Here is a 55,848-nt window from a genome sequence, read left to right on the forward strand (position 1 = left end):
AAGCAAAGTCCAGCACGGTGGCCGTGAGGTCATAGCTGATGACGGGCTCGTCGCAATAGGCGGCACTTTTGATCCCGGGGCCGCGCACGATGAGGGGCACACGCAGGCCGCCTTCACCTAGGTCGCCCTTACCGCCATTGAGAAAGCCTGTGCGACCGCCATTGTCGGAGGTGTAGATGACGAGGGTGTTGTCGGCGATGTGGAGGTCTTCCAGCTTTTTCATGAGGCTGCCCACGCAGGTGTCTAAGTCCTCCGTCATGGCTGCCATGACCGCCCGATCACCTCGGCCTCCACCACCTCGCATGTCCGTGTATTTGGCTACTGTGGACTTCAGGGCCTGCGCCTGGGGATGCACAGCATAGTAGGAGAGCTGGATGAAAAAAGGCCTCCCCTCTCTCACCTGCGTTTCCATGAAAGCATTCGCCCGCTCGGTGAGGCTGAAGGAGCGCTTTGGGTCTTCGGGATCGGGGGAGTCTCCATCTTCATTCCGGGTGATGCCATCGCTGACATCGTAGCCCATGGAGGCCGGGGTGTGGAACCACTGCCACTTGCCCAGATGGGCTGCGCGATACGCGGGGTTGGCCCGTTTGAGAACATTCACCAGCGATTCGCTCATCGGCGCACTCCAGTTCCTTGACGATTTGTCGGGGGCATTGAGCGTCGTGGTACTGCGGCCCATCTGGATGGCGGCGCGGGAGCACTCGCATTTGCAGTGGGCCGCATAGGCCTGAGAAAACGTCACTCCCTGGGCCGCAAGCCGATCGAGGTGAGGCGTCTGGAAGACTCGGCTGCGGCTCGCTTCTTCACTCGGCATCATCGCCACGGAAGTGCCATTCCAGGCCTGATCATCGGCGAGGATGAAAACGATGTTAGGTGCTCGGTCAGCACAGTGAGCCGCCACGCTGAGCAGGAGGCTGAGGCAACCGAGGGAAAAGCGAAGATTCATGGATATCTTGAGATTAAGGCAGGCGGATGGTTTCCTCGCACCCTATTTCAATTGCCACCTTTTCGGTTAGGTCTTTCGCGCCGGGCAGGGGGTGGCGGCGGTGGCTCTTCGCCACGGCCTTCCATGGCGCTGCTTTGGCGGGCATAAACCACCCGCAGATCCGCCGTGGCGAGGATCTTATCCTTGATCGCTGCAAGCAAGACCTCGCGGTTCACCTGGGAGGCCGGTTCGCGTATTTGGGCTGCTGCAGACAGGGCATAGACGTGCAGCACATAAGTTTTCTCTCCGGGGCCTTTCGAATGGGGTGGCTCATAACCCATGTTTCCCCGAAAGCCGGTCCCCAGCTTGCCCACACCTTGCACATTTTTGGGCAGGCTCGTCACCGTGGCGGGGATGTCCCACATCGTCCAGTAGCCCTTCATTTCGTTGCCAGGGGCTTCATGATCCATGATGAGCGCATAGCTGGTGGTTCCAGCGGGTGCGCCTTTCCAGGCTAGGGGCAAAGTGGCTCCACTGCCATCGCCCGTGAAATCTGCGGGCAAGCTGCCACCTTCCTCAACGGCGGAACTGGTCAGCACAAAACCACGGGTCGAAGTGGATGCGGCCTTCTGCGTCTGAGTGCTTTTTTCACGAGAAGCGGGTCGTTCCTCTCGCATGGGTGGGCGTTCACCTTTGCGCCTGTTTGGGCGGGGTTCGCCTCCTTGGCCTCTGCCTGCTTCACGTGCGGTATACACTTCCTTCACGAGGCCATCCTTGCCGTTGTCATACTCGAATGGGTAGGTGCCATCGGCTTTGATGGTGTAAGAGACGGAGCGTTTTTCTCCGGCCACAGCGTAGCTGAGCCGATAGCTGTCGGTTCCGGTGCTTTCAAAGTCTGTGATCTCGGCGCCTCGCAGGGGGGGCGTATCCGGGCGCACGGGTGAGGCGCGGGGCTGGGGATCCACCTGACCTTCCGCCTCGGTGACTTCCCCGTGAAATCCGCCCATCACATACGGATACTTGGTGGAGGCATGGTAGTGGTAACCCAGGGCGCCAGTTTCATGGCCGTGGCAGATATCCAGCTTGCCCACCGGTGATCCATCCGGCTCGGTGAGGCCATAAATCGGGTAACCATCAAGAGCGTAAGCGATGGGTAGCCCCTTGCCCACCGTGGCTTGTAAATGCAGAGGGGCAGCGTGGTAATGATAGTCATCGGCACGGCCACAATGGCCGCCCCATTGATCGAGTTCACCGATTTCCTGAGACACCTCACCACGATTGTTTTGCGGATTAAAAATGGGGATGCCATTCACCGCCAGCGCGATGGCTCCGCGCAGGAAACGACCCTTGATCAAGGCGGGTTCTTTGGCGGGCACCGGGTGCAATGGGATGCGCCAGGCATTGCTGCCCACGTAGGACTGTGGTAGCGGCACCTGCTGCTGCCACGCCGTGATGCCCACCATCATGCCGTGGTCTGGCAGGCCATTGGAGCCGACGTGGAGAAAGTCTGCGTCCCAGCGAAGCTGGAGTTTGGGGAAGGCTTGAAAAGGGCGTGACTGAGTTGGCGCATTTTGCGCCTGGGCCACGGCGGCTGCGGCGAGATTCAGCGTGGAGGTCGTGCTGGCGATCTGTGGGATCTTGATCTCACCTTTGGACGGCTTCTGTTTCTGTTCCCACTCGGTCAGCAGGTGTGCACGAAGGGCTTCATCGAAGATGGGGGCCGCATCCGCTTTCCAAGAATGGGCCTGCGCCTGCTGGAATGTGATGAGACTGCCTAACAACAAAAGATAAAGAGGGCGCATGCCCTATGATCGTTGGCTTGTGTTAAGCCTTCGTATCGAAACCGGGGGAGATTTGTGAAGGATTGGTAAAGGTCCGTCAGTGGCCACCCGGGGGAGTCCGCCCTTCGCCAAAGTACTTCTCACTGCGATAGCGCAGCCACACGCGGAGTTCTTGCGGGATCTTGTCCTTTTCAGGCTCGGTGAGGGTTTCGTAGAGGGCCTTGTCCCGCTCCCCGCGACAGGCCCGGTTGTTATGAGCCTCCCAGTAGCTGCGTGCCACGCGGATGCGCCTGCACACTTCTTTGATCAAAGCCGCGCCCGCCAGAGGCTTGTCGGAGGGTTTCTTTTTGGCAGGCATGAGGGAAAGCTAACCTGATAAGAGGGGACCACCAGGGCTAAATCATGTTCAGCGTTTGGCCACGGGACCCTTCTTTTTCTTCTGGGCTTCCGTGAGAGCCTTGTGTGTGTCTTCACCGATCCACAGATCCGTTGCCCGTGAAGGCTGGCCTTTTTGCTCACTGATGACATTGGCCAGCAGCACGTCCCCCACGGCGATGTCTTGGAGGGTGACCTGCTTGTTGCCCTTCCACACGCGGGTGGTCTCCGCCACCTGCAGGATGCTATGGCCAAAGTCAGGCGGGCGCTGCATGTCGCCATTGTAATCTTTCACCTCAGGAAGCTGCCAGCCGATGTGCAGCCGGCCTTCGGTCAGTCGCAGGTTCTTGACTCGCCAGGTCACCGCGTTGCTGGCCTGGTGGCTGAATTCATCGCTGACGAGAGATGCTTGGGTGAAGGCTTTTTTCGAGTCCTGATACAGATGAAAACGGCAGCGAGTGCCTAACGGGATATCTGACAAGAGGGCGTCTGCATTCAGGTATTTCACGATACCTTCCGGGATCAGGGTGAAATCCACTAGCTCTCCGTTGCGCTCCGTTTTAAACTGGCCGGTGCCAGTAGCAACATCGGCTTTCACCAGTTCACCAAAGACGAGATGCTCTGAAAACAGCGGCGGTTTTTGGCCAGGCTTGAGCTGATACCAGGAATGGTCACGGTTGCTGAATTCCGTGCGGAAAGGGAATTGTTCCGGATATTCCTTGGCGGGATTTTCCAGCAGTTCCTGGTTCTGCATGCGGCCAAAGCCGTAGCCCATGAGGCTTTCGCCATAAAACTGGTCCTGCGTTTTCCAGCCCGCGCCGAACATGCGGACCACACGCCCTTTGCGGAAGCCTTCGAGCATGTTGCTGACTTTCACCACGATCTGTACGCCGCTGCATCCATAACCATCCACGGGCACGTCACGGACTTCGACGAACGAAAAACCTTCCCCATCCACAGGAGGGTTCCAGGTGCGCAATTCATCATTGGCCACGCAGAGTTTGCCGCCGCCTTTGCCCACAACAAAATCGGCCATCCAGGTTGTTTTGAAGAGCTCTGGCTGGCCGCTGAAAAAAGTGACGGTGACCAAATTGCTCTCCGTTTGGTCAATCCGACCGGCAATGCCACGCACTTTCGTGAACTCGATGAAGCGTTTCCGTTGTTCGGGATCGGCAGGTTGCTCGTCCTCAGTCGTGATGAGCCGGGTAAGCCTGCCCTCTGCATCCGGCAGCATGAGAAAGGTGAGTTTTGTCCCCAACGGCACTTCGCGCAGGTCGGCCTCGCTGCCGCGGTAACGCATGATCCCAGAGGGAATTAGCGTGAAGTCGATCAGCGCGCCATCTTCCGTGCGGAACTGGCCGCTGCGATGCACAAAGTCTGCCTGCACGAGCTCGCCGTGGACGCGTTGTTCCGTGCCGAGTTTCGGGAAAACGGGTATCTCGGCGAGCAGCGAAGAAGCGCCCAGGAGAAGGGTCAAAAAGCGCGTGATCATCATTGAAATTTCACGTCCACGTTCGGCAACAGGGCTTTGATTTTTGCCTGAGTTTCAGCGGGATAACTTTGGGGGCGACGGATGAGCTTGAGCTCCTTGAGAAAGGCGAAGGCGCGCAATTGCGGCAGGCGTTCATCGGGGAGATTCAGGCCGCCGATTTCCAGTTGGTGAAGCTGGGTTAGCTGGGTGGCGAGTTTCAGCCCTTCATCATCCAGCTTGTCACAGCGGGTCAATGTCAGTCTTCTCAAAGTGGGGATGGCGCGTACGGCAGCGATGCCTTCAGGACGGTCGAGTCCATCGCCTAACTGCAAGTATGCCAAAGGTAACGCTTCCAGGTTTTGCAAACTCGCAGGGCTGGCATTGGGGGTGCCCATCTCTAGGCCTTTGACCTTCGTGAGCTTTTTCAGATGCACCGCCCCGGCATCGGTAAACTTCGCGTGGGCGAGGCTCAGGCTTTCCAAGTTGGGCAGGTGATCGCAGAGTTGCTTCAGGCCTTCGTCATCAATGCTGCTGCCTCGGTGGCTGACTTTGACCAGCTTGGTGAAGCCTTCGAATTTGGCATAGGCGCGGCCTGTGATCTTGGTGCCGACGAAGGAAAAGGATTCCAGGTTTTTCAGCCCGGCCAGTTGCTCCATGCCTGCATCGGTAAGCGGCCCGTTGTTGGTGAAGCGCAGGCTTTTGAGGGTGGTCAGCTTGCCAATCGGAGTGATCCAGTCATCCCCCAATTGGGTGGCGATGATGTTGAGAGATTCCAGCGCACTGAGGTGGCCGAGGTGGGCAAAGAAGTCGGCATCGTAAGGGTCGTCTTTTCGATGATCATGAGGTCCGGCATTGGGGATGGCCAGATCCACCAGTTTCAACGTCTCGAAGATCGCCACTGGGCCCCCCACAGCCTTTTGGAGACTTTCAGGAGTGGTATTGATCGTTTCGATTTTGCCCTTCGCGGCCTCTACCGTGCGGGCGATGGCTTCTGCGTGAGGATGTTCTGCTGCTGCGATCAGAATGGCTTTTGAGTGTTCCAGCAAAGCCTGTTTGAGCGCAGCATCGGAGGTGGAAGCGATGATGCCATCCAGTTCGGTCTCAGAAGAGATTCGCGAAAGGTCTGGCCCTGCCGCGCATGTGGATGTGGCAAAGGCGAGAAGTGAAAAGAGGGTGAGAGATAGCTTCATGAAAGTAGGGAAAATCGGGTTCACTTGGCCAGTTGACCTTCGCGCTGGAAGGTCTGCCAGTCGGCTGCATAGGCCGCATTGAGCAGCCAGGAGGCCGTGGATTTGTCCCCCGTGAAATCGGCGATGGGAGCGATGGACAGTGTTTGATAGCCACCCTTAGCCGGGTTCCAATTTTGGCCCAGATAACCCTCCTGTGTTTTCAACTCGTTGAGCTTGCTGGGAAGAGCCTCCGTAGGCACGCGGGCGGTGAAGCTGTGACGGAGGAAGGAGAAGACAAGAGGCCAGGTCTTTTCGCCGGGGCCATGGCCCGTCTTGGGCTCCACCGCATAGTGCCAGAGGGCGTGGTGCTTTTGCCGCATGGCCTCCACGATCGCCATGTTTTCTTCCTTGGAGGGACGGGCGAAAAAAGGGTCGTCTTCACCAAAGATAATGAGGCCTGGCACCTGCGCGGCGGCTGGCTGATAAACTTGGTAAGTGGTGCCGGGGCGCATGGAAACCCAGGCCCAGACGCGGGTGTCTTCGGCGGCCGGATAGATGGCTGAAAAGCCCGTGCCATTCGAGTGGCCGTAAAGAAACAAAGGCGCGTGGGCAAGCTCAGGATGCTGGGACTTTGCCGCGAATGCTTGCAGCCGTTCATCCAGCAGACTGCGTGGCCAGAAGCCGCGCTGCATCGGATTGCCGATGAACTTGAAAAGCCCCAGCTTCAGTTCACTGGCGATCCGGCGCATCTCCGCATGTTTGTACAATGTCTCACCGCTGCCATGGCCAGAAATGACCACGATGCCACGCACCGTGCCGACGTTCTCCGGCAGCCAGAGGTCAAATTTGACGTCCTCCTTTTTGCCCTCACCCTTTTGCTTCACCACCTCGCGCCACTGCGCGTCTTCCAGCTTCCAGTCCCAGTGTCGCTCAATGGCCTGGCCTGTGGATGGAGTGCCCCACTTTGTCTCATCCAGGATGCCATCCCAGGCCTGCTGGTTCTTCACGCCGGTATTGGCACGCACCCAGCCGATACTGTGGCATTCTGGAAGTTGCAGGGTTTCGGTGATTTCCAGATCCGCCGCCTCAGCCGGAGGGCTAAAGACAGCGAGCAGCAGCAAGACGGCAGCCTGATAAAAACGCAGGCGGGGCAGTGGCGAAGACACGATGATGTTAAATTTAGTTAGGCGGTTCAGGTTCAGACGATCTCAGAGACCGGCCCCAGGCTGTCCACAAAGGACTCGGTATTCACTTCCATCTTTTGCATCATGGTCAGCAGCACGTTGTTGAGGCGGGCTTTTCCGTCTTTCGGTTTGCCGCAGAGGCTGCGCCATTCGTCATAACCCAGCGAGTAGTCTTCCTTCAGATGCGGGCGATTGTAGTCCAGGTGCTGGCCATGTTTCAGGCCCAGACCTTTGCCGCCGGCGAGGAGGATGGGCAGGTTGCTGTTGCAGTGGCTGTGGCCGTAGCTCATGCCGCTGCCAAAGAGCACCATGGTGCGGTCCAGCAAAGGTTCTTCGCCATCTTGAATGCTGCGCAGCTCATCCAGGAAATGGGCAAACTGCTGCATGATGAAGGCATCGCTTTTGGCCAGGCGCTCAAGCACCACGGGGTCGCCATTGTGATGAGAAAGATTGTGCCGTGCCTGCGTGATGCCGATCTCAGGAATGGCGAGGCCGTTACCCTCACTGCCGTTCATGTAGGTCACCACGCGGGTCATGTCGGTGCGCAAGGCCAGAACGATGAGGTCAAACATGGTGCGCCAATATTCACCTGCTTGGGCTTTGGGAACATCGCGCTGGAAAGGTGCTGCTGATTGGGCCTCAATGACGGGTTTGGGTACATCCAGCCAGGCGTCCAGCCGCTCGGTGCGCTGTTCCACATCGCGCACGGCATGCAGGTATTCGTCCAGCTTGTGGCGGTCTTCATTGCCCAGGCCACGGCGGAGGTCACTGGCATCGTCCAGCACGGCATCCAGCACGGCATCCAGCACGCTGCGGCGTTTCGTCAGGCGGGCGCGTTGCTCGGCAATGCCGCCTTTTTCTTCGCCGAACAAACGATTGAATATGTTCTTTGGGTTGTCTTCTGCGGGCAGTGGCACGCCATCGCGTGAGAATGCCAGGGTGCTGCTATTGAAGGGCTGACCGGTGCCGGAGGAGATGGAGAGTTCCAGGGAAGAGAAACGCGTTTGCTGGCCCACGCTCTCGGCCATCATTTGGTCTGCCGAGATAGAGTTCTCATACTTCCGTCCGCCTTGGGCATCAATCTTTGCACCCGTGAGCCAGGTATCTGCACAGACATGTGCCTGACCAAGGCCATTCGGGTGATGCAGACCGCTGAAGACCGTAAAGTCGCCACGATGTTTTTCCAGAGGCTGGAGGGAAGGGGACAGCTCGTAACCGCGTCCAGGCTGTTTGACCTGCCAGGCCATGCCATTGACGCCGTTCGGGATGTAAACAAACACACTGCGCCGGGGTTTGGTCACTACAGCGGCGGCCCGCACTCGCAGCGGCATCATCGCATCCAGCAAAGGGAGGGCCATGGTGGTGCCCAGGCCGCGCAAAAAGTGGCGGCGGTTGAGAAGCCAGCGTTGGGAAAGGATGTTCGACATGACGGGGCGTGGTGAAGTGGCGTGGATAGAACGCTCGGGCGCCGCTGAGTTTACCAAGCTCGTCCCCCCGAATGTTCGGGGGCGCAGAGGTGCCAACGATCCAGATCGTGAAACTGCCCGAAGGGGGAGCATTCGAGTGCAAAAGGTCGGCTTATTGGACTGCCGAAGGACGTCATCTCCTGTCGTTGTTGAGGAGATGGTGCGCGGTACAGGATTTGAACCTGTGACCCCCACCATGTCAAGGTGATGCTCTACCACTGAGCTAACTGCGCGTTTGTCGGATGAATTCTTTAATGCCTCGAAGGCAGGTGGGCAACTGTTTTTTCAGGGGGAAGCGGTGAGCCAGGACCGAGAGGAGGCAGATTTCTCGCTGCACCGGTGGATTTCCGAAGGCTTCCGCCTTACGGGCGCAGCGGCATGGGCACCCGTTTCGTGCCATCAACCCTTGAAATCTGAAGACATGATGTGGCGTCAATCGAGCGTGCAAAAGCAGAAGCCCATCTCGTTTTCGCAGGCCGAGGCCACGTGGAAGGGAATCTAATCGAACGGTAAAATTAATATTCGTTTCTTCGCGACGTTCAGTACACTTCATTTTTTCCATCATGACCACTCGCCGTTCTTTCCTTGCCACCAGCCTCAGTGCCCTGGGTGCTGCCTCACTTCCCGCCATTGAGCCGATCAACCGGGCGGGCAAAAGCCGCATGCAGTTGGGTGTGGCGGCCTACAGTTTCCGCGAGCGTTTCCAGTGGATGCGCGGCAAGGAGCAGAAGGCCAAGGAAGGGCAAAAACCGTGGAGCATCTTGGATTTCATCGACTGGTGTGCCGACAACCATGTGCCGGGAGCCGAGGTGACCAGCTACTTTTTCCCGCCTGATGTGGATGAAAAATACCTGCTGGAGGTGAAACGCCACGCTTACCTGCGCGGTGTGCAACTGGCCGGGACGGCGGTGGGCAACAACTTTGCCCTGCCAAAAGGGGAGAAGCTGGATCAAGAGATCGCCGATGTGAAACGCTGGATTGATTACTCCGCGATCATGAGCGCCCCGCACATTCGGGTGTTTGCCGGACCGCAGCCGAAGGGACTGAGCGAAGAGGAAGCCGTGGCGAACTGTCTGGCAGCCTACCAGGAGTGCCTGGACTACGCAGCCAAAAAGGGTGTCTTCCTAGGTCTGGAAAACCACGGCGGCATCGTGGCCGAGCCTGAAAACCTCATCAAGATGGTGAAGGCTGCTAACAGCCCCTGGGCGGGCATCAATTTTGACAGCGGCAACTTTCACACAGAAGACCCGTATGCCGATCTGGCCAAGATCGCCCCGTATTCCGTGAATGTGCAGCTCAAGATGGAAATCAGCCGCAAGGGGGCCGCCAAAGACGAGCATGAACCCAGCGACGTGGACCGTGTGTTGAAGATCCTGCGCGAGGCGAATTACCAGGGCTGGTTCACTCTGGAATACGAGGTGAAGAACACCGACCCGCTGGTGGAAGTACCGAAGATTCTTGAGATGCTGCGGCCGAAGCTAGCTTGATAGAAGTTGGCGATGGCTGAGCGGTGGCTGAACAATTGTTGAGCAATGGTTTAAGAGTCAGAAGACTATGAGAAAGCAGTTCCCTTTCGAAAAACTGGAAGTCTGGCAGGATGCGCGCCGATTGGTTGGTGCGGTTTATGAACAGACGAGTTCGTTTCCAAAAACTGAGTTTTATGGGATCACAAACCAGATCAATCGTGCCGCCGTTCCCGTGGCGAACAACTTGGCCGAAGGCTCAGTTCGCGCCAGCCTTAAAGATCAGGCCCATTTCTCCAATCAAGCCTATGGCTCATTGATGGAAACAGCATCGGACATGATCATCGCTACCGACCTGGGTTTCATTCCACCTGAGAAATCAGATGCAGTTCTCGATGCAGCTTTTGACCTTAGCGTCCGTATCAACAACCTCCGCGAATCCCAGCTAAGGCGCTCCCAAACTTCTTAAACCACTGCTCAACAACTGTTCAGCCATCGCTCAACCACCGCCAACTTCCTCCCTCCCCTCTCCATGCCCGCTCCCAAACTCACCTCCACCCAATGGCTGATCTGCTTCATCGCGGCGATCGGTTTCGCCTTCGACATTTATGAATTGCTGATGCTGCCACTGATTGTGAAGCCAGCGCTGGCTTCCCTGGGCGGCGTCGGGCCGGATGGGGTGCCGCTTTTGCTGCCGGGGACGCCGGAGTTCACGCAGTGGGCGCGCATGCTGTTCTTCATCCCCGCTCTGGCGGGGGGCGTCTTTGGCCTCATTGGCGGTTATTTGACGGATCGCCTGGGCCGTCGCCGGGTGCTGACTTACAGCATCCTTCTCTATGCCTTTGCTGCTTGCGCGGCTGGCTTCTCGCAGAACTTGTACCAGCTTCTCTTCTTCCGCTGCCTCGTCTTCATCGGCGTGTGTGTGGAGTTCGTGGCGGCTGTGGCCTGGCTGGCCGAGCTGTTCAAAGACAACGTGCAGCGTGAAAAGGTGCTGGGTTACACTCAGGCATTCTCCTCCATCGGTGGTCTGCTTGTGGCGGGTGCCAACGTGTTGGCGGCCAAGTTTGCGCTGGATCTGCCCGCCATTCATGGCGGTCATGAGGCCTGGCGTTACACGCTGATTTCCGGTGTCATTCCAGCCCTCCCGCTCATCTTGATCCGTCCGTTCCTGCCAGAGTCCCCCGAATGGGCCCGCAAGAAAGAAGCCGGTGTGCTCAAGCGCCCAAGCATCCGCGAGCTGTTCGCTCCAGAGCTCATCCGCACCACGGTGCTTACCACCCTGGTTTTCGCTGCCAGCTATGGCATTGCCTTCGGTGCTATCCAGCAGCTTCCGCAGATCCTCGGTGCCCAGGCGCTGAATACGCCGAATGAAGCCGGTCATGCCGCCATGATCGCCACCGCCAAAGGTGCTGTCGGCAAAGCGGTGCAGGAAGCCAAGGCCGAGGGCAAACCTGAAATCCCAGCCGGTAAAAAACGCCAGATCGGCGGCAACGCTAGCGATGCAGCCGTGGCCCAGATCACCTTCTGGCAGGAAATCGGCGGCATGATCGGCCGCATTGCCCTGGCTTTCCTGGCGGTCGTCATTGTCAGCCGCCGCAGCCTGTTTCGTGTATTCCAGATTCCCTCGCTCATCCTGGTCCCGCTGCTCTTCTGGTGGATGTCCGGCCAGCTCAACAATCCGGAGAGCCTGGGCATGATCAAGATCGGCATCTTTGTCGCTGGTTTCCTCACAGTGGCCCAGTTCAGCTTCTGGGGGAACTACATCCCGCTGGTCTTCCCGATGCATCTTCGTGGCACAGGGGAAAGCTTTGCCGCTAACATTGGAGGTCGCGTACTGGGCACGGCCGCTGCCTGGATCACCCTGACCCTGGCCGCCTCTGACAAGCCTGATCCCGCCCGCATCGCCATCGTCGGTGCCTGTGTGGCCGGTGGTTATGCCCTCATCGGGGCCATCCTCACCCAGTTCCTGCCAGAGCCGAAGCCGGATGCCGAGGAGCATTGATCTTCGACGATCATCACCATCATCCCACGAAAGGGCGGCAGCGATGCCGCCCTTTTTATTTCAGTCTGGGTAGGGACGCGCTGCGCCCCGTCCGTGACTGGGATTTTATACCTCTTCAGGCATATCCAGCATCCGCCATTCGCCCGGGGCAAGATCGCCCAGGGTGTAGTCACCGAAGCGGCTGCGATGCAGCTTCTCCACATGCCAGCCCTGGCTGGCAAACATGCGGCGCACTTGATGGTACCTGCCCTCCATCAGCGTAAGCCTGGCAGTGAGAGGGCTGGTGATCTCGAGCTGCGCCGGCAGGCAGGGTTTGTCCTCACCGCGTAGCATGACGCCGCCGCTGGCAAAGGTGGCAACGAGGGCAGGGTCCAGTTCCCGGTCCACGGTGACTTCGTAGATTTTTTCCACCTCCGCCTTGGGGGAGGTGTAGCGGTGGACCAGGGGCCCCAGGTCCGTGATCAGGATCAGGCCACTGGTGTCCTTGTCCAGGCGGCCAATGCTGGTCACCGAGGGCTTGCGGGCCATCCAGCGCGGGGGCAGCAGTTCGTAAATCGTAGGGCCTTCGCCGTCGCTGTGAGTACACACATGGCCTAACGGTTTATGTAACAAGGCGAGTAAGCCGTGGGGCGCCTCCATAGCCTCATCGTCCAGAGTGACGTCTTCCGCCTGAACTTTCGTGTCCGCTTTTTTGACGACTTCCCCGCCAAGACGCACACGCCCGGATTTCACGAAATCCGCGACTTCCCGGCGCGAACCGTAGCCGAGGGAGGAGAGCAGTTGATCAAGGCGGGGCACGCCTTGAGGCTAGCGGCTGCGCGGCTTTGCGCAAGGCGGGAGGGCGCGTCAAAAAGCGCGCAGTTCGATGCCGCCGCAGTCCTGGCAGCGGCTCACTCCGGCCTGAAACTGAGCTTGGCAGCCGGGACAGTAGAGCGCGGAGCCGGGTTGCTGGGCAGGCGCGGGCTCCAGGTCCGCCACCGCGAGGCCCTGCTGCCCAAGGAATGACTCCAGTGCCCGGCTCTGCAGATCGGCTGTGGCGGCAGGCTGGTAGCGGGTCTGCTTCCACACCTGCGCCGCTAGCTTTTTCCAGGCTTCATCGCCTAGCAGGCTGCGGGCTGCCAGAGGGTGGCTGGGAAAGGGCATGGCCACCTGGCAAAAGTGGTCGGCTGCACGCATGGCATGCTGGGGCAGCAGGGCAATGGCGAGGGTCTTCCAGAAGCGGTAGGGAAGACCTCTGGCCCGGCGGAAAAAGACAACGGCCTGGGTGAATTGCAGCACGAAGAGAACGCCTGCTGCCCAGAGTATTTCCACATCATCGCCTAACCAACGATAGAGAGCGACGAGCACGCCGAAGGTCCAGAGGAAAATGAGGCTGGCCAGCCCGCGCAGCAGGCGCGTCTGGCCGGTGAGGGCCTCGGCATGCCCGATCAGCGGGTCGCTCTTCAGTGTGGCTTCTGCATGGCGGAGGAAGTCTGCTTCACGAGCTTCCTGGGCCAGGGGAGCCCATTGTTGCACTTGTTGTTGGGCCTGCCGGGCGTGCTCCTCGCTGAGACAGCGGACACGATGCCCTGGGGCCAGGTGCAGGGTGCGGCCCTCGGTCCGTAGGGAAAGGCGCTCCCAGGGCAGCAGCAGCGGCCTCAGCCGGTCTGCCCGCACCTCCAGTCCGTCAGCAGCGGGAACGAGCAGCCAGGGCAGGGTGGTGACATGGGCCTGCAAAGGCGGCAGAAAGGCGAGCAGGGCCGGGGACCCGCCCGCCAGCTCCACCGGCTGAAACGGGCGGCGGGCCTGCCAGCTAGATCCATGGCCCAGCAAAAGCAGGCTGCGAGGCGGCAGCCAGCGCAGGCACTCCAGCAGGTAAAGGGCCACGAAGAGCAGCAGCAGGGACTGGCCGTCGGTCATGGACGGTCAGATCTGTTCCTTCTTGCCGAAGAGCTTGCCGATGAGGCTTTTGAGGGCAATGCCGATACCAGCGATGACGACGATCACGGCTTTGCCCATCTTCGCGAAGAGGCCGCCCAGTTTGGCAAAGAGACCCATCTTGCCAGCAGCCACGGCAGCGCCACCGGCCACCAGGGCAGTGAGGCCGTATTTGGCCACCTTGTCACCTTCACGATACTCGGCATAGCTGTTGCCGGTGACATACTGGAAGCCGGCGATGATGCTCTGATACTGCGGCACCAGGGTGTCCATTTCTTCAGGTCCGCAGACGAGGTCCACCTCCATCACCCCATGGCGGCCCAGGAGCCGGGTGCTGTAGTTGATTGACTGCCCGTTTTTGGAGCCGATCCGCAGGGCCCACTCCAGATTTTTCGTCTTGTCGTTGAAGCGAGGGGGCACGGCCCAGCCCAGCAACTGAAGTTCCTCCAGGCCCATCTCACGGCGGCGCTCGTTGCCGATCTCTTGACCTTCCTTGAGGGATTTCAGCATGGCATCAGCATCCAGCTCGTTCTTCTCATCGTCTTTGACGTAACCGGAATCTTCAAACTCAAAGATGACCCAGGGGCCATGGCCTTCGGTGGTCAGCATGCCCAGTTCGGAATCGCCCGGCAGGTTGCCATACATCTTCAGCAGGGAGCGGGTGCCGTTGCCATCGGTGAAGCGCCAGCCTTTGGGAATGGCCACCTCCGCCATGCTGCCCACCTTGGCCTTGCCTTCACGGGTCCAGCCCAGGGCCTCGATCTCGTTGAGGAACTCCTTTTCCCTGGCGGCCTGCTCTTCAGCCGTCGGCTCAGCGGCGGCGGGCTTGGTTTCCTGGGCGTTGAGGAAAGGGACGACGAGGCCCATGAGGAGACCTGCCAAGGTGAGGGTGCGTAGGGTTGACATAGGATCTCCAGTGGGAGTTGGAAAGAGACTAGCGGCGATCCAGAGCAGGCGTCAAGCCAAGGAAGATGGCGATTTGCAAACCTTCGTTAGGCAGGGGCCTCGCGTGTCAATCCCGCCGAAACGATCTTTACAGACCCAGATCTTCCCGCACTTCTGGATCCGCCAAAAGGCCTTCTTTAGCGGCATTGACCAGCGAACCCGCCTGGTTGGCGCGCCCGGCCATTTCATTGAACTTAGCCGCTGTACGTGCCGGGTTCAGCACCTCGGTACGGACGATCTGGCCATAGTCCACCAGGGCGTCCACATAGGGCCAGACGCGGGGGTCCATGCGGGGGCGCAGGTTGCTCAGTCGATTCAGGGCACCGCCCAGTTCATCCTGCTTTAGGTTGCGCACAGCGCCTTTGAAATCGTTGCGAATGGAGGCCAGCAGAGCAAGGGCATTCGAGTCTGCAGCCTCGAGGGATCCGCCGATGGAAAGCATGCTGGGCATGCGGCCCTGGGCATAGAGCAGCAGGTGCTTGGCGGAGAGGCTGTTGGGGGCTTTTTCGAGAATGGCCTGCAGCCGGGCGACCGCCTGGGCGCTGCGCAGGATGGCGATCATCTGGCGTGGATCGCGCAGCAGCACGGTGCGGATGACATCGAATTCATCCAGCGCCTGTTGTAGCGTGGCCTGCCGCTGAAGCGAGGCGAGGTTGACGGCCTGGTCAAAGTTCTCCAAAGAGAAAACGTGGATGCCCGCCAGGGCGGCGGGGCCGTCCATCACCAGGATGTCAGAGACGGCGCGTTCGTTCTTGGCGGGGATGGCGATGATCTTGCAGGCCCCCTTGGTAGCACCCCGTAGCTTGGCGGAAACTCCGCCGATGGGCTGCACCGAGCCATCCGCATTCATGTCGCCCGTGACGGCAAAGGCGGGGTCCCAGGTCTGACCCGTGTACATAGATTCCACCAGCAGGGCGCAGGCGACTGCGGCGGAGGGGCCGTCCTTGCCGGAGTATTTTTCTTCGAAGGCGATCTCCAGATCCAGGCCTCGGGGCATGCCCTCATGGCGCAGCAGGACAAATTTGTTCACCTCATTGAGGGCGGTCATCATGTCGGTGCCCACAGGCTGGTTGAAACGTATGTAAGAGTTGCCCGGAAGAGCCGTCATGTTCATGCGTGTCACCTGGCCGGCTTCTTTGCCAGAGGCCAGGGGCATCACCAGCAGGCCGTTGACGTGCGTCTGCTTCAGTTTCAGTTCTTTGCTGCTAGGCAGCGAGCTCGTGGAGGCAGTGCCCATCGAGTATCCAGGGGAGGTGCCCTCCGCCACCGACTGCGGCAGGAATAGCGAGATGAGCTTTGGTTCTGTCTGGGTCAGGCCGTCCATGCTCAAAGCCCCATTTTCCACCTTCGCCGTTAGGGAGCAGCCGCCGGAGATGGGCTGTTCCACCATCAAAACACCCACGCCATCGCCGATTTGGGTAGGTAGGGCAGCCGGAATGCTGTCCACCCAGCGGATGGGCATCATCACCATCGGTTTGGTCCCGCCGTTGCCGATGGGCGGCCGCTCACCAGAAAAAGAGCCCCGGCAGCGCTCAAAGGTGACCTGGGAGGACGTCAGCAAAATGGAAGCGTGGACGAAGCAGTTTTGAAAACGCGTGTAACGGATGTTCGGCCGGCGCGCCACGTCATCCAGCTTGTCCAGGGAGCCTGTCTCCAGACGCAGGCCGCCAATGCTGCTTTGCTGGCCGATGACCACACTGTCCATCATCTCCAGCCCCAGGCTGTTCATCGGCACCAACCAGGCACCTGAGGAGACAATGCTGTTGATGATCCGCAGCTTGGCGGGCTCCGCACTCTGCGTGCCGTCGGCATTGAATTCACAGCGATCCATGGCGCAAGAGTCCAGTACGACTTCCGCCCCAGGGTCCAGAGAGATCTGGCACTCGCGCAGCAGAGCCCCGCGCACTCTCAGTTGGGCACCTTTGCGGATGATAAAGCGGATTTTTTCCACCACGGCGGCGGAATCGATTTCGAGCGTGCAAGTGGCGGAATTGGAGGGAGCGATGACCACCTCTCCCTCGCCGGAGTAAAAGTTCCCAGGCAGGCGGACAGATTCTGCTAGCACATGCCGTTTGGTCGAAAAATTCAGCCTCCTGTAGGTCTGCTGCTGGGCGTCGACACCTGGGACCAGGAGCAGGAATGTCAGGCAAAGCCCCAGACAGACGAGAGAGCTCCAGGGCCAATGAGGGTGTTTTTTCATAATAAAAACCTGCGATTTTAACTTAAATTCATCTCAGCGGCAGGCGGTTCTGTCCAGCACTTTGCGTGCCTGCCATGCAATCCTGGCCTTGCTTCTCGAAACGGCCCCGCTAAACGCACTGCATGCCCCTTGAATCCGACCGCGCCGAACTCGCCCAAATCCTCCGCACCAAGTCCGTGAAGACGGGCAAATTCACCCTCGCCTCGGGCAAGGAGAGCGATCTTTATGTGGACTGTCGCGTGACCACGCTGGATGCCCGTGGGGCCGTCCTGGTGGGCCGCGTGCTCCATGACCTGCTGCGCAAAGAGGAGGCTGCCAAGGGCCTCAGCATCGGCTCCTTGGGCGGACTGACCATGGGGGCAGACCCCATCACCCTGGCTGTGGCCATGACCTCCAGCCTCGCCGGTGAAACGAAGCTGATCCAGGCCTTCAATGTGCGCAAAGAGCCCAAGGGGCATGGCCGTGGCAAGCGCATCGAGGGCAACTTCGATCCTGCCCAGCCCGTCGTGGTGGTGGATGATGTCATCACCACCGGCGACTCCACGCTGAAGGCCATCCAGGCCATCGAGGAAGAAGGCGGCAAAGTGGCCTTCGCCCTCATCCTGGTGGACCGCCAGGAAGGCGGCCGCCAGAACATCGAGAGCAAGGGTTACCCTGTCGTGGCCGCCTATACCCGGGCTGACCTGGTGTAGTACTTTTCTCTCGGAGGCATTCAATTGACAGGCTCCCGGCTCGCTGGATGCTGGCGTCCGTGAGCATGTTTCCACGCGGCCTCCGATTAGCGCTTTTCAGCTTGGCCATGCTCCATGCCCTCCAGGCCAGGGCGCAGATCACCTCGCGCAGCGATGCCGTGGGCAGGCTGCTGAATGAATGGCACCAGGCTGGCAGTGCCGCCGGGCTGGCCGACATCACGTATGAAAACCGCGATGGCCAGCATTCCCCCCTTGAGGCCGGGCTGTATCCGCAACTGCAAATTTTTCAGCCCGATGCTAAAAGCGGCCCGCCTGTCGGCCCAGCGGTGGCCTTGCGGCTGAAGCCGACGGTTGGCAATTGCTCCATGTCTGCCCCCGCGGATAAAGGCGGCAGCCTGCCGCGCATGTATCAGATGGACCCTTCCGGCCAGAAGTTCCTGATGATGCAGTATCTGGCCAATAACCTGATGATCTACCCGGAGCATCAGGACCATGACATCGGGGCCAATGGGGTGGGCGGTTATGGCGACCTCTTTCCCGCCAACAACACCTGCGCCATCATTTCCCAAGGCTCCTCAGGCAGCGACCAGCCCTTTCTCAGGGCGGCCTTGGCCACTCTGGCGGCCTTTCCTGCGGAGACCCAGCAGCGGCTGATTGAAAAGCGCGTGTTGATGCCCACGCTCCAGTCCATTTTCAGGCAGGCGGGCAGGCAGGTAAAAAAGGAGGAAGACTACTTCACTGGGGCCGCCCATCCGGTGGTGTTTGATGTCGCGAATCTGGATGAGGAGAAAATGGTGCGCCTAGCCCATGACATGCGTCCTCCCATGATTCCGCCCCTGGTGCAGATCGAGGTGCTGAAGGAGACCGAGATCACCGAGGGCAAAGACTTCTTTGAAGCGGGCAAGCCGCACCCCTTCCGTCTGGCGGACACACCCGTCTCCATCGCCCGCATTCTGCGCGGCCGTTCTGGGGAGCATGCCATGGTCATCAGCGCCCGCAAGAGTGCGGATCTCATGGGCCGCCCAGTGAAGCTTCACTGGCATCTGCTCCAGGGAGATCCTCGCTTCGTCAGTGTTGAAGGCTCCGCCCAGGAACCGGAGGCGCGCCTGCGCATCCGCTGGCATCCGCCCGGGCAGACCGCCACCGGCATTCGCAGCCACCGGGTGGACATTGGCGTGTTTGCCTCCAATGGCATCAGCACCAGCGCCCCGGCCTTCATCACCTTCTACCTGCTGCCTAACGAAATGCATTTTTATGATGAGAAGGGCCGTCCCGCTGAAATTTGTTATCAGGCTCACAATCCGGATCTCGGCCTGCCCACAGCACCCCGCGATCCCCGCTGGCTGAAGGCCATGCAGGCCGTCTCGCTGGCCGGGGATGGCCTGCGCAGCCGCCTGATGGGCAAACTTCTCACCGATCCTGAACGCCTGGCCATCCAGAAAATCTGGCAGCCCTTGAATGACCGATGGCAGGCCTGCCAAAAGCTGGAGGCCGATCCGGCGAAGAAAGACAGTGCTGAAAAGTTAAAAAACTTGTGGTTAGACGATCTGGCCAAGTCCCTGGACCTGCCGCTGCCAGGTGACCGTGGGCTGACGGTGCGCACCGCCATCGAGCGCTCCCTGCATGGGGTCGCCGCCTTCACCGAGCTCTTTCCCTCGTTCCAAAAAGATCTGCTCACCCTGGCTTCTCAATCCCCCAAGGCCACCGCCGTGGCGGACATCGCAGCGGACGTGCAGCGGCTGAAGCAGCTCAATGTACTCTTGGAGGAGGCTGGCGGGATGGTGACCACCTCAGCCCCGCCTGATCGGCTTACCCCGGCGGACCGCTACTACCTCAGCGGGCTGAACCTCACCCTGCTCAGCCAGGTGCTTTTCCCCGAAGTGCTGGAACGCTCCACCGCCCCAGCTTGGGTGGATCCCCGACTCACCACGCCAAAGGCTTGGCGGGATGTGAACCGCTACGGGGATGACGGTCGTCTCATTGGCTGGATCCGACATCAGGGCGGGCGCACCGCCTGGTTCGATGCCGAAGGGCGGCACCTACCCGAAGGCCCGGATCAGCCAGCCCTGGCCCGTCCGGTGATTTACGAACTTAAGGACAAAGGCGTGCTAGATTGGCGGGCCAAGTAGGGTATAACATGGCCCCCCAGCCATGCGAATCCTTCCCCTCACCCTTTTCTTCGTGGCCAGCCTCCAGGCGGCTGATCTGCAAACGGATGTCTGCATCTACGGTGCCACTCCAGGAGGTGTCGCCGCCGCTTTGGCTGCCGCTCGCTCCGGTAGCGACGTAGTTTTGGTCGAGCCCACGGCTCGCATCGGCGGCCTGCTCACCAGCGGTCTTTCCCACACGGACTTTCATTCCTTCGAATCCCTCACCGGCAGCTTTCTGGAGTTCAGCCAACGGGTGAAAGCCCATTACGTCAAAACTTACGGGGCCGATTCGGATCAGGTGAAGGCCAGCTTTGAAGGCACCTTTGGGGAACCGAAGGTCAATCTCCTCGTCCTGCAGCAGCTTCTCAAGGAGCAGCCGCGCATCACGCTCCGTGAAAAGGCGGTGCTGGTCTCGCTGGATATTGAAGATGCCGCCATCACCCAGGCCTCGTTCAAGTCGGGCGATGAAACGTTGAAGGTGAAGGCCAAAGTTTTCATTGATGGCAGCTATGAGGGGGATCTGATGGCCAATGCAGGCGTAAAATACCACGTCGGCCGCGAAGGCCGTGACGTGTATGGCGAGTCCCTGGCCCCGGAGAAAGGGGACAGCGAGCTGCAGGCCTACAACTTCCGCTTTTGCGCCACGGATGATGCGAACAACCGCGTGCCCATCGCCGCGCCCAAAGGCTACCGCCGGGAGGATTTTGTCGCGGTGCTGGACTTCCTGAAGCCCGGCAAGATTGATCGCGTCTTTGGCTATCCATCCCGCTGCATCGTCAAGGCGCAGACCCCGGCGCTGCCTAACAGAAAATATGATCTGAATGATGTCTCCCGTGGCCTCGTCCGCCTGTCCATGCCTGGGCACAACCTTGGCTGGCCGGAAGGTGATGAGGCCGTCCGCCAGGCCATCTTTGATGAGCACCTGCGCTACAACGTGGGCCTGCTGTATTTCCTCATCAATGACAAGGCCGTGCCGGAGGCCATCCAGCAGCCCGCGCGCGAGTGGGGCTGGTGCAAGGATGAGTTCACCGAGACCGGCCACCTGCCGCCCCAGCTCTATGTCCGCGAGGCTCGCCGCATGATCGGCCAGCATGTCTATGTCCAGCAGGACAGCGAGCACGCTCCAGGCGATGCCCGTGCAAAGCTGTTTACCGATTCCATCACCATGGGGGACTATGGTAACAACTGCCACGGCACCTCGCATGAAGGCCCGCAAATCGGCGGCAAGCATGGCGGCGAGATGTACAATCCGGTGCCCCCTTACCAGGTGCCGTATGGGGCCCTGGTGGCCAAGGAGTGTACCAATCTGCTGGTCCCCGTGGCCGTGTCCTCCTCCCATGTCGGTTTTTGTGCCCTTCGGCTGGAGCCCATTTGGATGTCTCTGGGCCAGGCTTCGGGCCATGCCGCCGCCCTCGCCATTCAGACTAGCAAGCCCGTCCATGAAGTATCCATGTCCACCCTCCAGTCCCGTCTGCATCAGGACAAGTCGGCCACCATCTATGTGGCAGATGTGCTGCCCGGCCACCCCCTGTTTGAGGCTGTGCAATGGTGGGGCACGGCAGGGGGACTGCATGGCCTGAACCCCATGCCGGAAAAGCCCGGCCAGCGTGGCAAAAACCTGCATGGCCAATACTTTGAGGCCAATCCCGGCCATGCGGCAGAGCTGTCCAAACCGATGGATGCCTACACCCGCGACCTGTGGTTGGCCCTGACGGCTAAGCTAGGCATCCTCTCCAATGAGCTGCCCAAGGCCCCCACCCGGGGTGACTTCATCCAGGCGGCGTTTTCCAAAAAACAGTGAGTCGGCGGGCTGCGACTATTGCTTGACGACTCCCCTGGCAGAGCCATCGAAAGGGAATGTCCGCCCAGCCCGCCCTCAACCGCCGCATCCTGCACACCGAATGGTCCCTCGGCTGGGGAGGACAGGAGATCCGCATCTTGCGTGAGATGGAGGCCTTTCGCGCCCGTGGCTGGCACATGCAGTTGGCCTGCCGGGAGACCTCCACCATTTCCAAAAGGGCGCTGGAGGCTGGTTTTCAGGTCACCCATTTGCCGTTTAAGTCGGCCTTACATCTGCCGACCGTCTTTGGGCTGGCCCGCCTCATCCGGCGCGAGCAAATCGCCCTCGTCCACACGCACAGTTCGGTGGATGGCTGGGTGGGCGGCATGGGGGCCAAGCTGGGCGGCGTGCCCATGGTGCGCAGCCGCCATCTCTCCTCGCCCGTGCGCCGGGGGCTGAATTCCAAGATCGTCTATGACCTGCTGCCCGAGGCCGTGATCTCCAGCGGTCGGCACATCCGGGATCACCTCGTCCATGATGGCGGCTGTCACCCGGAGCGGCAGTATTCCGTGCCAGCGGGTGCGGATACGACCATCTTCCATCCGGACGTCCCCGTAGAGGGCCTGCGCGCCTCCTTCGGCTTTTCGGAGTCAGACCAGATCATCGGCATCGTCGCCGTTCTGCGAAGCTGGAAGGGGCATGAGATCCTGCTCGAAGCTTTCACCGCCCTGGCCAAGGAGATGCCCCAGGCACGCCTGCTCATCGTGGGAGAAGGGCCTCAGCGGCCGACCCTGGTGCGGCGCATCAAAGAGGCCGGGCTGGAGGGCAGGGCCGTGCTCACCGGGCATCGGACCGATGTGGCCAATGTCATGCGCATCATGAATGTGTGCGTGCTGCCTTCGCTGAAAAATGAAGCCACATCCCAGGTGCTGCCCCAGGCCATGCTGGTGGGCACGCCAGTGGTATCATCCTCCGCAGGCGGGCTGACCGAGGTGGTGGCCGATGGCGTGTGGGGCCGGGTGGTGCCGCCGGGGGATGTGCCCGCACTCACCCAGGCTTTGCGGGCTGTCTTTGCCGAGCCCGAGGTGACCCGTCAGATGGCCGTCAAGGCCCGCGAACATGCGCTTGGGGAACTCACCTTCGAGACCCAGATTGACCGCACCGAAGCCGTTTACCGCAATCTCCTGGGTTAAGAAGCCCCCACGCCGCGAAGGACAGCGGGCAGCGTGCGCAGCAGGATTTTCAGGTCCAGCCACAGGGACCAGTTGTCAATGTACTGGAGGTCCAGTTCCACCCACTCTTCAAAGTTGCGGATGCCATTGCGGCCTGTCACTTGCCACAGGCAGGTGAGGCCCGGCTTCACGCTCAGGCGCCGCCGCTGTGCATGCTTCTCGATCTTCTCGATCTCATAGACGGGCAGCGGGCGCGGGCCCACCAGGCTCATTTCACCCCGCAGCACGTTTAGCAACTGGGGCAGCTCATCAATGCTCATGCGCCGCAGCCAGCGGCCAAAGGGGAAGATGCGCGGATCCGCCGTAATCTTGAACACTGGGCCGCTCATTTCATTGGCAGCCTCCAGTTCCGCTCGGCGTGCTTCGGCATCCGCATGCATGGTGCGGAACTTCCACATGCGGAAGGCCTTGCCATAGTGGCCGGAACGTTCCTGCCGGAAAAAGATCGGCCCCTGGGAGGATAGCCGGATGCCGATGATGGCCACCAGCCACATGGGCAGGGACAGCAGCAGCAGCACCGCTGCGCCCACACGGTCCACGATTTCTTTGAAACAAAGCGCCCAGGAAATTTGGGGGGTGCTGTGGAAAACGAGCATCAGACGGCCGCCCAGCACATCCACCGTGGGCCGGGCGATGGCCGTTTGGAAAAAGTCTGCAGCGATCCAGGCCTCCACACCTTCCGTTTCGCAGGCCTGCACCGCCTCTTCGATCTTGCTGAAATGCACATGCTGCGCGGCAAAGATCACCCGTGCCACGGAGTGCCGGTGCATCGCCGCCACCAGATCCCCCAGAGGCTGCACTGTAATGTCAATGAGGTCGCTGATCTCCAGGCTGGCCCGTTGCTCCGCAGGCAGCCTGGCCAAAAAGGTCTCCATGTCCGATTTCATCCCGGCCAGCAGCACCCGCTCGCGGCCTTTGCCGGAGGCGATTCGGTGGCGTAGCTTGCTTTTTTGCACCGTTTCGCGGATCAGCAGCGCCAGACCTGCCAGGGCCACCGCCAGGATGACCACGGAACGGCTGGGCACTTCCCACTTCAGGAAAACCACCAAAGACCCGATGACCATGCCGATGATCACCAAACCCTCGCCCAACTGGCGCAGGCTTTGGCCCAGTGACTTATGATAGAGATGCGTGTAAAAGCCCCGTGCTTCCAGCACCAGCGGCGTGAACGGACCCACCACGGCCATGATCCAATACAGCTTTTCCATTGGCGGGATTTCCACCAGATCCGGCCAAACGTGGGCGAGGACCGAGGATCGAAGAAAGTAGGCCAGCCAGAGGCAAAAGATCAGCAATGCGCTGTCCAGCAACTGAGTGAGCTGCAAATTGATTTCCTGTCGGCGGCCAATCATAATCTGAGTATTACTATCCTACACGATTACTTTAATTCTATTAAAATTATAACAATCCTAGCAAATGCCTCAACTCCTTTCCTCGAGCAACCTGCTCCTTTCCTCGCGGCCTCTCACCGTCGGGGTCATCCCAGATCCGGGCACACTTCAGCTCTGGGCTTCCCTGTCCCCCGCCCAGCGCGAGGCTTCTTGCGATGTCATCGAGCTCCGCCTCGACACGCTGAAAACTCCGGCTGCCGAGCTCCGCACCGCCTTGGCTGGAAATAGCACGCCCATTTTGCTGACGGCCCGCCATCCCGCCGAAGGCGGCCAGGGCAGTGAAGCCGCCGCCGGTCGCATCGCCCAGCTTGAGCCTCTTCTGGACCTCGCCACCCTCATGGACATCGAGCTGCGCAGCGCCATGGACATGCGTTCCTTGGTACAAAAGGCCCAGGGCATGGGCGTTCGCGTCATCGGTTCCTTCCATGATTTCCAGGCCACCCCGGGGGAGGAAGTCCTGCGCGGTGCCATCAACTTCGCCCAGCCTGCCGGGCTGGATGCCGTAAAGCTGGCCACCTTTCTCAACAGTTCGGCAGATTTGAACCGCCTCATCACCCTCACTTCAGAGGTTCATCGCCTGCGACTTTCCAGCATGGGCATGGGACCTTTGGGGCGAGTCTCGCGGTTGGTCCTTGCAAAGTGTGGCAGCCTGCTCAACTACGGCTATCTTGGCGAGGCGAACGCTCCTGGGCAGTGGCCTGCCGCCCGGTTGAAGGAACTCCTGGCTGAACTGTGATATGACCACTTTCCCAAAAACCACATTCCGCCGGTGGATCGCTCTGCTGGCCCTGCTGCCCCTCACCGGCTGTGAAGACCCCCAGCGCGAACTGAAACTCCAGTGGCGCGAAGACGAGGTCAACAAAAAGGAGGCCGCCATCATCCAGCGCGAGCTCGCCCTCACCAAGGAAAAGCAGGTGATGGAAGGCAACCGCCTGGACCTCCTCGCCAAGGAAAAGAGCGTTGCCCTTTTGCAGAAGCAGCTCGCCGTTGAGGTGGAAAAAACTAAGCGCGTGCGCCATGAGGTGGAGATCCGCGAGCTGCGCGGCCCCATCCCCCAGGTCAGTGCGGACCGCGTCATCGTGGTGGATGCCGCCTCGGACGAGATCCTCTTTGAAAAAAACCCGGACAAGCGGGGTGCCATCGCCAGCACCACCAAGCTGCTGACCGCCCTGCTGGTGGTGGAAGCCGGTGACCTGGACAAAATCGTGACGGTGGAGTTGAGCGATACCCAGTGCTCCCCCGTGCGCCTCGGCTTGAAAGTGGGCGAGCAGTTCACCCGCCGCCAGTTGCTGACCGCCATGCTGGTGAAAAGCTCCAACGACATCGCCCAGGCCCTGGCCCGTGACAATGCGGGCAGCGTCGAGGCCTTTGCCGCCAAGATGAACGAGAAGTGCCTCGCTCTCGGCCTGCAGGACAGCCATTACGTGAACCCTCACGGCCTGCCTTCCCGCAATGATGACGAGCCCTTCAGCACCGCCCGGGATCTCAGCCGCATCGCCAAGGCCTGTGACGTGAGGCCCGAGATCCGCGAGATCGTGAAGCTGCAAAAGTACAGCTTCAAGTGGCCCAATGGCCGCGTGACGGAGCTCTCCAACACCAACCGGGTGCTGCGCAGTGCAGGCTACTGCGACGGCATGAAGACAGGCTACACCGATGCCGCCGGCTATTGCCTGGTGGCCAGCGGGGAGCGCAATGGCCGCCGCCGCATCGTCGTCGTGCTCAATGATACCGAAGGCGGTGTCTGGAAAGATGCTCAAGCCCTCCTGGACTGGGCATTGAAGGCCTAACCAAAGATTCATCCATCATGCCCGACTCTCCTGCCGCCGAATTCGATGCCTACGCGGGCGACTACGATGCCGCCTTGAACCGCGGGTTGAAATTCACCGGGGAGACCAAGGAATACTTTGCCGAAACCCGCATCCGCTGGCTGAAGGACCGCCTCAGCGCGCAAGGTGCGCACCCGCGCACCTGCCTGGACTTTGGCTGCGGCACGGGCACCTCCGCCTCGCTGCTGATGGAGGGCCTGCATCTGGACCAGTACATCGGCTACGATCCCTCCAGTGAATCCGTGGCTGAGGCGGCCAAGGACCACCCGAACGGCAACTACGCCTTTGTGCATGAGCCGGACCTTCTGCCGAAAGACCACTTCGACCTCGCCTTCTGCAACGGCGTCTTTCATCACATCCCGGTCGCTGCTCGAGCCGAGGCCTTCCGCCGCGTTTATCAGAGCGTCAAGCCCGGCGGCTGGTTTGCTTTTTGGGAGAACAACAAGTGGAACCCCATCGTGCATCTGCTGATGAGCCGCGTGCCTTTTGACCGCGATGCCATCATGCTTTTCCCAGGCGAGGCCGCTGGGCAAATGAAGGCGGCTGGTTTCAGCATCACCCTCCGCGATTATCTCTTTGTCTTTCCCGCCAGCCTGAAGTTCCTGCGCCCGCTGGAACCCGCCCTCTGCAAGCTGCCTGCGGGTGGGCAGTATCTGGTTTTGGCCCGCAAGAACTGAGCTCATGTGGCTGCTGCTTCTGCTCACCTGCCTGCTGCTCATCGCCTACGCGCATGTCGGTTACCCGGTGCTGATGGGCCTTCTCGCCCGGGTGAAATCCAGCCCCGTCTCGGCAGATGGAAGCCTGCCGTCTGGTATCAGTGTGGTGATGAGCGTTTACAATGCGGAGTCCCGCATCCAGGACCGCCTGCGCAACCTGCTGGCCTGCCGCTGGCCCGGTGAGCTGGAGATCGTGGTCTTCTGCGATGGCTGCACGGATGCCACGGCTGAAAAGGTGGCCGCCCTGGGAGATCCCCGTCTGCGGGTGATGAGCCACCGCCAGCAGCGAGGCAAGGCCACCGCGCTGAATGAAGCCGTGCCTTCCTGCCGGTATCCGTTGGTCGTTTTGTGCGACGCCCGCCAGGATTTCCACCCCGAGGCCCTGGTGGAACTCGTCACTCCTTTCTCCGACCCCGCCGTGGGGGCCGTCAGCGGATTGCTGGAGATCGCCGCTTCTGCCTCCGGCAGCGGCCAGGGGGTGGATCTTTATTGGAAGATCGAAAAGAAGCTGCGCGAGTGGGAAGGCCGGTTTGATTCGGTCATTGGCTGTACTGGGGCCATCTATGCCATCCGGCAGGCGCTGTTTCAGCCGCTGCATCCGGCCACCATTCTGGATGATGTCGTGGTTCCCATGCGCATCGCGGTGGCGGGGCATCGGGTGCTGTATTCGGCCACGGCCATTGCGTATGATCCCCAGACGCTTGATCCAGCCCTGGAGAAAAAGCGCAAGCTGCGGACCCTCGCTGGCAATTATCAGATGATCGAGCAGTTCCCCGGCTGGCTTCTGCCCTGGCGCAACCGCACTTGGTGGCAGCTCATCTCGCACAAATACCTCCGCTTGGCCGTGCCCTGGCTGCTTCTGGCTGTGCTGGCACTGTCGGTCCTGACACCGCCTACACCCTTCACCCTGCTGCTGCTGGCCGGACAGGTATTGGCCTATGGCGCAGCCGCCCTGGGGCTGCTGTTTCCTCAGGTGAAAGTGAAGGCTCTTTCCATTCCAGCCGGGTTTCTCCTGCTGCAGGTCGCCTGCCTGCGGGCCCTCGGCGCTTATCTCCAGGCCCGGCGGGATGCGCTCAGCCTCTGGCAGGCGGCCCCGGTCAAGGGTTCCTGAGGACCAGGGTGGAGGTCAGGGCGCGGTGTTGGGAGGGGCGGTCGGCCTCAGTGATGCATTGCACCGCCTCCCAGTGACGGCTGAAAAAGACGTAATCAATGCGCAGCCAAGGGCCGCCCATGCTCAGCGGATTGTGGGTGCTGCCAGGAAAGCTCCAGCCGAATCCCTGGCCAGCGCTGTCGTGGGAATCGCCCAGATCGCGGGTGATCAGGCGGTGGACATAGCCGACATGGGGGGAATTGAAGTCTCCGGCCACGATGACTGGCAGGGGGTCTTCGCGCACGGCTTTCAGCACGATCTCCGCATCGGCGATCTGACCATCCCAGAAAGTCTGCATCTGCTTGCGTTTGGCGGCCCAGGGTGTGCCCGGCAGGCCCAGGATGCCGTAAAGGAATCCACCGCGCACCTGGTAGCCCAGCACCTCGCGTGGGGTCTGCAAATGCACGCTGTAGATGGCCACCTGCCTGCCGTTCCAATCAATCACAAAGCGTACCGCTTTCGGCGACTGGCCGGGGAGGGCGGGCAGCATCTTTTCCTCCAGCACCGGGTAGCGGCTGAGGATGGTGTGCTCGCCCAGGCTGCGGGTTTGGATAAATTCGCCATAGTCCGGGTCTGCGGCATACCCGGCGGCACGGCCATAGGCTTCCTGAAAAAGGATCACATCAGGCCGGGTGGCCTCTTTGAAAGGCTTCAGGCTCTGGTTCATGTGCTGCCCGCGGTTGTAGGTCATCACCTTCAGTGCAGCCGTCTCAGGCGCAGGGGCGGCATGGCGGCGCCAGCCCAGGAAATCATAGCCAAACCACAGCAGCACCAGCAGCAGGAGCAGAAACGCCCGCCGATGTAGCAGCAGGGCCGCCAGGGCCAGGGGCAGGGCGGGCAGCCACCACAGGGAAGGGGGGAGGAACAGGAGGAAGGCCGTGGTGACATTCCGTTCGCCAGCCCAGCTCAGTGCCAGGACCATGCCCACCAGCCCAATCACATACAGCAGGATGGACCAAAAGGTGAGTCTGCGCAGCCACCGCAGCAGAATGGGCATGCAACCCTCGTTTTCAGAGGCCGCAATCAGCGCCTTGCCCGTGCGGGCGAGAAGGGCATTCGGTGCAGACGTGCTCGGTTCAGAATCCATGAGCAGGGCATCTTTCAGATGGGAGCGGCCACGCATGGATGGCTCGTTCGCCTGGGCCAGCCGTTTACTGCGGCTGCCCGATGGGTGACTTTAGCGGTGGGTCCGGGACGATGAGGACTGGATTGTCCACCTCGCGGAAGGCGGGAACGAAGGTAGATTCAACCTGTTCCCATACACCAGGTCCCTTGCGTGCAGGGTCGGTCTCTTTCAGATAAATGCCCCAGGTCATCAGAGCCAGGACGGTCACCAAAGAAATCATCAGGAGGGACTCCAGGATGGTGAAGCCCCTGTGAGGAAGGGAGGCAGCGAAAGAACGCATGTAAGGTAAGAAACGGAGAAAAGACAGCCTGACCTGGGCCAGCAACAGGTGGAGAAAAAACGGGAGGCAGCCAGTGGCTGCTTAGAACATCGAGCGTTCTCTCTGCACTTCTTTCGGCACTCGGGTGCGTGGGCCGGTACCCATGCCCTGACCACCGTAGTAGTTGCCGTTTTTGCTATGACCAAAAGGATACGCACAGTTGCTCAGCAGAGCACCAGCCACAAAAAGAAGTGTAAGACGGAGGATCATAGATTGCGCAGGCTTGAATTTAACTCACGGCCCATGCTATGAAAGCTATAGGCCGGTTGACAATTCCCCACGGGTTGATCTTTGCAAGCATCAAGAATGGCTGGCAGCAGGAGTTTCTGGAGCCTTGAGACCACGTATTTCCTGGGAAAGTGGTGGCAAGCCACGGACATTTCCGCCATAGACTGGCCACTCACGCTTCCTGCTCCCTTCTGTCATGTCTTCAGGCTCACTCATTGGCATCATCGGTCTTGGTTATGTCGGACTCCCCCTCAGCTTGCGCTTCGCCCAATGTGGCAGCCAGGTTCTGGGACTCGATATTGACCCTACAAAAGTGGAGAAACTCACCGCAGGTGAGAGTTATATCCTGCACATCCCGGAAAAGGACATCGCAGCGGCCGTCAGCGAAGGCCGATTCCGCGCCACAACGGATTTTTCCCAGGCCCGTGACTGCACGGCCCTCATCATCTGTGTGCCCACCCCGCTGGCAGCCGGCAATGAGCCAGATCTCAGCTACGTGCTAAATACCGGCCGGGCCATCGCCCCACATCTTCAGAAAGGCCAGCTTGTGGTGTTGGAGTCCACCACCTATCCCGGTACTACCGATGGGGAGCTGCGCGAGGTGTTGGAAGCTGGATCTGGCCTGACAGCCGGCGTGGATTTTCACCTCGCCTTTTCTCCGGAGCGCGAAGATCCCGGCAACCCCCTGAGTGATGTTTCCCGCATCCCCAAGGTCATCGGCGGCCTCACCCCGGCTTGCCAGCAGCGGGCCATGGAAATCTATGGCCGCGCCATCCAGACCCTGGTGCCCGTGGATTCCTGCCGCATCGCCGAGGCGGTGAAACTCACCGAAAACATCTTCCGCGCCGTCAACATCGCCATGGTGAACGAGCTCAAGATTGTCTATGACAAGATGGGCATCGATATCTGGGAGGTCATCGCTGCCGCCAAGACCAAGCCCTTTGGTTTCATGCCTTTCTATCCTGGGCCCGGCCTCGGCGGGCACTGCATCCCCATCGATCCCTTTTATCTCACCTGGAAAGCCCGCCAATATGGCCAGGAGACGCGGTTTATCGAGCTCGCCGGCCAGGTCAATACCGCCATGCCTGCCTATGTGATCCAGCGCTGCGGAGAAGCCCTCGCCGCACAGGGCAAGGAGTTGAAGGGCAGCCAGGTCCTTCTGCTGGGCATCGCCTATAAACCCAATGTGGACGACGATCGCGAAAGCCCCGCCTACGTTCTCTGGGAAATGCTGGAAGAGGCCGGATCCACCGTTGCCTATCACGATCCGCACGTGCCTGTTATCCGCCCATCACGCGAGCACGGCCACTTCGCCGGACGGCTCAGCACCGACCTGACGGCTGAAAGCCTTGCCGGATATGACCTCGTCCTTTTGGCCACGAACCACCAGGCGGTGGACTATGACCTGATCGCCGCGAATGCCCGCCTCGTTGTCGATACACGCAATGCCCTCGGCCAGTTGCTGAAGGGCCAATCTCATTATTACAAAGCCTAGTGGAGCACTCCCCTCGGATAACGAGGATGTGGCCGCATTGAAACCATCTGCCCATTGCGATTTGCCTTATTCGCCGCCAACGACTCACGATTTCTTCTTCTATGAAAGCTCTCATCACCGGCGGTGCCGGATTCATCGGTTCCCACATTGCCCAAGCCCTGTGCGCCCGCGGGGCGAGTGTAGTCGTGCTGGACAATCTTAGCCTTGGCAACATTGAGAACTTGGCCTGGAAAAAGCCTGGCGATGACCTGGAATTCGTCCAGGGAGACATTGGCGATGAAGCCCTGCTGGCCAAAATCACCCCGGGCTGTGACTGGGTGTTTCATGAAGGTGCCCTCCCCTCCGTGCCGCGCTCCGTGGCACAGCCGCTGGAAAGCAACGCGCAGAACCTGGATGGCACGCTGAAGGTCCTCATCGCGGCCCGGGATGCCGGGGTGAAGCGTTTCATGTTTGCCAGTTCCTCCTCGATCTATGGCGATTCCGATGCCCCTTCCAAATACGAAGGCCTGCCGCCCAACCCGCTTTCACCTTATGCCCTGCAGAAATACGCGAGCGAGAAGTACGGCCAGCTTTTCCACCGCCTGTATGGCCTGGAAACCGTCGGCCTGCGTTATTTCAATGTCTTTGGCCCGCGCCAGGCCTTTGATTCGCCCTACTCCGGAGTGATCGCCAAGTACTGCACCGCCATGCTCAAGGGCGAGCGCCCGCTGGTGTTTGGGGACGGCCTCCAGGCCCGCGACTTCACCTATGTGGACAACGCCGTTTCCGCCAACCTGCTGGCCGCCGAAGCCCCCGCAGAGAAAGTGGCCGGCAAATTCTTCAACACCGCGGCCGGAGATTCCATCTCCCTGCTCCAGCTCATTGAAGAACTGAACCAGCTCACCAACCAGAAGCTGGAACCCGAATTCCAGCCGCCGCGTGTGGGCGATGTCCGCAACTCGCTGGCCGATATTTCGGCTGCGCGCGAGGCCATGGGTTATGAAGTGCTCGTTGACTGGAAGGACGGCGTGGCCCGCACGCTCGACTTCTACCGTTGAGATCTCCGGCCGTTTCTAAAAAGCGGCGATTTCTGCCGGTGTCAGTGCTCGCCACTGGCCCGGCTGCAAATCCGCGGGCAGGTGCAGGCTGCCGATGCTTTCCCGGTGCAGGGCAGTGACCCGATTTTGCACCCGGTGAAACATGCGCTTCACTTGATGATAGCGTCCTTCGTAAAGCGTCAGCCGCGCTTGGCGGGGGGCCAAAATCTGCAGCTCCGCAGGCTGGGTGGTGATGTCTTCGGTGTGGAAATAAAACCCGGCGGCAAAAGCGGCGATGGCCTCCGGTATGATGTCTTCCGCTGTCTCCACAAGATAAACTTTGGGCACTCGCTCCACAGGTTCCATCAGGCGTTTGGACCAGCGGCCATCGTTGGTCAGCAGCACCAGGCCGGAGGTGCCCCGGTCCAGTCTGCCGGCGATGTGCAGGGTGTGCTTGTCGGGATCATCCAGCAGATCAATGACGGTCGGGTGAACGGGGTCTGTCGTGGCGCTGAGGATGCCCACGGGCTTGTTCAGCATCAGATACAGCGCCCGCTCTGGCTGTTGCAGCACGGTTTCATCCAGCTCGATGCGCGTGAAGCGATCCACCTCCTGCTGGTTGTTGGCACAGACCTCCCCATCCACCCGCACACGCTTGGCCGCGATCAGCCGATGGGCGGCAGTGCGGCCCATGGAGGATTGTTTGGCCAGGAAACGGTCCAGCTTCATCGGGCCGATGAGTAGCTCGGATCTTGGCCACGCGCGAGTCTTGAAGCCACAAGGCCAAGGAAACTCTTTGAGCCCACGTGCGCCTGACGTAGTACAAGGCGGATGCTCCCACCCAATCCCACGGATCCCGATACCCCCGGCGGCTATGACCGCGAGGTGGTGGAGCGTGTCTGGAGCCTGGCCCAGGTCATCCCGGGCAACGATCCTGCCGTCTGGCGCAAGGACGAATTCGGGGCCTGGATCCACCGGCACGACTATCGCCACCGCCACAGCGAGTTTGGCTGGGAGATCGCGGACTACGGCTATCGCCGCCAACTCGGCGGGCTCGCTTCACTGCGCCCCATGCAGTGGCAAAACCACGTGGACTTCCTGGTTGCCGCGCGGAACCCCGCCGTGATGACCGCCGATGGCCTGCGCAATGCGCGGCAGTTGGTGTGACCCGCACAGACTTTGTCGCTAGTCTCAAGCTGGCGTCATGAGAACCGAGGCCGATACAAAGGCAGATCATCCATCCAGGAATCATCAGGTTCATCAGGTTCATCTTCAACGGGCAAAGGATCGCCCAGAAACGGCAAAGGGTGCCTTGATGCCAGCCATGAGAAGCCGTCTTCCAACTGTTTGACGTGCCAGAGGATATGGCCGTTGGTCGAGTTGAGTTCTTCCACGCAGAAAGGAGGCAGCCAGATGGCGGTGACCAGGCCATCGCCTGCCCAACCGCGTTCCAGCCAGCCTTTTTTCAAAGCTTCAATGAAGAGCTCCGCTTGCGACCAGCCTTGAAGCACATCCACGGCAGGTTTGAGGAAATCGTAGAAATCAATGTACTCGTAGAAGTAGAAATAGAAGCTTCCGACGCTTTCGGGAGCGCCATATTTCTCTTCCCACGAATCATCAATCGCATTCATCACAGCCAGCCAGTTTGGTTCAGCCGCCCGGTCAGCTCCATCTGGCGCTCCAGTTGCTGCGCATAAAGCGCGGCATTTTCCGGATTGGGTTTGCAGCGGGTGGACTCATCCAGCGTCACCAGTTTGGCGCAGAGAGCTTCATAGCTCACCGTCTCGCCTTTCTCGTTCGCCTGGGCATAGGAGGCCTGGATGGCAGAACCCAGGGCGGCACCTTCACTGGTGTTGAGGGTCACGACTTCGGCATTGAAACAATCCGCGGCGATCTGTCTCCAGGTACTGCTCTTGCTGCCGCCCCCGGTGAGGCGGATCTCGGTCGGGTTCAGTCCCAGATCGCGGAAGCGTTTCAGGCCATAGGCCAGGCCCAGCGTTGCACCTTCCACCGCCGCGCGGGCGATGTTTTGCGGCGTCATGTTGGTGGGTCGCAGGCCATGGATCACGCCGCTGCCATTCGGCAGGTTGGGCGTGCGCTCACCATTGAGGTAGGGCAGGAACATCACCCCTTCGGCCCCAGCGGGCGCGGCTTTGACGGCGTCTTCCAGTTGAGTCAAATCCCAGCCGTACATCTCGCGCACCTGCTCCGTCACGACGGTGACATTCATCGTGCAGACGAGGGGCAGCCACTGGTCCGTGCTGTCGCAAAAGGCAGCCACTTCGCCCTGGCCATCCACCACTGGAGAGGCGGCTACCCCATACAGAGTCCCGCTGGTGCCAAAGCTGGCTGTGACGACGCCTGGCTTGATGTTGCCGGTGCCGATGGCACCCATCATGTTGTCACCGCCGCCAGCGCTGATGATGACGTTTTCACTCAGACCCCAGGCCTGGGCCAGCTCGGGACGCAGACGGCCATGCACGCTGCGGCTGGAGCCAAGCTCCGGCAGCATGGAGCGCACGCGGGTGTCGATGTAATCGCAGAGTTCATAGCACCACTCGCGGGTGTTCACGTTCAGGATGCCCATGCCGGAAGCGTCGCCGTATTCCATGCGTTTCACGCCACTCAGCCAGAAGTTGATGTAATCATGCGGCAGCAGGATAGACGTCGTTTTCGCAAAGTTTTCCGGCTCATTCTGCTTCATCCACAGCAGCTTCGGGATGGTGTAGCCGGGCAGCATGGCATTGCCTGCCAGGGCGATGATGCCGGGCTGACCGCCGAATTCATGGGCCAGCTCTGCGCACTGGGCCTGGGTGGAGGTGTCGCACCACAGCTTGGCCGGGCGCACAGGCTTGTCATCGGCCCCGAGGGCGACGAGGCCGTGCTGCTGACCGCTGACGCCGATGCCGGCGACCTTGGCCTTATCCGCACCCAGTTTTTCCAGGCACTGCTTCACACTGCTCTCCACCGCATCCAACCAGTCTTGAGGATTTTGCTCTAGGTGGCCAGGAGGCAGGCCTTCGATCAGCTCGTAGCTGCTGTGGCCAGAGGCGAGAATCTTGCCCGTGTCGAGATCGAGAACGATGGCCTTCGTGCTCTGCGTGCCGCTGTCAATGCCGAGAAAATACATGGTGCTGGGTGGGGTTGGGGAATAAATTATCTTTGGCAGGCGGAAGGCCCGCCAGCAATGGTAAAACGCGACGGAAAGCGGCGGGGGCTCAACGGGTGAGTAAGCCCCAAAGATGCGCGACTTCTTCTTCGCTGATGGCGGGGTCCAGCTTCTCGCGGGCCAGATCGCTGAAGTGCAGGCGGGCTTGCTCCCGCAGCCGAACAAGATGGGCCTTGAGTCTCAAGGCCGTGGTGCCTATCTGTTCTGCAATAATTTTTTGCCCGGGACCATCGGCGGGCCATCCACCCAGTAGGGCAGGCTCCAGGGCGGTGAAAAGTTCTTGTCGGTCCCGCAGACGATATTTTTCGCGGAGATGTGGCAGCAATTCGCGCCACAGTTCTATTGCCTGCGCTAAGTCGCAGGCCCTCGCGGGATCGCTTTGAGTGAGGGCGACATCCGTGAGTAGTCGCTCGGCCTCACTGAAATCGAGCGTGATGAGGCCGTTTTTGCCTCCGCGTTTTTGGGCGAGTTGGCGTTGTTTCCAGTGGCTCATCTCATTGAGAAACACCCGCACGATCCATGAGCGCATCCTGCCTTTTTGTTGCTGGAGGGTCTTAAAGGATTCCTGAGCCAAAAGACGCGCAAAGAGGCTCTGCACCAAGTCTTCGGCATCGGGGCGGCTCAAACCTAAACCTCGAGCATAGACATAGAGGGGGCGATGATAAGCGCGACAGAGTTGCTCTAGAGCGATGTCCGCCGTGCGTGAATCCGGAGAATTCAGCAGATGCACCAGCGTCCAGCGTGTCTGGGGAAAGAGTGAGCTGGATGTAGAAGGCTCGGCCATTCGGTGGAGTGCAGGGTCAAGGGCGCAATGGCGACTGCATTTTTCAGGGTCTGACGGTCGGGGAAAAAAGAAACGATTTTTTCATCACCACCCAAGGCGGGTTGGTTTTTCCCTTCAGATACGCCTTATCCCAGATGAAATTACTCGCCCACCTGATTTTCACCTCTTTCCTGTTCCTGCCTCAATGGGGGATGGCAGCGCCTGAAGTTTCTTTTTATTCCTCTCATCAAATCGTGCGGAATAATTCCTCCACGGAGTTTTTTTTCGATGCCACGGGAACTGGTCAGGTAACTTGTCAATGGCAGAAGGACGGGGTGGACATTCCAGCGCCCGCAGGCACTCGCACGGTTCTGAGCCTAAGTACGGTGGATCTGGAGGATGCGGGACTTTATCGGGTAACGGTGACGGACAGCACTGGCAGTGTGACTTTAGATCCCAGGCGGTTGGCTGTGGTCGGTGAAGGAAATCCAGAGGCCATTACTGTTGACGAAGGCGGCAACATTGAACTGTTCTGTGAAGTCGCGGGTCCGGACCTGAGCTATGAATGGAGACTGGGTGAAACGTTGATCAAAAACAGCTCTCGTATCTCTGGTGCCACGACGGCGGCTCTGCGCATCTCGAAGGCCACTCTTGCCGATGCTGCAGATTTTGGTGCTTACCGCCTGACCGTGAAGATGCCTGGTGTGGGCGATGCGGTGTTGACGTACGATTATCAGTTGGTGGAGGTCGCCGTCATCACCCGACCCGTGGTGAGCACCAGCAACTTCTCCACTTACATGACTGGTCAGGCCGTAGATATTCAGCTCTCAGCCGCGCCGGAGACTATTCTGGGTTACCGAGCCAGTGGTCTCCCTGCTGGGCTTAGCATGAGTTCCTCTGGGAGGATCACCGGGCGGCCAACCAAACCTGGTAACTACAAGGTCCAGGTGACAGCCACGAATCGTCTTGGCACGGGTCCGGCCAAGGCCATTCCGTTGACCATCCTTTCCCTGAATGAAGATCTTGTGGGAATCTATCGTGGCGTTGTGGAGCTCGCGGCCAAATTCGGTGGACAGGTGGGGGGCTCTGGTCTGGGGGGCAGCGTGGTCCTGACGTTGAGTTCCACCGGCACGTATTCAGGCTATCTCTATTACCACGGCGTAAAGCTTTCCTTCAAAGGCTCCTTGGAGGTGGATGCCTCCGGTGAAGTGGCGAGCGGGACTGCACGCATGACTGCTAATAAGCTGAAACCCGGGGCCCTGGTTTTGCGGTTCCGGGTGGATCCTGCTGAGGATGACCTGACTGGCATCCTCAGCGATGAATCGCTGCCTAATTTTGAGACCACGGATCAGATCGGTCTTGGCGAAGGAGACACCAATGGCGACTTAGCGGCGGCACGATTTAAAGACCCAGGGGCCATCTTGATGAAGCCTGATGGCGAATGGGCCATTTTGGATCGCGGGAATTTTACCATCCGCGCGACTGGCAGCTTAAACAGCCTTCAATTCATTGACCGCATCGCTGGGCAATCTGGGACCTCCGGCTATCAGGATGGAGGCAGTGCCCTTTTTTCTGAAATGAATGACCTTGTGTTGAGTCCGAGCAATCAATTGATCATCGCCGACACCCTGAATCATTGCTTGCGGCGGACACCGAGTGCCATCGGAGGTAGCTTAGAGCCGACCACCTTTGCTGGTTCTGCGAGTGAAGCCATGACGACCAATGGAACCTTGGCTCAGGCTCGTTTCCGCGAGCCCCATGGTCTGGCCTACGGACCGAAAGGGGACCTTTACGTCACAGATCGTTTGGCCCATACGCTAAGGCGGATCACGACCGCCGGTCTCGTCAGCACCCTCGCTGGTGTGGATCTTCAATCCGGTGCCGTCGAAGGTAGTGGAGCGAAGGCACGCTTTAATCAACCGCGTGGCATCGTGGCAGACAAGGCGGGTAATCTTTACATCGCCGATACCGGGAACCACGCCATCCGCAAGGTGACCTCCACTGGGACGGTCAGTACCTATGCAGGTATCTTGGGCAATCCAGGTACGGAGGATGGGCCACTCAAACATAGCCGGTTCAGCGGACCTACGGAGATCTCTCTGGCGGCCGATGGCGCGTTGCTCGTCGTGGACAATGCTGGGGCCTGCATCCGCCGTATTTCAGTCACCGGATTGGTGACCACCATTTTCCCAGTCGCGCCTGGGGGCATCGCCCGTGGAGTATCTACGGCTGTGATCAGCCATGTCACACCGCAGGTCGATGGCTCACTGTGGATTTCGGACCTAACGAATGATGTGATTCAGGTGCTGACTCAGCCCGAGGCGTCTATGGATGGAGAGCCTTACCTCAGCGCGGAAATAGAGGGAGATCGTACACCCTGGTCCAGCAAGCAACCGGTGCCGACTTCCTACCTGGGCAATCACCACACCTTGATTTATGGGGGATTGGAACAGCCAGGCGGGATCCCTGATGGAGATGGCTGGCTGGTCACGACCGTAGGCAAAACGGGGTCGGTCATCTGGAAGGGCCGCTTGGCCGATGGCACGGCGGTGACAGGTGCTGGCGCACTGGAGCAAGCCCTCTTTTATGACATGCATACTCCGCTGTATAAAGGCACGGGTATGCTGCAAGGCCGCATCCGTATCACCGAAGACTCCAATCGGCCCATCACGGGTACTGTCAATTGGGGCAAACTGCCGCAGCCCTTGAGCCCCTTCACCCGCTCTTACGCCAATGGATTTCCGGCAATCTCGCGCGGCGTTAATGGAGGGAAATATGTGGCTCCAGTCTCCGGGACTCGACTCTTTGGCATCACTCAGGCTGAGCCAGCCAACGCCCAGATCACTGTCTCGACAGAACAAACGGAACCGTCCTTCACGCAACTTCTCGGTCTAACTGATAAGAATGTCATGGTCGTCCCCAAGGGGGCTGAAAATCCAAAGGCCTTCAAAATCAGCTTCAATGCAAAGACTGGCAGCCTGGTCGGCAGCTTCATTCTCACGGAAAATAATCCGATCAATGGGGGTAAACCGCAGACCCTTCAACGAGTCGGCACTTTCAGCGGTTTGTTCTTCTCCGATTCCAATCTCGCCACTGGACATGTTTTGCTTCCAGATGCGCCAGACGAGGACCAGCCTGATCCGAAGAAAACGGCGATTCGCTCCGTGCTCTTTGAGCTGGGATCTCGTCCAGACTAGCCAAAGTGCCAGACACCGTTTAGTCTGCCTGCCTCACGAGGCATGGCAGACACACATGATGAAGGTGACCCTCCAGTGCCGGCCTGGCTCATCGAGCTGGGCTGGCAGGAGCGATATCTGGTGCGTGAAATGGTCGCACGCGGGGGGATGGGACGTGTTTACGAAGCTTGGCACCGTGAGCTCGGTTTAAAGACGGCGCTGAAAATCATTGATCCCGGGTTGATGAATGACGAGCGTGCCCTGGCTCGCTTTGAAACGGAAGCTCTCACTCTGCGTCGTCTTCAAGAGCCGACACCGCACCCCAATCTTGCCCGTGTTCTAGATTTTAAAATCACACAGGGGGTGGGTTGTCTAGCGATGGCCTTCGTGCAGGGCCCTGATCTGAAGACCTGGTGCCAGCAGCAAACCTTGGATCTAAAAGCCCGGGCCCGCCTTCTACAGAAGGTGTCCCGCGCAGCGGGCTACATGCATAGCCATGGGGTGGTACATCGAGATTTAAAACCCTCCAATATTTTAGTTCATGAGCAGACCCAGGAGCCTGTGATTGTGGACTTTGGAATCGTCAAACCGGAGGGTGAATTGACGCTCACACTGACTCGTGAAGCCATTGGCACCGCACATTACATGGCGCCCGAGCAGCTCCGCACAGACCGCTGTGAAGTTGGTCCCCAGGCAGATGTCTATGCTTTAGGCGTGGTACTTTATGAATTGATTACAGACAGGCTACCTTACCCGGGAACCCTGGCGGAGGTCATGCGTTCTCATGCTTCTGAGGAGTTGCCGCACCGCCCTTCTTTTTATCAAAGAGACCTTCCTCGTGAACTGGAAGTCATTTGTCTGAAAGCACTGTCATTACGCCGCGCAGAACGCTACGCCAATGGCTCAGAATTGGCCGAGGACTTGGATCGCTGGTTGCGTGATACAGCCATCCGGGCTCGTCCGCTCTCCCCGTCCATCCATTGGCTGCGCCGCGCCAGTCACCACCCCGCATTGATCTTGGCATTGACCGCTTGTGTCGTTTTTGCGGCTGTGGGTCTTTGGCATGGGTGGGTGACCCATCACGAAGCCGCTTTAGCCGCAAAACGTCAGCAAATCAGCGAAACTCTAACTTCGATCGTGTGGTCTGTCCCAGCATTGGAAGCGGTCGCGCATCAAGTCAGCCAATTGCCTTCGCTAGAAGCGGAAGTCTATCTTCACAAACTACGTAATGCGGCCTTTCACCAAGTGGAGGAAGCCTTGGAGGAACCTCGCCTGCTTGATGAGCAGGTGCCTGCCCTTCAGTCCATTCTCGCCTGGTGTGCTGAGGGTGAGGCATCGCGTGCGCAGGCACTCAACCGCCTCTTAGCAGATCGGCAATCTCGCTGGGAGACACGGGTGGCGCTGACTCCTCCCTTCGTTGAAGTGCAGGAAGCGTTTTCGCTGGGGCAGGTCCGTGTCGAGGCGGATGCTCTCTATTCGGTGTCTCAGCCTGGGCGTGAGAATTTAGACCGCGTGTTTATAAAAGGGTCTGTCCCACGGCAATTGGAGGTGAAAGCCACTTTTCATCCACCTGCGACACTCAAGCGCTACGTGGGTTTCTGCCTGCGATCTTCTCATACCCGTCATTTCGTCCGCCTTTATGGTCGTGAGGCTGCCCAAAATCTTCCCCAAGCAACCCATGTGGCAGGGATGCAGCGCGCTGACTTTGCAGGGCTTCTTTGTCTCATGCGGGAGGAGACTCTGCTAGCGACCACGCCGGTCTTTCGTTCAAAACCTTTATCAGGCCCATTGCAGATCACTGCCCGGGTGGAGGGAAGTTTGCTGAGTGGAGAAATATCAGGAGGAGTGCGCGTGGAATATCGGGACCTCTACATGATCGCTGGTCCTTGTGATCTAGGCTTGGACTGGCCTTCACGCATTCGACTGACTGCACTCACTCTCCAAACTCGTGATTTGCCGCGCCAACCCACACCCCTTGAAAGCGGAGATGCCCTCGCTGTCCAAGGCCAGTGGCTAGAGGCTCAAGGGGCCTATGCGGCCCTTTTGGGAGATCCGCAGCACGGAGCTGAGGCTGCGTACAAAATTGGGGAATGCCAATCCGCCCAGGGACGAATGACAGAAGCGGCCGAGACCTGGGCGACCCTGCTCTCACGTCAGTTACGGCCCTGGAGTTCACTCGCCTGTTTTCGTCTTTGGCAGCATCAGGCTACCGCTGGTCATCTAGATGCCGCTGCCCCTTATTTGCAGCACCTCATGTCGGCTGGGCCAGAGACCCTTGCCATGCTGCGGGATCTCCGGGCAGAGCAGAAACAGCGCATCGCCAACGCCTATCGGCGTCAGTCTTCTAGCTTGCGCATCATGCAGCGGAATCCCGAGGTGGAAATGGCCATTCAGGCCCATCATTTGTTAGGCTATTTGCCAGTGGAGGTGGCGATGAACTTTGGCTTCGCGCGTCATTTCAATGGAACGGATGAAACGGCGCGTATGCTTTTCCAACAGGCCTTGAAAGGCGTGAGTATCGTTCCTTTGAGCCGGGCTGATCGGCATCAGATGCTGCTTTGTCTAGACATGGCCTGCTGGCTGGATCACCCGGAGAAAACAGCGTGGATAGGAAACCTCATCCAGCGCTGGAATAATAGTCTCGCCGAAGAAGAACCCGAGCGTGGTTTTCTCCAGTTGGAACTGGCGCGTGGGCATGCCCGCCAAGGCAGGGTTCTGGAAGCCCTCGAGATCACCCGAAAATGGCGCGCAGCCCCTCTGAGCCCTCCTCGCCTAAAGATCGCTGCCTGTCTCCTAGAGGCAGCACTGGTCATGGAGAATCCCACCGCTTTTTCAGCTCGGCTGGAAGAGGCCCTTTCAGTCTTAAACCTCCGCCGTCATGCTGCCCCGACGACCCTCATTGTAGATGGGGCGATGTTAGGCTGTGCAGCGCGGGCATGGACGCCCGAGCTGATGGCTGACATCCTTGCTCGTCTACTGACAGGCCCAGAGGAGTCGATGGCCGCAGGTCATGGTCCCGGTCTGCTCGCCCGTGCTTTTTTGCAGGATCGGGCTCTTGTCACCTCCCTGAATCAGTTGATTCAAGGCTCCGAAGGAAAAGCTCTCTTCAGAGATTATTGCCTGCGGAGTCGCCCACTCCGGGAACTGGCGGAGGAGGCTTTCCACCGCATTCTCGATGGCTATTTGCAGGTCATCTTGCAGGCTCCACCCTCAGAGATACAGCGGGACCAGATTCATGACTGTGTGAGTTGTATTGTGCAGGGATTTCGGGGCGGAAAATTCACCGAAACAGACCTTTTGAGTTTGATCACGGGACTGCGTTCTGTGGAAGCTCGGCAAGCTCTCGTCCAAGATGCAGGGAAACAGTGGGGCCCAAAGCTGCAAACGGCACTTCGCACCCTTTTTCAAAACTCTCCAAAAGCTGCTGTTCAGTAATCCGGGACATGGTCAGTTGCGAGGTGGTGCGGCCTGTGGCATAGGGCAATCCACAGCTTTTTTATGGTCACCAAACTCCTTCACACCCGCTATCGCGTGAACGATCTGAGCAAAACGGTCTCGTTTTACAAAGACGTGCTCGGCCTGGAAGAGATCAAACGGCACAAGTCCCCGCGTGGTTCGGAACTGGTCTTCCTGAAGACCCCGAACAGCGATGAGCTCATCGAAATTTGCTCCTTTCCCGCCAGCGGCCCCGTCACCCTTGGGCCGGATGTCACCCACCTGGCCTTTGAGGTGGAAGATTTGGAGGCCTTTGCCAAACACGCGGAGGAAAAAGGCTATCCCCTTTCAGATGGGCCTACGGAAAGCTCCAGCGGCACGTTTGCATTCATAGATGCCCCGGAGGGCTATGAAATAGAACTGATCCAATATCGGAAATAGGAGCGAAAGTGGATGCTCTCATGGCGTTGATGCTCAATAGATAACAAATTATGGACTTCGACTGGCTTGGCGTTGCTTTTGACCTCACGAAACTGCCTCCCAAGGATATTGAGGAGTCATTTGAGGATCCTTTTTCGCTGAAGCTGCTGCCCGATGACAATGGCGACGGCACCAGCGCCCGTTATTATAATCTCGGCAAAGCCCTGAGCGGCCGGGCCGTGTTTGGAGTTTTCTGGACAGACGGCAAGCGTTACCGGGTCATTTATGCCCGTGACATGACGCATACCGAGGCGGACTTTTTCGAGCGCAAAAAAGCTGAGGACATGTAACCATGGAAGCACCACGACGCAAAGTTGAGACCACGCAGATCCCCCGGTTCAGTGATGAACTGCCGGCCATCCATGCGTGGAAGGAGGTGCCGGCCTTTGACACGGCCGAGGCCGAGGGCCAGTTCTGGGCGGCGCATCAGGTGGATCCCCGCCTCATGCAGATGTCCATTCACCGGTCGGACGTACGCGAATCCACCACCATCACCCTGCGGTTTGATCCGCGCATGCTCAGCCGCATCAAGCGCATCGCCCGCCGCCGCTACCTGAACTATCAGAGCATGATCAAGCAGTGGCTCAGCGAACGGATGGAGCAGGAAATGCGCGAGTAGTTCGGGGTTGAGCCAAGCGGCAGATGGGCTATGGCAGCCCATGGTCGCTGCCCTTTCCTCCTTGCTTGTCCGCCTCACCTCCCAGCGCTGGCTTTGGTGGCTGGGGGGGGGCATTTGGGGCGTGGTCCTGTTCACGCTTTCTTCGCGGAGCAGGCTGCCCACCGGGCCGGAGATTCCGTTTCAGGACAAGATCGTCCACTTCCTCTACTTCAGCGGTGGTGGTTTCTGCTTTGCGCTGGCTTTGTTTCTTCCGCAGGTGCCTTTGCGGGGCCGCTGGGTCTGGCTGGCAGCCGGGGCTGCCTTTGGCGCTGTCATCGGCGCGGTGGATGAGTATCACCAGACCTTCACTCCGGGGCGCAGCGGCAATGACCTGGGCGACTGGCTGGCCGATTTCACCGGAGCCAGCACCGGGGCACTGGTAGCGTGGGTCTTCCTGGCCTGGATCAGGCGGCAGAACGGGAAGTCACCTGCATGAATCTCGCAGAAGCGATCACCAGCGGTGTCCAAAACAGCAACGGCTCATAGCGGGCGACGCTGATCAGCGCCCAGACGCTGTCACCGTCGAAAAGCAGGCCAGTGAGACCAAAGCCGCTCAGCATCAGCCAGGCAGGCTCTCCGTTCCGGGCCAGGAAATACGCTCTTTTAAGGCCCCAGGTGGCCAGCGCCAGCAGGCCGAGAATGCCCGGCAGCCCGCCATGAACGAAGGTGTCCCAAAAGACGCCGTGCAGATGCTCAGGATACCAGTGCAGGGAGCAGGACCAGCAGTCATCATCTGCCCACATACCCTTGCCCAGCAACCAGTCCTGCCAGGTGGTCATGCAGCCGATCGCAGCGGCGTAAATCAGAAAACGTCCGTTGTCAGACCGCGCCATCGCCTTCTGCATGGGATTGGAGGAAACCACACTGTCGCCCAATTCCAGCGAGGCGGCCGATTCATTGGCGATCCCACGGCGTTTCAGGGCATCCTTGGCGGCTAGGTCGGCGATCAGGGGGGCGGAGATTTGGAACAGGGCCAGGATACCAGCCAGGACAGCCACGGGCCGCCACCCGCGCCTCCAACCGATGACAACAAACAGCATGAGATGCGCTGCCAGAAGGGCAAAGAGGGCACCGCGGCTCAGCGTCAGCACCGTGGCGGCATCCAGCAGCACCAGGGCCAGCAGCCAGCGGCGGCGGTTGCGCGTTCCAGTGGCGGCCATCCAGCCACTGGCGGCCCAGCAGGCGGCGAAACCAAAGGTGAGGCCGGAATTGACCGAGTTCCACCCGCCATAGACAAACCAATTGCGCAGCCGTGCGCCAAAGACGGCCTCGGGATGCACGGTGTAAAACACCCCCAGACTCACACAGGCGGCCACGGCGGCCATGGCCACCAGCGGCTTGCCCAGTGCCATCACGGCATCCGCACGTTTGGCGGCCTGCCACAGCGTCAGCAGAAAGCCCAAGAGCAAAAGGCTGTTGCCCCAGCCCAGCCATAGGGTGGAAAGTGCGGCCCCGGGAGAATCAAAGATGGAACTGCGCAGCAGCAGCAGAGACCAAAGCGCGGCGACTCCCTGCATCCAGCGGTCCCGTTTCAGGGCTTCGGCCAAGTCTGCATGCCCGCCTGCCAGCATCCACAGCACTGCCAGGACCAGTCCCCAGGTGAGCTGTAGCCACTGGTTGTACATGACAAAGTAGCCGCCCAAAAAGCCCGCCATGTTTGCCAGCAGCAGGGACTGCCGCCAGGAAAAAGCCTGATCACCGGCCATCACCTCGGTCGGGTCATTGAGCCGCCAAGTCGTAGCGCCGACGGCGGATAGTGGCGGGCGTTCAGGCATCAGAAGGGAAACTGATCTTAAGCGCACTTTGGTGTTTCGCCAAGGTGTTCCTGCATGGGTGCGTCTGCGCGCTTGCTTCCGTAGCGCCTCCTGCTTTAAATCCGGGCATTCCCGTAAAAGTGCTTTACGAGAGAACAATTATGCTTCAAGTGTTCGCCCGAACATTTAATCACGACCTACCACCATGGCCAAGTCCCCAGCAAAAGAATCCTCTGCCGAGCCCAACGCCAACAAGATTGCCGAGGCCCGGTCCCGCAATCTGGACATCGCCATCCAGCAGATCCAGAAAGACTTTGGCGAGGGGTCCATCCTGCGCATGGCAGGCAATGAAAAGGTGGATGTGGCCGTCATTCCTACGGGGAACGTCTTGATTGACCAGGCCCTTGGCGTCGGCGGTTTCGCCCGCGGCCGTGTGGTGGAAGTTTACGGCCCGGAATCCTCGGGTAAGACCACACTCACGCTCACCGTCATTGCCCAGGCCCAGAAGACCGGGGGTCTAGCCGCTTTCATTGACGTCGAGCACGCACTCGATCCCAACTATGCGCGCCGTCTGGGTGTGAAGATGGATGAACTGCTCGTCTCCCAGCCTAGTTCGGGTGAAGAAGCCCTGCGCATTTGCGAAACGCTCGTCCGTTCCAATGCCCTCGACGTCATCGTCATCGACTCCGTGGCCGCCCTCGTCACCCGCCAGGAACTGGAAGGCGACATTGGCGACTCCACCGTCGGTGCCCAGGCCCGTCTCATGAGCGCCGCGCTGAGAAAGCTCACCGCCATCATCTCCAAGGCCCGCACCTGCGTCATCTTCACGAACCAGATCCGTGAAAAGATCGGCGTCATGTTCGGCAACCCAGAAACCACCCCTGGCGGCAAGGCCCTGAAATTCTACTCCAGCGTCCGTGTGGACATCCGCCGCATCGGCGCAATCAAGAGCAGCGACGGTACCGTCACCGGTAACCGCACGAAGCTGAAGGTCGTCAAAAACAAGCTCGCCCCTCCTTACACCGAGGCTGAGTTCGACATCATGTACAACGAGGGCATCTCCAATGTCGGGTCCATGCTGGATCTGGCCATGGAAAACGACATCCTGCAGAAGCGCGGTTCCTGGATCAGCTACAAAGGCACCCAGCTCGCCCAGGGCCGTGATGCCGCCAAGGAAGCCCTGAAGGCGGATGCAGCTCTTTACACAGAGATCGAAACCGCCGTGAAGGCGAAGCTGGCTGAAAAAGGCGTCTCTACCGGTGGTGGTGGCAGCCCGGCGAGTGCCGCACCCGCAGCCGAATAGTCTGAAAGCCCCTCACCTTGGCGCTTACCCCCGCACTCCGGGAAGGTTTGCCTCAAGGTGAGTGAAGGTGGTCGGCTCCCCCTTGGGGGCAGGCCGCGTGGCCTTACTTTTTCTTATTCTTTGACTTGGCCGCAGCCCCGGGCAGTCGTCCGCTGGGCTGGCTGGCATCATAACCGGGGTTCGGTGTGGGCATGAGGGCACCGACGTCTTTGCGCCAAGCCTCCAGTTTGGCTGCCAGGGCGGTGACTTGATCAGGGTTTGAGGTGGCCAAGTCCTTCTGCTCGCCCAGATCTTCGCGCAGGTTGAAGAGCTCCCGCCTGCCGTCCTCGTACCATTCGATGAGTTTCCAGTCGCCCATGCGAATGGCCGCGCCTGGGGCTCCCCCTTGGTTGCCGTAATGAGGGTAGTGCCAGTAGAGGGCGCGCTCTGGCAGGCTACCACCTTTGAGGAGGGGAAGCAGGCTCACGCCATCCACCTGCGCGGCGGTTTTTCCCTGGGCCACCTCCAGGGCGGTGGCAAAGTAGTCTGGACTGCACACGGGGGTCTCGATGACGGTGCCTGCTTTCAGCACAGCGGGCCAGCGGATGACGAGGGGCTCGCGGATGCCGCCTTCATACATCCAGCCTTTGCCGCCGCGCAGGGGCAGGTTGGAGGTGGGGGAACCTTCACTGGTGGAGAGGCCGCCATTGTCTGAGGTGAAGATGACCAGCGTGTTTTCAGCGAGGCCCAGTTCGTCCAGCTTGGCCAGCACCTTGCCGACGGCCAGATCCATCGCCTCCACCATGCCTGCATACACGGCATGTTCCTGGACGAGACGCACCTCCCGGCTGTCTTCTCGGCCCCACTGGGCTTCCAGTCCCAGGCGGTGGCGTTTTTCCTGATACTTTTTCTCCAGGTCTGGCCGCGACTGGAGCGGTGTGTGGACGGAGTAAAAGGAGAAGAAGGCAAAGAAGGGCTTGTCCCGGTTGGCCTCCATGAATTTGCCGGTTTCCGTGGCGAGGCGGTCTGGCAGGTGTTCGCCGGGCGGGCCATCGGGGAGGCGTGGGTTGTCATAGGGCACGAAGTATTTGCCGCGTCCGTAAGGGCCGCCCTTGTCCACGCCGCCCAGGTTGTGATCGTAACCCTGGTTTTCCGGCCACCAGCCTTCAGGGCCCAGGTGCCATTTGCCGGCAAAAAAGGTGGCATAGCCAGCGGACTTCAGCATCTCGGCCATCGTTACTTCCTCGTGCGCCAGCCGATCACTGTAGGGGGCGGGCAGCAGCTTGGTATTGCGCTTCCACAGCTCCGGTTTTAGGGCCGCGCCGATGTAGTCGGTCACGCCCGTGCGCTGGGGCCAGCGTCCGGTTTGCACCGCCGCGCGTGTGGGGGAGCACACCGGGCAGGCGGCATACGCATCGGTGAAGCGGGCACCTTCTTTGGCCAGCCGATCCACGTGGGGAGTTTCGTAAAAGGTGCTGCCATAACAGCCGATGTCCTGACGGCCCAGATCATCCACCAAGAAAAAGACGATGTTGGGGCGGGTCTCGGCTCCGGCGGCCAGAGCGACCGCCATCAGGGACCAGGAGAAGAGGAAGGCTTTCATAGGCAGGAAGCATCACAACGAAGGCCGCGGCGGCATCTCACAGCAAACATCCACGCTGGACGCCTGGGCCGGGCCGGGGAAAAGTGCGGTTTCCGTGATGAAGCGCCTCTTGTCCTCCCATTTCAGCGATCTGGCCCTGCTGCTGCGCTGGACGCTGCTGGCGTTGCCTGTGGGCCTGGTGGGTGGCTCTGCCAGCGCCCTGTTTCTTTGGTCGCTGGACTGGACGACTCGGACGCATGCAACGCACCCGGAACTGCTCTGGGGACTGCCGGTCGGGGGCGTTCTGGTGGGTTGGCTTTACCATCGTTTTGGGAAAGGCGCCGAACGTGGAAACAATCTGCTCATTGATGAAATCCATCAGCCTGGTGGCGGGGTTCCCGCCCGAATGGCTCCACTCGTTTTGCTAGGCACGTTGGTGACGCATTTGTTCGGTGGCTCTGCGGGCCGAGAAGGAACGGCGGTGCAGATGGGCGGCAGTTTGGCGGGTCTGCTGGCGCGGTGGTTTCGTGTGGATTCACCAAACCGGCGGCTGATGCTCATGTGCGGCATCGCGGCGGGCTTTGGCGCAGTCTTCGGCACGCCGTTGACCGGGGCCATTTTTGCCATGGAAGTGCTGATCATCGGCCGGGTGAATTATGAGGCCCTCATCCCGGTGCTGGTGGCCAGCATCGTGGGAGATGCCACTTGCACCGCCTGGGGCATTCATCACACGCTGTATCACCTGGAGGTGGCCCCGGAGGCCGGTTTGCGCGCTTCTTTGGACGGAGTGCTGCTGTTGAAGGCAGGGCTGGCGGCGGTGGCCTTTGGCCTCATGGCCCGTTTTTTTGCCGGGTTCACTCATGCCATCCAGCGTGGGCTGGCCCGTCTGGTCAGTTACCCGCCGCTGCGGCCTGCCGTGGGCGGGCTGGTGGTCATCGCGCTGGTGTTCCTTTTGGGGACGCGGGATTATTTGGGATTGGGGGTCGAGGCCACCCGTGAAGGCGGGGTGAGTATCGTGTCCTCGTTCGAGTCAGGGGGCGTTACGCCCTGGAGCTGGCTATGGAAGACGCTGTTGACCTCGGTGACGTTGGGCAGTGGATTCAAGGGCGGGGAGGTGACGCCCTTGTTCTTCATCGGCTCCACTCTGGGCCATGTGCTAGGGCTTCTGTTGCAAGAGCCCGTCGCGCTATTTGCCGCATTGGGTTTCATCGCCGTGTTTGCCGGGGCGGCCAATACGCCGCTGGCTTGCACGATCATGGGCATCGAATTGTTCGGTGCCCACTACTCGGTTTACTTCGGCGTGGCCTGCTTTGTGGCTTACTTCGTCAGCGGCCCGTCGGGCATTTATGCGGCGCAGAGAACCGGAGTGCCCAAACGGCAGCCGGAGAATTAGCGGATCCGCTGATCCGAGTTTCCGCTCTGCTTGAAGTAGGCATCGCGGGCCTTGCGCAGCTCTTCCAGCCGGGAGGCCACATCGGCCTTGCGCTGTGTTTGCTGCTGCACCTGCGCTTTGACGAAATGATTGTTATTCCCGAGCGTGCGCCAGGGGCCCACGGGGACTTCGTGGACGTCCACAAAGCGCCAATCGCATTTTCCATTGCTGTTCATGCCCAGGTAGTCACGCACGGCCGGGCTGACATCGATGCCCGCGCCACGGTTGCTGGTGTTCTTGGGCTTGGCATTGCCAAAGACATACTCGTGATCGTCCGTGACGAAGGGGCCGCAGTCTTCCCACTGGGCGTAGCACACGCGGTTGCCATAACGGATCGCCACCCAGGTGCCACGGAGGACGGTCTTGCCGGACTTGGTGAAGCGCTGCTTGAACCACGGGATCACGCGGGAGGCTTCCGGCTTGTGCGTGGAGTAGTCCAGACAGTCGTTATAAGGCAGCGCAATGTAGAAAGGGTTCAGGCCCGGGGTGAAATTCAGCGGGCAGAAGTTGTTGCCGCGTTTGAGGGGATCTGGATCATCGTAGCCGCCGAAGTTTTTTTCCCATTCCGTGTCCCAGGAGCTCTTGTTATTCGGCGTCGGGTTGTTTTCCGTGGGCTGTTCACCGACCCAAAAGACGGTGGCCATGATGTCGGTCTTCCACGGGTACTTGGAGTAGCTCAGGCGCGGCATGGTGGGTGAGTTCACCCGTGGCACGGCGATGGAGGACGGCGGGTTGGCCACGGCGCTGCCGGTGGCACTGACTTTAGGCAATGACTGGCCCATAGCCGGTATGGCTGCTGAAGCTAACAGCAGCAGAAAGATGAAAGAGCGTCGTGGGGGGGCGGCGGTCATGCTTTCTTCAAAAGGACGGGTGACAAGTCTAACCGACAATCCCTGGCTAAGGCAATCTTAAAAGACACTGTTCATTTGAAAATGCCTTTACGGTGGTGACAACGCCCGCTTTCAGGTGGCAGGCCAGGGACTTTCCGAGTAAAAAGCCGCATGACCTCTGAGCCCGCCGCCCAAGCCGCGTCTGCCCTGCCTGGCAGCTTTCATGCGGCCGACTACGAATTTGCCCAGGATCTGCTGGACGGTGATAAGGCTGCCTGGGCCCGTTTTGATCAGGAACTGAAACCGGCCATGCTGGCGAAGTTGGGCGCGGCTGGTGCCACGGATGCGGATGCCAAGGAAGTGGTGGGAATCGTGACGGAAAAGCTCTGGGCCCAGAAAAAACTGGAGGCTTATTCTGGCAGCGGCCCCTTGGTGGGTTTTGTGCGCACCATGGCGGCGAATGCTTGGCTGGAATACCTGCGCAAGCACCGCCGCATGGTGCCAGCGACGAACCTAACGCATGAAGACAGCGACGCTGATCCGCTGGACACCTTGTCAAAAGAGGAGCGGCCAGCCCCCCAGGAGACTCCGCTGGCCCAACTGCTGCGGGACGCCCTGCTGCATGCGCTGGCCCAGACCGATGCCGAGGCCCTGCTGGTCTTGAGGCTGTCCCTGCTGCAGGAAGTCAAACAGAGGGACCTTTGTGCCGTGTGGGGTGGCTGCCATGAGGGCACCATCTCACGCAAAAAGACGGAGGCCATGGAGCAGATCCGTGATGCCACGCTGACTTACCTAGCAGAAAAGGAGCCTTCCTTGCAGATCTCCTGGCAGGACCTCCTGGAAGCCTGTGGCGAAGGGGCGGAGGCCATTCTGGGGCCTTCCGAATAAAAAAGACCAGTTTCTGCGCAAGTTTACCTTTTCACCTGCATCAACGGACAGACACACCGCCATGAATGCCGAACACGACCTTTCCATCCTCTCCCAGTTCCTCCGCCGCATGGCGCCCGACGTGGAAGGCCACGACATGGGTGATCCGCCTGCGGAAGTGATGCCGCGTTTGGATGCCTTTGCCGCAGGCCAGGCCGATGCCAAAGAGCGGTCCGCCTTGGCTCAATTGCTCAAGGAACACCCCGAGTATCTGCGCTACCTGGGCAAGGCCATCCGCAATCGCGCGGCCTAACGCTTCTCCGTCAGGGGAAGGGGAGGCGCCAGCGTGCGCATGAGTTCTTTCGCACTTTCCACGCTGAGGTCTGGCCGCAAGGAGAGCAGCCGTGCCAGCCAGCCAGTGACGCGCGGGGCGGCAAAGCTGCTGCCGGTTACCACCTTCCACCCGCCCTGCCAGGGCACTCGCACCTGATGTCCATGGGCGAGAAATTCCACCATGCTGCCTGGGCGGTGGGCCCAGGGCTGGTCGGGCAGATCGGCCAAGTTCACCGTGATGGCGGTGGGGAACCAGCCCGGCCACTCGCGCAGGTTGGCATCCTCATTGCTGCACGCGGCCACTAGGTGGGTGCGGCGCAGGTAGGCCTCGTCCGTCCATTCCTTGTAGGGCATGACAAAGCGTGCCTCGCCTGGGCTGCCAAAGCTACAGTTCAGGATGTGATAGCCGCGCTGCATGGCCAGCCGGGCGGCCTCCCAGATGATGGTGGTGCGGCTGCGGAGATCACCATCCAGGACGCGGAAGCTGCCGATTTCTGCTTCGGGGGCCAGATTGCGGATGATCCAGGCGATGGCGGTGCCATGCCCCATCACATCTCCGGCACCTTCGGTGACTTTGAGAAAAGAGCCTTCGCGGGCAAAGGTGACGTCGTCCCTCAGCGTCAGCCCAGCCAGGGCCGGGTGCGTCACCTCCACCCCGGAGTCCAGGATGGCGATGCGCACACCTTTGCCGGTGGCATGTTGGAGGTCAGAGAGGGTCATGGTCATTCTTCCGTGCCAAGGACCCAGGCCGTCAGCCGATGCTCGATCAGTCTTCCAGCGGCTGCGGCCACTGTTTCCATCGCCTGCAGGTCCGCGATGGCGAAGGCTGGCGGCGTAAGGTAGCCAGGTGGAAAGTCGGCCTGTGATTCGGGCACTTGAGCCAGATCGGGCAGATCTTTTAGGCGGATCAGGCGCACGGCTGTGATCACGCCACGCAGCTCACCTGCGAATTTCAGCGGCACAGCCAGCATGGCCCACGTCAGCACACTCAGGCTGCGGTCAAGTTCCCGGTTTTGCCGTTGGTGAAAGCAGACTTCGCTCTCGCTCGCAGCCAGGCCGCTGGTGAAGACCATGCCTGTGATGCCCTGCGTGGCCGGTAGGCGGAAGCTGCCGACAAAACGTGCGGCATCCGGGCCATTGTTCCAAACGGGAACCAGCACCTGGGATTGCTCCATCGCCAGCCAGACGCTGCCTTCATCGGCCAGGATGCCGTCCAGAGTCTGCTGGATCAGACGAGCAGGCAGCCCTTCGATGAGGGCGGCCGGGCTTTGCTGGAGCGCGTGCTGGGCAAACTGTTCCCGGCGGGCCGCCAGTTTCTCTTCCAGAGAACTCAGTTCTGGGTCTGCAAAGCTGGAAAACGGCGCGGCCATCCTTTAGGCTAACATGAAGACGGCGGTTTGAGAAGAGAACGCTTGCGGGAGGGGGACAATCTTCGGACTGTTCGGACCCTTTAGATCTCTGGCCACATGAAGCGTTTTTTCTCCTTCGGCAAACGTTCGAAGCCGTCTCCAGCGGCTCCTTCGGCGTCCGAAGGCGTGGCGGGCTGGCCTCCGCAGCAGATTTATCCTTCGCCAGCCGAGTTGACGAGCATGATGCCAGCTGGGGAGTACGCCTTTGATGCCCTCATCGGTCAGGGTGGCATGGGGGCCGTCTATCGTGGGCAGCAGATGAAGCTGGACCGCTCCGTCGCTATCAAGATTCTGCATCGCCAGCACGGCACCGACTATGCCTATGCGGAAAGGTTCCGCCGGGAAGCGCAGTCGCTGGCCCAGATGAACCACCCCAACATCGTCAGCGTCTATGATTTTGGCGTGGTGGGGGATTACCTCTACTACGTGATGGAGTTCATTGAGGGCACCGATCTGCACCACTTGCTCAGCACCCGGCAGATGACGCCGGCCCGGGCAGTGGAAATCGTGCCCGCACTTTGTGATGCGTTGTTTTATGCGCATTCCAAAGGTCTGGTCCATCGGGACATCAAGCCGGCTAATGTGTTGATCGCCCAGGATGGCCGGGTGAAGCTGGCCGACTTTGGCCTGGCCAAGCGATTTGACAGACCCAGCACGCTTCTCACCCAGAGCCACATGGCCATGGGCACCCCGGACTATGCTGCGCCTGAGCAGTATGACACCCGGGCCGTGATCGACCACCGTGCGGACATTTACGCCCTCGGTGTCGTCTTTTACCAGATGCTCACCGGTACAGTCCCGCGCGGAGCCTGGCAGCCGCCTTCGGCCATGGTCGGCACGGATCCGCGGCTGGACATGGTCATCGTGCGTGCCCTGCTACCCGACCGGAACCAGCGCTACGCCTCGGCGGCCGAGTTCAAGCAGACCCTTCTCGCCAGCCTCACCACCGCTCCGGAAACCACATCCGTTCCGGTGCAGACCACACCCGCTTCCTCCACCCGCCCGCTCCAGGGCCGGGTGCTGGTGCTGGAGGATGACCTGCTGCTGCGCCAGCTCATCGTGCGCAATCTCAAGCAGGAAGGTTTTGAGATCGTGGAGACCGGGGACGGGGTGGACACGGTGCGCTGTTACAGCGAGGCCATGCTCGCCGGCCAGCCTTTCGATCTGGTTCTGATTGATCTCACCATTCCCATGGGCATGGGCGGAGCCCGAGCCATGGAACTGCTGCGGCAACTGGACCCGCAGGTGGATGCGATTGTTTCCAGCGGTTATCGCAGCGATCCCGCCATGTTGCATCCCCGTGCGCACGGCTTTGCGGATGTTTTGCCCAAGCCCTATGACAGCGCCGACCTCACCCGGATTGTGCGGGAGGTGCTGCACAAGCGCCGCCAGCGTCTCGGCACGGCGGCTGGCATGCAGGGGTAAAATGAAGCACCGCCCGCCAGGTGACCAGCGTGCGGTGCGACGTGGGTGGCTGAACCACCGGAGTTAAGTCTTAGTGCTTGTGACCCTTTTTGGAGTCGCAGCAGGCGCTCTTGTCTTTCGAGCAGCACGCCGCCGCAGCTTTTTTGCTGCCGGCAGCGTCGCAGGAGGAGCATTCAGCCTTTTTGCTGGCGCAGGAAGCGAGCAGCAGGGAGGCGGAAGCGAGGCCAATGGAGAGAAGACGGATCATAGAGAGAGTGTCGGTTGGAAACAGGTAGTCTATGAGACGACCTCCAAACCATTCAAATTACTTGCTCATCTGCACCGGCGCTGGTGGTGGCGGTGGGGGAGCCTTGGAAGCGCAGGAGACGAGACCACCGGCGATGACCGATGCTGCGAGAGCGAGGAGGGCGTATTTCATAGTGTGTTTTGTAACGTGTTTGTTTGAATGCTACAGCATCCACAAGTGAGACTGAGCGACGCGAGGCTAACGACAATTCCAGTGTTTGCAACGGGCCAAATCGCAATGTTCAGGGCGTCCGGTTCGCAGGACTGAGAAGGGCCTGGCTAGGCTAGGAGGTCTTTCACCACATGGCCATGCACATCGGTGAGGCGGTAATTGCGGCCCTGGAAGCGGTAGGTGAAGCGCTCATGGTCAAAGCCCAGGAGGTGCATCACGGTGGCCTGGAAGTCATGAACGTGGACCTTTTTTTCAGCCACGCTGAAACCCAGCTCATCCGTGCTGCCATAGTCAAAGCCGGACTTCACCCCGCCCCCGGCCATGAAGAGCGTGAAGCAGTCTGGGTAGTGGTCCCGCCCCAGCACCTTGCTGGCGGCAGTGCGGCCTTCGCGGAAAGGCGTGCGGCCGAATTCGCCGCCCCAAATGATCAGGGTGTCCTCCAGAAGCCCACGCTGTTTCAGGTCCTTGATCAGCGCAGCTACGGGCTTGTCAGTTTCGGCCATCTTTTTGGTTAGGCCGTCGGTGATGCCTGAGGCTTCCGAGGTGCCATGAAAGTCCCAGCCCCAGTCAAAGAGCTGCACAAAGCGCACGCCTTTTTCCACCAGGCGACGTGCCAGCAGGCAGTTATTGGCAAAGCTGGCCTCGCCGGGCTTGGCCCCATAGTCTTCAATGACCTTGGCCGGCTCTTTGGAGATATCCATGACCTCCGGTACACTCATCTGCATGCGATAGGCCAGTTCGTATTGGGCGATGCGGGTCACCGTTTCCGCATGGCCC

General features: G+C 60.1%; 52 protein-coding genes and 1 tRNA gene (2 of these 53 running past the window's edge). 26 read left to right on the forward strand and 27 right to left on the reverse strand.

Annotated elements, in window-relative coordinates; translation table 11 throughout:
• The 8 genes from ABEB25_RS21055 to ABEB25_RS21090 form a co-directional block, all read right to left on the reverse strand.
• Window positions 1-946 carry the 5' portion of a sulfatase-like hydrolase/transferase gene (locus ABEB25_RS21055; protein WP_345738417.1) on the reverse strand. 371 nt of this gene lie to the left of the window's left edge, so only the first 946 of its 1,317 coding nucleotides appear in the window; the start codon lies at window positions 944-946; its stop codon lies off the left edge, out of view.
• Window positions 947-993: 47 nt separating this feature from the next.
• Entirely contained in the window at window positions 994-2,727 is a 1,734-nt protein-coding gene (locus tag ABEB25_RS21060; protein ID WP_345738418.1) for a YHYH protein, read from the reverse strand.
• Window positions 2,728-2,803: 76 nt separating this feature from the next.
• Window positions 2,804-3,064 carry a Precorrin-3B methylase gene (locus ABEB25_RS21065; protein ID WP_345738419.1) on the reverse strand — a complete coding sequence of 87 codons (261 nt, stop codon included), beginning with the start codon at window positions 3,062-3,064 and terminating at the stop codon, window positions 2,804-2,806.
• 48 nt (window positions 3,065-3,112) lie between these two features.
• Window positions 3,113-4,576 (reverse strand): hypothetical protein, encoded by a 1,464-nt coding sequence (locus tag ABEB25_RS21070; RefSeq protein WP_345738420.1) that lies wholly within the window; start codon window positions 4,574-4,576, stop codon window positions 3,113-3,115.
• Window positions 4,573-5,742, reverse strand: a complete 1,170-nt coding sequence (locus tag ABEB25_RS21075; RefSeq protein WP_345738421.1) for a leucine-rich repeat domain-containing protein — start codon at window positions 5,740-5,742, stop codon at window positions 4,573-4,575. Before ABEB25_RS21075 ends, ABEB25_RS21070 begins: the two co-directional genes overlap by 4 nt.
• A gap of 20 nt (window positions 5,743-5,762) precedes the next feature.
• Entirely contained in the window at window positions 5,763-6,887 is a 1,125-nt protein-coding gene (locus ABEB25_RS21080; protein ID WP_345738422.1) for a dienelactone hydrolase family protein, read from the reverse strand.
• Window positions 6,888-6,919: 32 nt separating this feature from the next.
• The gene (locus ABEB25_RS21085; RefSeq protein ID WP_345738423.1) at window positions 6,920-8,332 is read right to left on the reverse strand and encodes a DUF1552 domain-containing protein; all 1,413 of its coding nucleotides are present in this window, start codon (window positions 8,330-8,332) and stop codon (window positions 6,920-6,922) included.
• Between the two features lie 197 nt (window positions 8,333-8,529).
• Window positions 8,530-8,604, reverse strand: a tRNA-Val gene (locus tag ABEB25_RS21090).
• 2 nt (window positions 8,605-8,606) lie between these two features.
• Here ABEB25_RS21090 and ABEB25_RS21095 point away from each other — a divergent pair.
• From ABEB25_RS21095 to ABEB25_RS21110, 4 genes are all read left to right on the forward strand, one after another.
• Complete coding sequence (locus ABEB25_RS21095) at window positions 8,607-8,873, forward strand: hypothetical protein (protein ID WP_345738424.1); 267 nt, start codon at window positions 8,607-8,609, stop codon at window positions 8,871-8,873.
• A 61-nt stretch (window positions 8,874-8,934) separates the two neighbouring features.
• A complete protein-coding gene (locus tag ABEB25_RS21100; protein ID WP_345738425.1) occupies window positions 8,935-9,858 on the forward strand; it encodes a sugar phosphate isomerase/epimerase family protein in 924 nt (307 codons plus the stop codon).
• A 67-nt stretch (window positions 9,859-9,925) separates the two neighbouring features.
• Complete coding sequence (locus ABEB25_RS21105) at window positions 9,926-10,303, forward strand: four helix bundle protein (protein ID WP_345738426.1); 378 nt, start codon at window positions 9,926-9,928, stop codon at window positions 10,301-10,303.
• 63 nt (window positions 10,304-10,366) lie between these two features.
• On the forward strand, window positions 10,367-11,836 hold the full coding sequence (locus ABEB25_RS21110) for an MFS transporter (protein WP_345738427.1): 1,470 nt from the start codon (window positions 10,367-10,369) through the stop codon (window positions 11,834-11,836).
• A gap of 105 nt (window positions 11,837-11,941) precedes the next feature.
• Here the strand turns inward: ABEB25_RS21110 and ABEB25_RS21115 are convergent, their stop codons facing one another.
• The 4 genes from ABEB25_RS21115 to ABEB25_RS21130 all read right to left on the reverse strand — a co-directional run bounded on the left by ABEB25_RS21115 (window position 11,942) and on the right by ABEB25_RS21130 (window position 16,898).
• Window positions 11,942-12,634: a pseudouridine synthase gene (locus ABEB25_RS21115; protein WP_345738428.1), complete on the reverse strand. Its 693-nt coding sequence runs from the start codon at window positions 12,632-12,634 to the stop codon at window positions 11,942-11,944.
• Between the two features lie 48 nt (window positions 12,635-12,682).
• Complete coding sequence (locus ABEB25_RS21120; protein WP_345738429.1) at window positions 12,683-13,735, reverse strand: uracil-DNA glycosylase family protein; 1,053 nt, start codon at window positions 13,733-13,735, stop codon at window positions 12,683-12,685.
• Window positions 13,736-13,741: 6 nt separating this feature from the next.
• Window positions 13,742-14,659 (reverse strand): DUF2167 domain-containing protein, encoded by a 918-nt coding sequence (locus ABEB25_RS21125; protein WP_345738430.1) that lies wholly within the window; start codon window positions 14,657-14,659, stop codon window positions 13,742-13,744.
• A 127-nt stretch (window positions 14,660-14,786) separates the two neighbouring features.
• Window positions 14,787-16,898 (reverse strand): S16 family serine protease, encoded by a 2,112-nt coding sequence (locus ABEB25_RS21130; RefSeq protein WP_345738431.1) that lies wholly within the window; start codon window positions 16,896-16,898, stop codon window positions 14,787-14,789.
• A gap of 122 nt (window positions 16,899-17,020) precedes the next feature.
• Between ABEB25_RS21130 and pyrE the strand changes: the two genes are divergently transcribed.
• The 4 genes from pyrE (at window position 17,021) to ABEB25_RS21150 (ending at window position 22,713) form a co-directional block, all read left to right on the forward strand.
• Window positions 17,021-17,590: an orotate phosphoribosyltransferase gene (gene pyrE / locus ABEB25_RS21135; protein WP_345738432.1), complete on the forward strand. Its 570-nt coding sequence runs from the start codon at window positions 17,021-17,023 to the stop codon at window positions 17,588-17,590.
• A 107-nt stretch (window positions 17,591-17,697) separates the two neighbouring features.
• Complete coding sequence (locus ABEB25_RS21140; protein WP_345738433.1) at window positions 17,698-19,719, forward strand: hypothetical protein; 2,022 nt, start codon at window positions 17,698-17,700, stop codon at window positions 19,717-19,719.
• Between the two features lie 22 nt (window positions 19,720-19,741).
• Complete coding sequence (locus ABEB25_RS21145; RefSeq protein ID WP_345738434.1) at window positions 19,742-21,541, forward strand: FAD-dependent oxidoreductase; 1,800 nt, start codon at window positions 19,742-19,744, stop codon at window positions 21,539-21,541.
• 56 nt (window positions 21,542-21,597) lie between these two features.
• Window positions 21,598-22,713, forward strand: a complete 1,116-nt coding sequence (locus ABEB25_RS21150) for a glycosyltransferase (RefSeq protein WP_345738435.1) — start codon at window positions 21,598-21,600, stop codon at window positions 22,711-22,713.
• Here the strand turns inward: ABEB25_RS21150 and ABEB25_RS21155 are convergent.
• Window positions 22,710-24,104: a sugar transferase gene (locus ABEB25_RS21155; protein ID WP_345738436.1), complete on the reverse strand. Its 1,395-nt coding sequence runs from the start codon at window positions 24,102-24,104 to the stop codon at window positions 22,710-22,712. The two genes, ABEB25_RS21150 and ABEB25_RS21155, sit on opposite strands and share 4 nt — an antisense overlap.
• A gap of 64 nt (window positions 24,105-24,168) precedes the next feature.
• Here ABEB25_RS21155 and ABEB25_RS21160 point away from each other — a divergent pair, with 64 nt between their 5' ends.
• Genes ABEB25_RS21160 through ABEB25_RS21175 form a run of 4 tightly spaced genes read left to right on the forward strand, consistent with a single transcriptional unit; the run spans window position 24,169 to window position 27,796 of the window.
• Window positions 24,169-24,879, forward strand: a complete 711-nt coding sequence (locus ABEB25_RS21160; RefSeq protein ID WP_345738437.1) for a type I 3-dehydroquinate dehydratase — start codon at window positions 24,169-24,171, stop codon at window positions 24,877-24,879.
• 1 nt (window position 24,880) lies between these two features.
• Window positions 24,881-25,930, forward strand: a complete 1,050-nt coding sequence (locus tag ABEB25_RS21165; RefSeq protein WP_345738438.1) for a D-alanyl-D-alanine carboxypeptidase family protein — start codon at window positions 24,881-24,883, stop codon at window positions 25,928-25,930.
• A 17-nt stretch (window positions 25,931-25,947) separates the two neighbouring features.
• On the forward strand, window positions 25,948-26,646 hold the full coding sequence (locus tag ABEB25_RS21170) for a class I SAM-dependent methyltransferase (protein ID WP_345738439.1): 699 nt from the start codon (window positions 25,948-25,950) through the stop codon (window positions 26,644-26,646).
• 4 nt (window positions 26,647-26,650) lie between these two features.
• The gene (locus tag ABEB25_RS21175; protein ID WP_345738440.1) at window positions 26,651-27,796 is read left to right on the forward strand and encodes a glycosyltransferase family 2 protein; all 1,146 of its coding nucleotides are present in this window, start codon (window positions 26,651-26,653) and stop codon (window positions 27,794-27,796) included.
• Here ABEB25_RS21175 and ABEB25_RS21180 read toward each other — a convergent pair.
• The 3 genes from ABEB25_RS21180 to ABEB25_RS21190 all read right to left on the reverse strand — a co-directional run bounded on the left by ABEB25_RS21180 (window position 27,783) and on the right by ABEB25_RS21190 (window position 29,490).
• Complete coding sequence (locus tag ABEB25_RS21180) at window positions 27,783-28,958, reverse strand: endonuclease/exonuclease/phosphatase family protein (protein WP_345738441.1); 1,176 nt, start codon at window positions 28,956-28,958, stop codon at window positions 27,783-27,785. The two genes, ABEB25_RS21175 and ABEB25_RS21180, sit on opposite strands and share 14 nt — an antisense overlap.
• Window positions 28,959-28,986: 28 nt before the next feature.
• Window positions 28,987-29,241, reverse strand: coding sequence for a hypothetical protein (locus ABEB25_RS21185; protein ID WP_345738442.1), 255 nt, complete (start codon window positions 29,239-29,241; stop codon window positions 28,987-28,989).
• Window positions 29,242-29,322: 81 nt separating this feature from the next.
• Window positions 29,323-29,490, reverse strand: a complete 168-nt coding sequence (locus tag ABEB25_RS21190; RefSeq protein ID WP_345738443.1) for a hypothetical protein — start codon at window positions 29,488-29,490, stop codon at window positions 29,323-29,325.
• A gap of 214 nt (window positions 29,491-29,704) precedes the next feature.
• On the opposite strand from ABEB25_RS21190, the gene ABEB25_RS21195 reads away from it, so the two are divergent.
• Window positions 29,705-31,003 (forward strand): nucleotide sugar dehydrogenase, encoded by a 1,299-nt coding sequence (locus ABEB25_RS21195; protein WP_345738444.1) that lies wholly within the window; start codon window positions 29,705-29,707, stop codon window positions 31,001-31,003.
• Window positions 31,004-31,104: 101 nt separating this feature from the next.
• The gene (locus ABEB25_RS21200) at window positions 31,105-32,040 is read left to right on the forward strand and encodes an NAD-dependent epimerase/dehydratase family protein (RefSeq protein ID WP_345738445.1); all 936 of its coding nucleotides are present in this window, start codon (window positions 31,105-31,107) and stop codon (window positions 32,038-32,040) included.
• A 15-nt stretch (window positions 32,041-32,055) separates the two neighbouring features.
• On the opposite strand, the gene ABEB25_RS21205 is transcribed toward ABEB25_RS21200, so the two are convergent.
• Window positions 32,056-32,748, reverse strand: coding sequence for a pseudouridine synthase (locus tag ABEB25_RS21205; RefSeq protein WP_345738446.1), 693 nt, complete (start codon window positions 32,746-32,748; stop codon window positions 32,056-32,058).
• Window positions 32,749-32,850: 102 nt separating this feature from the next.
• Here ABEB25_RS21205 and ABEB25_RS21210 point away from each other — a divergent pair, with 102 nt between their 5' ends.
• Window positions 32,851-33,186 carry a hypothetical protein gene (locus ABEB25_RS21210; protein WP_345738447.1) on the forward strand — a complete coding sequence of 112 codons (336 nt, stop codon included), beginning with the start codon at window positions 32,851-32,853 and terminating at the stop codon, window positions 33,184-33,186.
• A gap of 35 nt (window positions 33,187-33,221) precedes the next feature.
• Here the strand turns inward: ABEB25_RS21210 and ABEB25_RS21215 are convergent, their stop codons facing one another.
• The 3 genes from ABEB25_RS21215 to ABEB25_RS21225 all read right to left on the reverse strand — a co-directional run bounded on the left by ABEB25_RS21215 (window position 33,222) and on the right by ABEB25_RS21225 (window position 35,972).
• Entirely contained in the window at window positions 33,222-33,650 is a 429-nt protein-coding gene (locus ABEB25_RS21215) for a hypothetical protein (RefSeq protein WP_345738448.1), read from the reverse strand.
• A complete protein-coding gene (gene xylB / locus ABEB25_RS21220) occupies window positions 33,650-35,149 on the reverse strand; it encodes a xylulokinase (protein WP_345738449.1) in 1,500 nt (499 codons plus the stop codon). Before xylB ends, ABEB25_RS21215 begins: the two co-directional genes overlap by 1 nt.
• 88 nt (window positions 35,150-35,237) lie before the next feature.
• Window positions 35,238-35,972 (reverse strand): RNA polymerase sigma factor, encoded by a 735-nt coding sequence (locus tag ABEB25_RS21225; protein WP_345738450.1) that lies wholly within the window; start codon window positions 35,970-35,972, stop codon window positions 35,238-35,240.
• A 134-nt stretch (window positions 35,973-36,106) separates the two neighbouring features.
• Between ABEB25_RS21225 and ABEB25_RS21230 the strand changes: the two genes are divergently transcribed.
• From ABEB25_RS21230 to ABEB25_RS21255, 6 genes are all read left to right on the forward strand, one after another.
• Entirely contained in the window at window positions 36,107-39,148 is a 3,042-nt protein-coding gene (locus tag ABEB25_RS21230; RefSeq protein ID WP_345738451.1) for a putative Ig domain-containing protein, read from the forward strand.
• 42 nt (window positions 39,149-39,190) lie between these two features.
• Entirely contained in the window at window positions 39,191-42,562 is a 3,372-nt protein-coding gene (locus ABEB25_RS21235) for a protein kinase domain-containing protein (protein WP_345738452.1), read from the forward strand.
• A gap of 63 nt (window positions 42,563-42,625) precedes the next feature.
• A complete protein-coding gene (locus tag ABEB25_RS21240; protein ID WP_345738453.1) occupies window positions 42,626-43,003 on the forward strand; it encodes a VOC family protein in 378 nt (125 codons plus the stop codon).
• A 50-nt stretch (window positions 43,004-43,053) separates the two neighbouring features.
• Window positions 43,054-43,332 (forward strand): BrnT family toxin, encoded by a 279-nt coding sequence (locus ABEB25_RS21245; protein WP_345738454.1) that lies wholly within the window; start codon window positions 43,054-43,056, stop codon window positions 43,330-43,332.
• Between the two features lie 2 nt (window positions 43,333-43,334).
• Window positions 43,335-43,661: a CopG family antitoxin gene (locus ABEB25_RS21250; protein WP_345738455.1), complete on the forward strand. Its 327-nt coding sequence runs from the start codon at window positions 43,335-43,337 to the stop codon at window positions 43,659-43,661.
• Between the two features lie 40 nt (window positions 43,662-43,701).
• Complete coding sequence (locus tag ABEB25_RS21255; protein WP_345738456.1) at window positions 43,702-44,136, forward strand: VanZ family protein; 435 nt, start codon at window positions 43,702-43,704, stop codon at window positions 44,134-44,136.
• On the opposite strand, the gene ABEB25_RS21260 is transcribed toward ABEB25_RS21255, so the two are convergent.
• Complete coding sequence (locus ABEB25_RS21260; RefSeq protein ID WP_345738457.1) at window positions 44,105-45,475, reverse strand: O-antigen ligase family protein; 1,371 nt, start codon at window positions 45,473-45,475, stop codon at window positions 44,105-44,107. The genes ABEB25_RS21255 and ABEB25_RS21260 overlap by 32 nt on opposite strands.
• Before the next feature lie 184 nt (window positions 45,476-45,659).
• Between ABEB25_RS21260 and recA the strand changes: the two genes are divergently transcribed.
• Window positions 45,660-46,757, forward strand: a complete 1,098-nt coding sequence (gene recA, locus ABEB25_RS21265) for a recombinase RecA (protein ID WP_345738458.1) — start codon at window positions 45,660-45,662, stop codon at window positions 46,755-46,757.
• Window positions 46,758-46,860: 103 nt separating this feature from the next.
• Here the strand turns inward: recA and ABEB25_RS21270 are convergent, their stop codons facing one another.
• Complete coding sequence (locus ABEB25_RS21270) at window positions 46,861-48,339, reverse strand: sulfatase (protein WP_345738459.1); 1,479 nt, start codon at window positions 48,337-48,339, stop codon at window positions 46,861-46,863.
• Between the two features lie 97 nt (window positions 48,340-48,436).
• On the opposite strand from ABEB25_RS21270, the gene ABEB25_RS21275 reads away from it, so the two are divergent.
• Complete coding sequence (locus tag ABEB25_RS21275) at window positions 48,437-49,711, forward strand: voltage-gated chloride channel family protein (protein ID WP_345738460.1); 1,275 nt, start codon at window positions 48,437-48,439, stop codon at window positions 49,709-49,711.
• Here ABEB25_RS21275 and ABEB25_RS21280 read toward each other — a convergent pair.
• Window positions 49,708-50,601, reverse strand: a complete 894-nt coding sequence (locus ABEB25_RS21280; protein WP_345738461.1) for a hypothetical protein — start codon at window positions 50,599-50,601, stop codon at window positions 49,708-49,710. The two genes, ABEB25_RS21275 and ABEB25_RS21280, sit on opposite strands and share 4 nt — an antisense overlap.
• Before the next feature lie 150 nt (window positions 50,602-50,751).
• On the opposite strand from ABEB25_RS21280, the gene ABEB25_RS21285 reads away from it, so the two are divergent.
• Window positions 50,752-51,468: an RNA polymerase sigma factor gene (locus ABEB25_RS21285; RefSeq protein ID WP_345738462.1), complete on the forward strand. Its 717-nt coding sequence runs from the start codon at window positions 50,752-50,754 to the stop codon at window positions 51,466-51,468.
• Window positions 51,469-51,529: 61 nt separating this feature from the next.
• On the forward strand, window positions 51,530-51,760 hold the full coding sequence (locus ABEB25_RS21290; protein WP_345738463.1) for a hypothetical protein: 231 nt from the start codon (window positions 51,530-51,532) through the stop codon (window positions 51,758-51,760).
• Here ABEB25_RS21290 and ABEB25_RS21295 read toward each other — a convergent pair.
• Complete coding sequence (locus ABEB25_RS21295) at window positions 51,757-52,500, reverse strand: S8 family serine peptidase (RefSeq protein ID WP_345738464.1); 744 nt, start codon at window positions 52,498-52,500, stop codon at window positions 51,757-51,759. The two genes, ABEB25_RS21290 and ABEB25_RS21295, sit on opposite strands and share 4 nt — an antisense overlap.
• A gap of 2 nt (window positions 52,501-52,502) precedes the next feature.
• Window positions 52,503-53,150, reverse strand: a complete 648-nt coding sequence (locus ABEB25_RS21300) for a GAF domain-containing protein (RefSeq protein ID WP_345738465.1) — start codon at window positions 53,148-53,150, stop codon at window positions 52,503-52,505.
• A gap of 96 nt (window positions 53,151-53,246) precedes the next feature.
• Here ABEB25_RS21300 and ABEB25_RS21305 point away from each other — a divergent pair, with 96 nt between their 5' ends.
• A complete protein-coding gene (locus ABEB25_RS21305; protein WP_345738466.1) occupies window positions 53,247-54,614 on the forward strand; it encodes a protein kinase domain-containing protein in 1,368 nt (455 codons plus the stop codon).
• 70 nt (window positions 54,615-54,684) lie between these two features.
• Here ABEB25_RS21305 and ABEB25_RS21310 read toward each other — a convergent pair whose 3' ends face one another.
• On the reverse strand, window positions 54,685-54,861 hold the full coding sequence (locus ABEB25_RS21310) for a hypothetical protein (RefSeq protein WP_345738467.1): 177 nt from the start codon (window positions 54,859-54,861) through the stop codon (window positions 54,685-54,687).
• 317 nt (window positions 54,862-55,178) lie between these two features.
• Window positions 55,179-55,848 carry the 3' end of a DUF1501 domain-containing protein gene (locus ABEB25_RS21315; RefSeq protein ID WP_345738468.1) on the reverse strand. Its footprint extends 782 nt past the window's final position, so 670 of the gene's 1,452 nt are visible here — the last part of the coding sequence; its start codon lies beyond the right edge, outside the window — the gene reads right to left on this strand; its stop codon occupies window positions 55,179-55,181.

It is taken from the genome of Prosthecobacter algae (assembly GCF_039542385.1).
GTDB classification, from domain to species: domain Bacteria; phylum Verrucomicrobiota; class Verrucomicrobiia; order Verrucomicrobiales; family Verrucomicrobiaceae; genus Prosthecobacter; species Prosthecobacter algae.

Bases quoted from the DNA above. Each gene is read 5' to 3' on its own strand.
- ABEB25_RS21060 (WP_345738418.1), bottom strand. From the start codon at position 2,727: ATGCGCCCTCTTTATCTTTTGTTGTTAGGCAGTCTCATCACATTCCAG.
- ABEB25_RS21065 (WP_345738419.1), bottom strand. From the start codon at position 3,064: ATGCCTGCCAAAAAGAAACCCTCCGACAAGCCTCTGGCGGGCGCGGCT.
- ABEB25_RS21070 (WP_345738420.1), bottom strand. From the start codon at position 4,576: ATGATGATCACGCGCTTTTTGACCCTTCTCCTGGGCGCTTCTTCGCTG.
- ABEB25_RS21075 (WP_345738421.1), bottom strand. From the start codon at position 5,742: ATGAAGCTATCTCTCACCCTCTTTTCACTTCTCGCCTTTGCCACATCC.
- ABEB25_RS21085 (WP_345738423.1), bottom strand. From the start codon at position 8,332: ATGTCGAACATCCTTTCCCAACGCTGGCTTCTCAACCGCCGCCACTTT.
- ABEB25_RS21100 (WP_345738425.1), top strand. From the start codon at position 8,935: ATGACCACTCGCCGTTCTTTCCTTGCCACCAGCCTCAGTGCCCTGGGT.
- ABEB25_RS21105 (WP_345738426.1), top strand. From the start codon at position 9,926: ATGAGAAAGCAGTTCCCTTTCGAAAAACTGGAAGTCTGGCAGGATGCG.
- ABEB25_RS21110 (WP_345738427.1), top strand. From the start codon at position 10,367: ATGCCCGCTCCCAAACTCACCTCCACCCAATGGCTGATCTGCTTCATC.
- ABEB25_RS21120 (WP_345738429.1), bottom strand. From the start codon at position 13,735: ATGACCGACGGCCAGTCCCTGCTGCTGCTCTTCGTGGCCCTTTACCTG.
- ABEB25_RS21125 (WP_345738430.1), bottom strand. From the start codon at position 14,659: ATGTCAACCCTACGCACCCTCACCTTGGCAGGTCTCCTCATGGGCCTC.
- ABEB25_RS21130 (WP_345738431.1), bottom strand. From the start codon at position 16,898: ATGAAAAAACACCCTCATTGGCCCTGGAGCTCTCTCGTCTGTCTGGGG.
- pyrE (WP_345738432.1), top strand. From the start codon at position 17,021: ATGCCCCTTGAATCCGACCGCGCCGAACTCGCCCAAATCCTCCGCACC.
- ABEB25_RS21140 (WP_345738433.1), top strand. From the start codon at position 17,698: ATGCTCCATGCCCTCCAGGCCAGGGCGCAGATCACCTCGCGCAGCGAT.
- ABEB25_RS21145 (WP_345738434.1), top strand. From the start codon at position 19,742: ATGCGAATCCTTCCCCTCACCCTTTTCTTCGTGGCCAGCCTCCAGGCG.
- ABEB25_RS21150 (WP_345738435.1), top strand. From the start codon at position 21,598: ATGTCCGCCCAGCCCGCCCTCAACCGCCGCATCCTGCACACCGAATGG.
- ABEB25_RS21155 (WP_345738436.1), bottom strand. From the start codon at position 24,104: ATGATTGGCCGCCGACAGGAAATCAATTTGCAGCTCACTCAGTTGCTG.
- ABEB25_RS21160 (WP_345738437.1), top strand. From the start codon at position 24,169: ATGCCTCAACTCCTTTCCTCGAGCAACCTGCTCCTTTCCTCGCGGCCT.
- ABEB25_RS21165 (WP_345738438.1), top strand. From the start codon at position 24,881: ATGACCACTTTCCCAAAAACCACATTCCGCCGGTGGATCGCTCTGCTG.
- ABEB25_RS21170 (WP_345738439.1), top strand. From the start codon at position 25,948: ATGCCCGACTCTCCTGCCGCCGAATTCGATGCCTACGCGGGCGACTAC.
- ABEB25_RS21175 (WP_345738440.1), top strand. From the start codon at position 26,651: ATGTGGCTGCTGCTTCTGCTCACCTGCCTGCTGCTCATCGCCTACGCG.
- ABEB25_RS21180 (WP_345738441.1), bottom strand. From the start codon at position 28,958: ATGCGTGGCCGCTCCCATCTGAAAGATGCCCTGCTCATGGATTCTGAA.
- ABEB25_RS21185 (WP_345738442.1), bottom strand. From the start codon at position 29,241: ATGCGTTCTTTCGCTGCCTCCCTTCCTCACAGGGGCTTCACCATCCTG.
- ABEB25_RS21190 (WP_345738443.1), bottom strand. From the start codon at position 29,490: ATGATCCTCCGTCTTACACTTCTTTTTGTGGCTGGTGCTCTGCTGAGC.
- ABEB25_RS21195 (WP_345738444.1), top strand. From the start codon at position 29,705: ATGTCTTCAGGCTCACTCATTGGCATCATCGGTCTTGGTTATGTCGGA.
- ABEB25_RS21200 (WP_345738445.1), top strand. From the start codon at position 31,105: ATGAAAGCTCTCATCACCGGCGGTGCCGGATTCATCGGTTCCCACATT.
- ABEB25_RS21205 (WP_345738446.1), bottom strand. From the start codon at position 32,748: ATGAAGCTGGACCGTTTCCTGGCCAAACAATCCTCCATGGGCCGCACT.
- ABEB25_RS21210 (WP_345738447.1), top strand. From the start codon at position 32,851: ATGCTCCCACCCAATCCCACGGATCCCGATACCCCCGGCGGCTATGAC.
- ABEB25_RS21215 (WP_345738448.1), bottom strand. From the start codon at position 33,650: ATGAATGCGATTGATGATTCGTGGGAAGAGAAATATGGCGCTCCCGAA.
- xylB (WP_345738449.1), bottom strand. From the start codon at position 35,149: ATGTATTTTCTCGGCATTGACAGCGGCACGCAGAGCACGAAGGCCATC.
- ABEB25_RS21225 (WP_345738450.1), bottom strand. From the start codon at position 35,972: ATGGCCGAGCCTTCTACATCCAGCTCACTCTTTCCCCAGACACGCTGG.
- ABEB25_RS21230 (WP_345738451.1), top strand. From the start codon at position 36,107: ATGAAATTACTCGCCCACCTGATTTTCACCTCTTTCCTGTTCCTGCCT.
- ABEB25_RS21235 (WP_345738452.1), top strand. From the start codon at position 39,191: ATGGCAGACACACATGATGAAGGTGACCCTCCAGTGCCGGCCTGGCTC.
- ABEB25_RS21240 (WP_345738453.1), top strand. From the start codon at position 42,626: ATGGTCACCAAACTCCTTCACACCCGCTATCGCGTGAACGATCTGAGC.
- ABEB25_RS21245 (WP_345738454.1), top strand. From the start codon at position 43,054: ATGGACTTCGACTGGCTTGGCGTTGCTTTTGACCTCACGAAACTGCCT.
- ABEB25_RS21250 (WP_345738455.1), top strand. From the start codon at position 43,335: ATGGAAGCACCACGACGCAAAGTTGAGACCACGCAGATCCCCCGGTTC.
- ABEB25_RS21255 (WP_345738456.1), top strand. From the start codon at position 43,702: ATGGTCGCTGCCCTTTCCTCCTTGCTTGTCCGCCTCACCTCCCAGCGC.
- ABEB25_RS21260 (WP_345738457.1), bottom strand. From the start codon at position 45,475: ATGCCTGAACGCCCGCCACTATCCGCCGTCGGCGCTACGACTTGGCGG.
- recA (WP_345738458.1), top strand. From the start codon at position 45,660: ATGGCCAAGTCCCCAGCAAAAGAATCCTCTGCCGAGCCCAACGCCAAC.
- ABEB25_RS21270 (WP_345738459.1), bottom strand. From the start codon at position 48,339: ATGAAAGCCTTCCTCTTCTCCTGGTCCCTGATGGCGGTCGCTCTGGCC.
- ABEB25_RS21275 (WP_345738460.1), top strand. From the start codon at position 48,437: ATGAAGCGCCTCTTGTCCTCCCATTTCAGCGATCTGGCCCTGCTGCTG.
- ABEB25_RS21280 (WP_345738461.1), bottom strand. From the start codon at position 50,601: ATGACCGCCGCCCCCCCACGACGCTCTTTCATCTTTCTGCTGCTGTTA.
- ABEB25_RS21285 (WP_345738462.1), top strand. From the start codon at position 50,752: ATGACCTCTGAGCCCGCCGCCCAAGCCGCGTCTGCCCTGCCTGGCAGC.
- ABEB25_RS21290 (WP_345738463.1), top strand. From the start codon at position 51,530: ATGAATGCCGAACACGACCTTTCCATCCTCTCCCAGTTCCTCCGCCGC.
- ABEB25_RS21295 (WP_345738464.1), bottom strand. From the start codon at position 52,500: ATGACCCTCTCTGACCTCCAACATGCCACCGGCAAAGGTGTGCGCATC.
- ABEB25_RS21300 (WP_345738465.1), bottom strand. From the start codon at position 53,150: ATGGCCGCGCCGTTTTCCAGCTTTGCAGACCCAGAACTGAGTTCTCTG.
- ABEB25_RS21305 (WP_345738466.1), top strand. From the start codon at position 53,247: ATGAAGCGTTTTTTCTCCTTCGGCAAACGTTCGAAGCCGTCTCCAGCG.
- ABEB25_RS21310 (WP_345738467.1), bottom strand. From the start codon at position 54,861: ATGATCCGTCTTCTCTCCATTGGCCTCGCTTCCGCCTCCCTGCTGCTC.